A 57,671-nucleotide genomic window follows, 5' to 3' on the forward strand; every position below is an offset into this window, starting at 1 on the left:
CGCGGCTGCCCGCGTCCGCGGAACAGGTCGCCGCGCGCCCGCCACAGCGGCGCGGTCCAGCCGCCTTCCGCCAGATGGGTGATGATGAAATCGCTCGCCCCGAAGTCGTTCAGCTTGATCTGGTCGTCCAGGAACTGCGGCAGCCACGGCGCGATCGCGGCGGTATAGCGCTCGGTCCCCTCGTCGCGCGTCTCGCCGTCGGGCGCGGCCAGCGCATACAGGTAATCCGCCCGCTCGCCATCGGGCGGATGCGAGGCGAAGAACGCGACCCGCTCGAAATCGGGCTTGCGCAGCCCCCGCGCCGCCGCCGATGCCTCCCGCTCCTGGATCAGCGTGCGCCACACGCGCGACGCCGCGCCGGGGCGCATGCCGCTACCGTTGAGATAGCCCAGCCCGACCAGATCGGCCTCGCGCTCCTGGTCGCGCCCGTAACGATACAGGCTGCCCAGCACCGACATCTGCATATCGTTGAAGCTGCGCGCGCCCTGCGGCCCGCCCATCGACAGCAGCACCGCCGCCCAGCTGAGCATGTCGGTACCGCTACGGCGCGCCTTGAAATGGTTGAGCGAGTGGCGCTTCTCGAAATGCCCGAATTCGTGCCCCAGCACCGCCGCCAGCTCGGATTCCGACCGCACGCGCAGCAACAGCCCGCTATAGACCTGCATCGTCCCGTTGGGCGACATGTTGGCGTTGAACGCCGGCACGCGCATCACATACAACCGCGTCGCCTTGCACCGGTCCTCGCCCACCGCGGCGCACAGCACGCGGCGGACGTAGCCGGTCAGCGCCTCGTCGTGGATCACCAGCGGCGAATGCGCCAGCCGGGCCTCGCGCTCGTCGTCCTCGCGCCACAGCCCGATCTCGTCGACGCCCTGCGGCTGGTAGACGCCGGCATAGGGCGGCGGCGGCGGCGCGGGCTTCGTCGCGCCCGCCGCCACGAGCGCGAGCGCCATCAGCGCGGCGTTCACTTGGCGGGAACCGGCGCCGCCACGACCGGCACCGGCGCGCTGCCGGGAAATTCCTCCAGCAACTGGCCGACACGCTTCTTCGCACCGTCCGGGTCGCGCACGTCGCCGCCCATCGCCCCGTCGGCGTTGAGCCACAGCACGTCACCCGTCCGCAGGTCGACCAGCCCGGCGTAACCGGCGTGTTCGCCGGATTTTACCGCGATCCCCGGCCCCAGCAGCGCCGCGATCTGCAACAGCTTGCGTCCGGTCGAGCCGTACGCATCCTTGTTGTACAGGAAGAGCGCGTAATCGGCGTCCTTCGCCCCCGGCAGGTCGCGCACCCCCTCGCCCAGCGACCAGTCGAACACGCCCGCCTTGTTGTCGCGCTTCTTGGTCGGCAACCGGTTGCCCAGGAAGAACTGATATTCGATCACCGCCTGCGATACCGCCGCGAACAGCCGCGAATATTCCTCGACCCGCTGCGCATCCTCGCCGAAGCTTTCGGGCGCGGCGATCACCTTGTTGCCCAGCAGCGCCTGCCGCTCGACCAGCGCGGCGTCGATGTTCGCACGCGCCTTGTCGGTCCAGTCGGCGTTCGGCTCGAACATGCCGCCGGTGGATTGTGCGCCGACGCTGACGGTCGGGCGGAACAGCAGGATCGTCTTGCCGCTGCCCGCGGCCAGTTCGAACCCCTGCCGCACCGCGCGCTTTTCCTGCGCGCCGGCCGACGTCGCGCACGCCAGCAGCGCCGCTGCCGCGACCAGAATAACCCGCATGGTAAGACGCCCCCGTCCCGTTTCCCCGCCGGAAAACTAGGGGGCGCCGCCGGCGCTAGTCCAGCGCCTTTTTCAACAATTCGTTGACCACCGCGGGGTTCGCCTTGCCGCCCATCGCCTTCATCGTCTGGCCGACGAAGAAGCCGAACAGCGCCACCTTGCCGCCGCGATACTGTTCCAGCTGGCCGGGGTTCTTCGCCAGCACCTCGGCGATCACCGCCTCGATCGCGCCGGTGTCGCTGGTCTGCTTCAGCCCGCGCTCCTCGACGATCCTGCCCGGCGCGTCACCGGTTTCCAGCATCGCCTCGAACACCTGCTTGGCCAGGCTGCCGGACAGCGTGCCGTCCGCCACCAGCGCCAGCAGCTCGGCCGCCTGCGCCGGGGTCACCGGGCTGTCGACGATGCTCTTGCCCAGCCGGTTGAGCGCGCCGAACAGCTCGCTCGTCACCCAATTCGCCGCCGCGACCGGCTTCGCGCCCGCCTCCAGCAGCGCGTCGAACCAGCGCGCGCTCTCGACCTCCGCGGTCAGCACCTCGGCATTGTACGGCGTAATCCCCAGCCCCTCGTACCGCTGGCGCTTGGCATCGGGCAGTTCGGGCAGGCTGGCGCGGCATTCCGCCAGGAACGCCTCGTCCAGTTCCAGCGGCAGCAGGTCGGGGTCGGGGAAGTAGCGGTAATCGTGCGCATCTTCCTTCGACCGCATCGACCGCGTGGTGCCGGTGTCGGGGTTGAACAGCCGCGTTTCCTGCACGATCGTCCCGCCCGCCTCCAGCACGTCGACCTGGCGGTTCGCTTCATGCTCGATCGCGGCCATCACGAAGCGCACCGAATTGACGTTCTTCGTCTCGGTGCGCGTGCCGAATTCCTCGCCCGGCTTGCGCACGCTGACGTTGACGTCGGCGCGCATCGAGCCTTCCTCCATATTGCCGTCGCACGACCCGACATAGCGCAGGATCGCTCTCAGCTTCCGGAGGTAAGCCCCTGCTTCTGCGGGCGAACGCATGTCCGGCCGGCTGACGATCTCCATCAGCGCGACGCCCGACCGGTTGAGATCGACATAGGAGCGCGTCGGATGCTGGTCGTGCATCAGCTTGCCGGCGTCCTGCTCGACATGGATGCGCTCGACGCCGATCGTCTTGACGGTCTCGCCATCTTCGATCTCGATCGAACCTTCGCCGACAAGCGGATGATACAGCTGGGAAATCTGGTAACCCTGCGGCAGATCGGCGTAGAAATAGTTCTTCCGGTCGAACCGCGACCACTTATTGATCTGCGCGTCGATCGCCATGCCGGTGCGCACCGCCTGGCGGATGCATTCTCGGTTGGGCACCGGCAGCATCCCCGGCATCGCGGCGTCGACCAGCGACACCTGCGAATTCGGCTCCGCCCCGAACGCGGTCGCCGCGCCGGAGAACAATTTCGCGTTCGACGTCACCTGCGCATGAACCTCGAGGCCGATCACGACCTCCCAGTCGCCGGTGGCGCCCTTGATGCGGAACGGTGCGGATGCGTCAGCCATGATGGGTCTCGGGTGTGATGAGGGTGAGGTCGGGGAAGTAGATGGCAAGTTGTCGATCGCGCGTCACCAGCGATGCGCCCAGCACCGCGGCGTGACCCGCAATCAGGAAATCGGCCAGGATCGCCGTCTTGGCGCCCCCGCGTCGCCGATATTCGCGAAACGCGGACCCTGCGCTGAAGGCGGCATCGTCGGCAAAGCTCATGATGCGGATCTCAAGCCGGTCGAGGCGATCGCGCAGCGCGGACACGCCGGGCGCATGGCCTGCCAGCTCGGCAAGGACGATCTGGTTGCAAACGACCGCGCCAGCCGCGACCGCGTCACCATAGCGCGCCAGCGACCATGCCGCCTCCGCGCCACGGCCGTCGCTGAACAGGTCGATGATGACGTTCGTATCGAGGAAGATCACGGCAGCGGATCATCCCCGCGCAACTCTCGCATGATCTCTGCCGACGGTCGATCGAACAGCGGGTCGCGCCGCATCTCCGCCAGTACGCCCAGCAATCGCCGGCGCCGCTGCTCCGGCGTCTCGCTCGCCGCGCCCTGCGGCACCACCACCGCCTCACCGCGGTCGTTGATGCCCACCTCGACCGGCTGACCGGGCACCAACCCGATCAGGTCGCGCACGTCCTTCGGGATCAGGACCTGGCCCTTGCTGGTCATATTCGTCCGGGTGCGCTTGTCGAGCGGAGCGTTCATCGCATGCCTCCAGTGTTACCGAGGTAACACCAATCAGCCGGAACGTCTACCACCACCGCCCCGGCCGCGCCACGAAGCCGGCGCGCTGCTCGATCGCCAGCGCGGCGTTCAGCACGCCCTGTTCGTCCAGCGCCTTGCCGATGATCTGCAACCCCAGCGGCAGCCCGCCGGCGTCCACGCCGCCCGGCACGCTCATCGCGGGCAGGCCGGCCAGCGACGAGGGCACCGTGAACACGTCGTTGAGGTACATCGCGATCGGATCGGCGTTCTTCTCGCCCAATGCAAAGGCCGCCGACGGCGCGGTCGGGGTCAGCAGCACGTCGCACTGCTCCCATGCGCTGTCGAAATCCTGCGCGATCAGCGCCCGCACCTTCTGCGCCTGCGTGTAATAGGCATCGTAGAAGCCCGCCGACAGCACATAGGTGCCGATCAGGATGCGCCGCTTCACCTCGTCGCCGAACCCCTCGGCGCGGGTCCTGGCGTACATCTCCTGAAGGTTCGCGCCCTCGGGCAGGTCGCGCAGGCCGTAACGCACGCCGTCATAGCGCGCCAGGTTGGACGATGCCTCCGCCGGCGCGATGATGTAATAGGCCGGCAGCGCGTATTTGGTATGCGGCAGCGATACCTCGACTACCTCGGCGCCGGCGTCGCGCACCCATTCGATGCCCTGCTGCCACAGCGCCTCGATCTCCGGCGGCATGCCGTCGACGCGATATTCCTTCGGGATGCCGACGCGCTTGCCCTTCAGCGACGGGTTCAGCCCCGCCTCCCACTGCGGCACCGCGACGTCCAGGCTGGTGGCGTCCTTCGCGTCGAAGCCGGCCATCGCCTCCAGCATGATCGCGCAGTCGCGCACGTCGCGCGCCATCGGCCCGGCCTGGTCCAGCGAGGACGCGAAGGCGATCACGCCCCAGCGCGAACAGCGGCCATAGGTCGGCTTGATCCCGCTGATCCCGGTGAAGGCGGCGGGCTGGCGGATCGACCCGCCGGTGTCGGTCCCGGTCGCCCCCGGCGCGATCCGCGCGGCGACCGCGGCGGACGATCCGCCCGACGATCCGCCCGGCGCCAGATCGGCGTTACCGCCGTCGCTGCGCCGCCACGGGCTGACGACATTGCCGAAATGGCTCGTCTCGTTCGACGATCCCATCGCGAACTGGTCCATGTTCAGCTTGCCGAGCATCCCCGCGCCCGCGTCCCACAATTTCTGGGATACGGTCGATTCGTACTGCGGCGTGAAGCCTTCCAGGATGTGGCTGGCCGCGGTGCTCGGCACGCCCCTGGTGCAGAACAGGTCCTTCATCCCGATCGGCACGCCCGCCATCGCCTTGGGCGCCTCGCCCGCCGCGCGCGCGGCGTCGGCGGCGTCGGCGGCGGCCAATGCATGGTCGGGGGTTTCCACCAGGAAGGCGTTGAGCGGCTTCGCTGCGGCGACGGCGGCGACGAACGCCTCGGCGACCTCGCGCGCGGAAAAGTCGCCCGCGCGCACCCCGTCGCGGATCGCGGCGATGCCCAGATCGGTCAGTTCGGTCATTATTCGATCACCTTGGGCACCGTGAAGAATCCGTGTTCGGCCTGGGGCGCGTTGGCCAGCACCGCGTCGCGGATGCCGCCGTCGGTGACGACGTCGTCGCGCAGCCGCAGGTGGTTGGGGATCACCGCGGTCATCGGCGCGACCCCGGCGGTATCCACCTCGCCCAGCTGTTCGATGAAACCCAGGATGTTGCCCAGTTCGGGCGCGAGGCGCGCGGCCTCCTCCTCGGTGATGGCGATGCGGGCCAGGCCGGCGATGCGCCTGACGGTATCGATGGTGACGGACATGGCGCGCCGCTACCATCGCGACGGGCGGCTATGCAACCGTTGCGCGCGGCCGGCGCGCAAGTGCGGTTGCGCCCCGGCGCGCGCTGGGGCACGGCACGCACAATTGCCGCCGGGGCACGGGGCCGCCGGGCAAGGATGGTGATGGCACGTTGGTCCGCAAATTCCTTTATGTCGTCGCGGGGCTGATCGTGCTCGGGATCGCCGCCGCCTTCGCCTATCGCCTGTGGGGGGTGGAGATCATGCGCATGGCGATGGTCCCCGGCGAATCGTTCAAGGGGCAGCGCGCGCTGTCCGCCGCCGATTACCGCGCGCGCACGATGTGGCTGGCGCGCCCCGACCTGCCGGGCAATCCCGCGCTATGGGCGCCCGCCGGCCAGCAGCCGCGCCGCAGCGCGGGCGGGGCGGCGGTGTTCTTCATCCACCCGACCTCCTACCTCAACCGCGCGCACTGGAACGCGCCGCTGGACGATCAGGAAGCGAACGCGCGCGCCGCGCTGTTCCTGCGCGGGCAGGCCAGCGCCTTCAATGACGTCGGCGCGATCTGGGCGCCGCGCTATCGTCAGGCGACGTTCGGCGCCTTCCTGACCGATCGCGCCGCCGCCGAACAGGCGCTGCAACTGGCCTATGGCGATATCACCGCGGCGTTCGACCAATTCCTGGAGGAGGTCGGCCCGACCCGCCCGATCATCCTGGCCGGCCACAGCCAGGGCGCGCTGCACCTGACGCACCTGCTGAAGGATCGCGTCGCCGGCACCGCGCTCGCGCGGCGGATCGTCGCGGCCTATGTCGTCGGCTGGCCGGTGTCGACCGCCACCGATCTGGCCGCGCTGGGCCTGCCCGCCTGCACCGCCCCCGATCAGGCCGGCTGCGTCCTGTCGTGGCAGACGTTCGCCGAGCCCGCCGACCCCACGCTGATCCAGCAGGTCTACGACCGCAGCACCGGGTTCGACGGTCGCCCGCGCCGCGGCACGCCGATGCTGTGCGTCAACCCGCTGACCGGCACGCAAGGCGCCACCGCCCCCGCCGCCGCGAACCTGGGCACGCTCTTTCCCAACAGCGACATGAGCACCGCCGACCTGCGCCCCGGGCAGGTGGCCGCGCGTTGCGATTCGCGCGGGCTGCTGCTGATCGGCAACGCACCGGACGTCGGCCCCTATGCGCTGCCGGGCAACAACTACCACGTCTACGACTACAGCCTGTTCTGGGCCAATGTCCGCGCCGATGCCGGGCGCCGCTACGCCGCGGCAACGCGATGATCGCCCTCGCCGCCGCCGATTATCGCGCCGCGCTCCCCGCCGGCGGTCGGCTGCTCGGTCTGGACGTCGGCACCAAGACGATCGGTACCGCATTGTGCGATGCCGGGTGGAGCTTCGCCAGCCCCGCACAGTTGGTCCGCCGCACGAAGTTCACGAAGGACCGCGACGCGCTGGTCGCGCTGTCGGTGCAGCAGCAGGTCGTCGGCTGGGTGATCGGCCTGCCGCTCAACCTCGACGGCACCGACAGCCCGCGCACCCAGTCGATCCGCGCCTTCGCGCGCAATTGCGTGGAGGCGGGCTATCCGATCCTGCTGTGGGACGAACGCTGGTCGACCGTCTCAGCCGAACGCGCGCTGATCGAGCAGGACATCAGCCGCGCCAAACGCGCCGACCGGATCGACAACCACGCGGCGGCCACGATCCTGCAAGCCGCGATCGACGCGCTGGCGATGGGGTGAGGCCTCGCGCCGGCATGGTACATCGCGCTCATAGCCGCTAAGGATCGTTCCGCATCGCCAACGACAAGGGGCAGACCGATGGATCGGACGCGTCGTATCGTAACCCTCGCCATCCCGACGCTCGCTTGCTGGCCCGCCGTAGCGCGCGCGGACGAGCGCGATCCGATTGCCGCCTACGAACGGGCGACCGGGGGGCGGATCGGCGTCTACGCCCGAAACGTCCGCACCGGGAAGACGCTGTCCTGGCGTGCCGACGAACGCTTCATCATGTGCAGTTCGTACAAGGCATCGCTGGCCGCCTTCGTACTGGCACGGGTCGATCGCGGAGAAGAGAGATTGGACGCGCTGGTGGCCTACTCCGCGCGCGACACGGTCGACATGTGGGGTCCGGTCGCGAAGGAAAACCTCGCCAGGGGCGCGATGTCGGTCGAGGCGATGTGCAAGGCGGCGGTCGAGATCAGCGACGGCGTCTGCGCCAACATGCTGATGGCGCGATCGGGCGGTCCCGCGGCCCTCACGGCATTCCTGCGCTCGATCGGCGACGCGACGACGCGCGTCGATCACTACGAACCCGCCCTGGATCGCGTCCCCTCCGGCGGGCCGGACGATTCGACCACGCCCGCGGCGATGGCCGCCACGCTGGAGAAGGTCGTGCTGGGCGACGTACTGTCCGATCGGTCCAGCGCGCTGCTGACCCGCTGGCTTGTCGGCAACCAGACCAACCCGCGACTTCGCGGTGGCCTTCCCAAGGACTGGCGCATCGGCAACAAGACCGGGCATAGCGGACGCGACATGGCGGGCGACATCGCCGTCGCCTGGCCGACGCCCGACACGCCGATCGTCATCGCCGTCTACACGCGCGGCGGCACTCCCCGTGAAAAGCAGTTCGACCGGGCCTTTGCCGGCATCGGCAGGATGATCGCGTCCCGCCTGGCCTGACCCCGTCCCGCCCCAGCCCCCGCCCCGGCCCTTGCCCCCGGCCCCGCGCGCCGCTACCCGGCGCTCTCGATGCAACGCTCGGATCACCGCCCCGCCACCCTCATCCCCGGAGGCGCGGTCTTTCCGCACCGCCACCTGACCGGGATCGAGGGGCTTCAGCCGCACGAGATCATGTTCCTCCTCGACGAGGCGGAGACATGGGTGGAGGCCAATCGCGGCCATGCCGCCCCCGACAAGCGGCTGGCGGGCTATACGCAGATCAACGCCTTCTTCGAAAACAGCACGCGCACGCTGTTGAGCTTCGAGATCGCGGGCAAGCGGCTGGGCGCCGACGTCGTCAACATGCACGCCGCACAGTCGAGCGTGAAGAAGGGCGAGACGCTGATCGACACCGCGATGACGCTCAACGCCATGCGCGCCGACGTCATCGTCATCCGCCACATGTCGTCGGGCGCGGTGCGGCTGATCGCGGACAAGGTCGACTGCCCGGTGCTCAACGCCGGCGATGGGCGCCACGAACATCCGACGCAGGCGCTGCTGGATGCGCTGACGATCCGCCGCCGGCTGGGTGGCATCGCGAACAAGCGCGTCGTGATCTGCGGCGACCTGCTGCACAGCCGCGTCGCGCGCTCGAACATCCTGGCGCTGACCGCGCTGGCGGCGGAGGTGCGCGTGTGTGCGCCCTCCACGCTGATGCCCCCCGCGATCGAGCGGTTCGGCGTCACCCCCTTCACCGATTTCGACCGCGCGCTGGAGGGTGCCGACGTCGTGATGATGCTGCGGCTGCAGACCGAGCGGATGGCGGGCGGCTACGTGCCCTCGGTGCGCGAATACCATCTGCGCTACGGGCTGACGCTCGACCGGCTGGAACGTTACGCCCCCGGCGCGCTGGTGATGCACCCCGGCCCGATGAACCGCGGGGTGGAGATCGATTCGGCGGTCGCCGACCATGTCGAACAATCCGCGATCACGGAGCAGGTGGCGATGGGCGTGGCGGTGCGGATGGCGTGCCTGGACGTGCTGACCCGCCGCGCGCGCGGCGTGGAGGGCTGGGCATGAGCGACACGCTGCACTTCGTGAACGCGCGCCTCGTCTGCCCGGCGGCGGGCGAGCGCGATGGCGACCTGGTGTTCCGCGGCGGCGTGATCGTGGACGAGATCGCGGCCGACGGCGCGACCGTCGTCGATTGCGGCGGCCGGTTGCTGGCGCCGGGGATCGTCGATCTGGGCGTCGGCGCGATCGACCGCGCGGCGTGCCGTGCAGGCGGGATCGTCCGCGTCGCGCCGATGCCCGATCAGTCGCCGGTGCTGGATGAGCCGGGCGCGGTGCAGCGGCTGGCGCTGATCGGGCGACCGGACCTGTGGATCCACCCGATCGCCGCCGCGACGCGCGGGCTGAAGGGCGCGGATCTGGCCGAAATGGCGATCTGCCGTTCGGCCGGGGCGGCGGCGGTGGGGACCGGGCGGCGCTGGATCGCCGATTCGGGGGTGATGCACCGCGTCCTGTCCTACGCCCGCGATCTCGACATCGCGGTCGTCAGCCATGCCGAGGATGGCGGGCTGGTGGCCGATGCCGTCGCGACCGAGGGGGAAACCGCCAGCCGCCTGGGCCTGCCCGCCGCGCCCGCGCTGGCGGAGCCGCTGGCGATCGCGCGCGACCTGATGCTGGCGGAGGAAACCGGCGCGCGGCTGCACCTGCGCTGCGTGACCACCGCCGCCGGCTTCGCGCTGGTGCGCGCGGCAAAGGCGCGCGGGGTGCGCGTCACCTGCGGGATCACGCCTGCGCACCTTTTATTGTCGGATATCGCGATGAGCGATTTTCGCACCTTCGCGCATGTCTCGCCCCCGCTGCGCAGCGAGGCGGACCGGCGCGCCGCGCTGGCGGCGCTGGCGGACGGGACGATCGACGTGATCGCATCGGGCCACGATCCGCGCGGACCGGAAGAAAAGCGGCTGCCCTATGCCGATGCCACCGCCGGATCGGCGGATGCCGCGACGGTGCTGGCGCTGGCGCTGGGGCTGGCGCGCGACGGGCACGTCACGCTGGCGCGGCTGTTCGACCTGCTGGCGCGCGCACCCGCGGCGGTGCTGGGGCTGGCCACCGGCACGCTGGCGCCGGGGATGCCGGGCGACGTCATCCTGGTCGATCCGCACGCGCCGTGGCGGATCGTGTCGGATCATCTGCCGGGGCAAGCGGGCAACACGCCCTTCGACGGGCTGCCGGTGCAGGGCCGCGTCCTGCGCATGTGGAAGGGCGGACGCGAGATCGCCGGCTGACCGACGCGCTTAGCGCGACGCCAGTTGCGCGCCCTTCGCCCGCGGTGCCACCTTGGCGGTGCGCGTCGCCGCGCTCTTGTGCCAGGCGGCGATCTGTTCGCCCACGCCGCCGCGCACGAAACACGGGGCGCCGCGCGCGCGCAGGCCGCGGCACAGCGTCACCGCATCGCCCCGCGCGAAGCCGCCCACCGACAGGCGATAGACGCTGGCGCCCTTGACCGTCGCGGTCGCGCCATTGGGGTTCAGCCGCGCCAGCACCGGCAGGCGCCGCGCCGCGCGGCCCCAGCCGTCCCTGGCGACGGCGGCATTCTGGTACGCGCCGATCTGGACGAACCAGTCGCCCTTCGCCGGCATCCGCACCGCCGCCGCCGGTGCGGCGGTCCGGCGCGGTGCCGGTGCCGAAGCGATCTTGTACCCGGCGGGCTGCGCCGCGATCACGCGGGCCGGCGCGGGCAGCGCGGGCGCCGGGGCGGCCGGCACCGCCGGCACCATCGCGACCGCCGGCTCCTCGGGCTGCGCTGCATCGGCCACGACGGCGGCTTCCACCGCCGGATCGGCGCGGCCCGGCATGAACGCGTCGACCTTCTCCGCGGTCGTCACCGGCACCGTACCCGCCAGCGCCAGCGCGACCGGCTGGCCCGGATCAACCACCGGGGTAACGCCCAGCAGCGACGCGACCTGGTCGGATGCCGACCGCGGCCGCACGAAACTGGCCCATTCGCCCAGCCGCGCATCGACTGCGCCCGCATCCAGATCGACGCTGACCAACGCGCGCGCGTCCGCCCAGCGGCCCGCCATGGCATAGGCCAGCGCCAGGTTCTGGCGCGTCTTGGCATCCGCCTCCGCCGATCGCGCGGCGACCGTCAGCACCTCGACCGCCCCGGCCGGGTCGCCCGCCAGCGCGATCGCCAGCCCGCGGTCGGCGGGCGCGATCGTCGCGGCATGGCTATCCAGCGTCACGCGCGCTTCGTCCCACTTGCCCGTGCCGATCTGCGCCAGCGCCAGGTTCAGCGCCGCGCGGCCGTTGTCGGGCTGCAGCGTCATGACGTCGTGATACGCCTGCTCGGCCGACGCGAACCGCCCGGCGCGCAGGTACGCCGCGCCCAGCAGCGCGCGATAGCCCGCATCCTGGCCGTTCAGCCCCACGGCCTCCTCGGCCAGCTTCACGGCCTTGTCCCATTGTTTCTTCGCCAGCATTCGCTGCGCATCGGCGGCGCAGTCGGCAGCGGCCTTCGCGTCCTTCGGATCGACGCGCGCGGTCGCCACCGCGGGGGCGGCGCCATGGCTCAGCGACAGCGTCGCGACGGACGCGACCAGGAGGGCGGAAACGCCCGCGCCGGCAAGAGTGCGGATGGTCATTGGATCAGTCCCCCCGAACGATCGGCTGGTGCCCGTCATCGGGCAGTTGCGCGCGCAGTGCCTCCACCTCGGGCATGGTGGCGATCAGCGCGTCGAGCGCGTGCGTGACAAGCTGCTGCGCCGACTGGCCGCGCACCGCCGCCGCCAGCCGCAGCCGCAGGTGGCGTTCGCGGTCGAGCCGCAACGTGAAGGCGGCCTTGCGCCCCGAAACGGGCAACGGCAGCGGCAGCGGCGCGGCGGCGACCACCGGAGCGGCGACCGGTGCTTCCGACGCCGGCGCGACCTCATCCTCCACCACCAGCGCGGCCTGCAATTGCGCACGTTCCTCCAACACCAGCGGCAGCGGCTCGGGCACGGCGGGCGCGGTGCCCATGTCGTTCCAGCCCAGCTCCTCCCCGGCATGCGACAGCGCGGTCAGCGACGCGCCCTGCCGGCGCATGGCGGGACGCGCCTGCCCCTTGCGTGCGAGCAGCCCGGACGTCAGCGACGCCAACGGCTTGGTCCCCAGCATCAGCCCACCACCCGGCGACCGAAGCCGCCCGCCTGCGGCCGCACCGATCCGTATCCGGCACCCGGCTTGGGCGCGGAAAAGACCGTGCGGCGGAAATTCTTCTCCAGCCGGTCGGACACATAGTCCCACAATTCGGCGATCTCGGCGGCGGAGCGGCCCTTGGGGTCGACCTCCATCACCGTGCGCCCGTCGATCATCGACGCGGCGAAATCGGTACGCTGGTGGACCGTGATCGGCGCCACCGTCCCATGCTGGGACAAAGCGACCGCCGCGTCGGAGGTGATCCGCGCCTTGGGCGTGGCGGCGTTGACGACGAAGATCAGCGGCTTGCCCGACCGTTCGCACAGGTCGACCGTGGCGCCGACCGCACGCAGGTCGTGCGGGCTGGGGCGCGTCGGGATGACGATCAGCTCGGCGACCTGGATCACGCTCTGGATCGCCATGGTGATCGCCGGCGGGGTGTCGATCACCGCCAGCTTGAACCCCTGCTGGCGCAACACCTCCAGATCGGCGGCCAGCCGCGCGACGGTGGTCTGCGCGAAGGCGGGATATTCCTCCTCGCGCTCGTTCCACCAATCGGCCAGCGATCCTTGCGGATCGATGTCGATCAGCACCACCGGGCCGGCACCGGCGCGTTGCGCCTGCACCGCCAGATGGCCGGACAGCGTGGTCTTCCCCGACCCGCCCTTCTGCGATGCCATCGCCAGTATGCGCATCTCGCCCCGTTCACCTCGTCGACGTTTCGGCTGCGGGAATGCCATGTCGGGGTGGACGAACCGTTAATGCCGTTGCGCAACGATCGCGCGCCGGCCGCCCACCCGCCCGCTGATGACGGATGGTTAATGCCTTTGCGCGCATGGGCGTGCTAAGGCATGAAGCCGGTAGATGGGGCCGGCGTACAAGGGGGTATGCGCGATGAAGGGCAGTCTGGTGGCGGCACTCGCCGCGGTGGCGATGCTGGCGCCGGCGGTTGCCGCAGCCGACGTCAAGGCGGGGGTCGAGGCGTGGAGCCGCGGCGACTATGCCAGGGCGGTCGAACAATGGCGCGCCCCCGCTGCCGCGGGCGATGCCGATGCGCAGTTCAACCTGGGCCAGGCGTACAAGCTGGGCCGCGGCGTCCCCGCCGATCAGGCGCAGGCGCTGGAATGGTTCCGCAAGGCCGCGGTGCAGGGGCATCCGCAGGCGGAGGACAATTACGGCCTGTCGCTGTTCCAGAACGACCGCCGGGCGGATGCGCTGCCGTGGCTGGAAAAGGCGGTGGCCCGCGACGAAAAGCGCGCCGAGCTGGTGCTGGGCACCATGCTGTTCAACGGCGATGCGGTGTCGCGCGACTGGACGCGCGCCTATGCGCTGGTGACGCGCTCGTCGCAACAGGGGCTGCCGCAGGGGTCGCAGACGCTGGCGCAGATGGACCGCTACATCCCCGAGGCGCAACGGCGCGAAGGGTTGCTGATGGCGCAGCAGATCGAGGCGCGCGGCCGCGCCGTGCAGGTCGCCGCGGCGGCGCCGGCACCGGCGCCCGCCCCGAAGCCCGCCGCGCCGAAACCGGCGGCGACCCCCGCCCGCCCCGGCGCCAGCTATCCCGCACCCGGCGGCGTCACCGTGCCCACCGCGCCGAAACCCGTCGCGACATCGACCGCCCAGGTGACCACGCCGAAGCCGGCCCCCACCCCCAAGCCGACACCCGCGAAGCCCGCCGCCAAACCGGCCGCGAAGCCCGCAAGCGGCGCCTGGCGCGTCCAGCTCGGCGCGTTCCGCGACGCCGCCAATGCGCGTGCGCTCTGGTCGCAGGTCGGCGCACGGGTCGGCGGCAGCGCCGATTACGTCCGCGCGGGCGGCCTCACCCGGCTCCAGGCGACCGGCTTCGCCTCGCGCGCCGATGCGCAGCGCGCCTGCGCGAAGGCGGGTAGCGCGTGTTCGGTGGTCGCGCCCTGAATCAATAGGCCGGCGGGTCGCTCGCCGGGAAGGATTCGTCGCTGCTCTCGTCCACCCGGTCCCAGCGGGCGGCATCCTCGTCGCGCGCCGCCGCAGGCCCGGCATCGCGCACCTGGGCAAAGCCGCCCGCCGCGCCTGCGGGCGCGGTGAAGGCCGCCGGCACCGCCGCCCCGCGTTCCTCCCGCACGCGCCGCCACCGGCCCAGTCCATAGCCGATCGCCCCCGCGATCACCGCCAGCGGCCACAGCGGCACGCGCTCTACCCGCCCGCGCGACGGTGGTTCCGCCAGCGCCTCGACATGCGCGACGCCGGATGTTTCCTCCACCGCCACCTGCCGCCCGTTCTCCAGCGTCACCGCGTGACGCATCGTCGGGCCGCCGTCCGGGGTCGCATTTCCCTCCCCGCGCATCCCGCCCGCGGGCGGCGCCTGATCGCTCTGGGGATCGGGGGTGCCATAGATGCGGAAGCCGTCGTCGCCCATCGAACCTGTCCGTCGCTGCTGCCCTTGATCGGCCATCAACGGTCGCCGCGCGCCTGGGTTCGCCATGCTGATGCGGATCAGGCGGTTCGATTTCGCTCCCCGCCCGGCGCGCACCGGTATAGGCGTGACCGGGTGAGAGGATTCCAAGGAGCGACCATGACCCGCCGCATCACCATGCCTGCCCTGCTGACGCTGGCCGCGATCACCATCGCCGCCCCCGCCGCCGCGCAGGACGATCTGGCGAACCGGCCCAAGACGCAGGTGGTGGCGAAGGGCACCTCCCCCGACGGGCGGATCACCGTCACCGTCGCGCTCGATGGCGAAGGGCGCGCCAGCTATGCGGTGGCGCGTGACGGGCGCGCGATCCTCACCGACAGCCGCCTCGGCTTCCTGTTCACCGACGCGCCGAAGATCGACCGCGGCCTCGCGCTCGCCGGCACCGCGCGCGATCGTGCCGACACCACCTGGCGCCAGCCGTGGGGCGAGTGGGAGACGATCCGCGATCGCCACAACGAACTGACCGTCCGCTTTCGCGAGGCCGCGCGGCTGAAGCGCGAGATCGGCGTCACCTTCCGCATCTTCGACGACGGCGTCGGCTTCCGCTACACCCTGCCGGCGCAAGCGAACCTGAAACAGGCGAACATCGCGGGCGAACTGACCGAATTCGCCTTTGCCGAACCGGGCACCGCCTGGTGGAAGCCCGCCTATCTGTGGAATCGCGAGGAATATCGCTACCGCAAGACCCCGCTCGATGGCGTCGGCACCGCGCAGACGGTGATGACGGTGAAGCTGGCCAGCGGCACGCATGTCGCCATCCATGAAGCCGCGCTGGTCGATTATGCCGCGATGAACCTGCGCCGCTCCGATCGCCCCAATGCCTTCATCGCGGATCTGACGCCGGGGTCGGCCGCGGCATCGGTGTCGCGCGCCGCCGGCTTCTCCACGCCGTGGCGCACGATCGCGATCGCCGACGATGCCGCCGGCCTCTACGCCGCCAGCCGCATCGGGCTGAACCTCAACGAGCCGAACAAGCTGGGCGACACCTCGTCATGGATCCGCCCGGGCAAGTTCGTCGGCGTGTGGTGGAACATGATCACCGGCAAATGGACATGGTCGCGCGGGCCCAGGCACGGCGCGACCACCGCCAACGTCAAGCACTACATCGACTTCGCCGCCGCCAACGGCATCCCCGGCGTGCTGGTGGAGGGGTGGAACGTCGGCTGGGACGGCGACTGGTTCGGCAATGGCAAGGACATGCAGTTCGACCAGCCGACCGAGGATTTCGACGCCGCCGAGCTGCAACGCTATGCGAAGTCCAAGGGCGTCTACCTGATCGGCCACAACGAAACCGGCGGCTCCGCCAGCCATTACGATGCGCAGCTGGATCGTGCGTTCAAATACGCGCAGGACCACGGCATCCCGGTGGTCAAGACCGGCTATGTCACCGACGCCGGCCAGATCGAGCGCACCGACGCCGACGGATCGCAGCACCGCGAGTGGCACGAAGGGCAGTGGATGGTGAACCACTATGCCCGCGTCGTCGAAACCGCCGCCAAGTACCACGTCTCGATCGACAGCCACGAACCGGTCAAGGACACCGGGCTGCGCCGTACCTGGCCCAATTGGGTCGCGCGCGAAGGCGGCCGGGGCATGGAATATATGAGCTGGCAGGACAAGAACCCGCCCGAGCATGAAGCGAACCTCGTCTTCACCCAGTTGCTGGGCGGGCCGATGGACTTCACCCCCGGCATCGTCAGCCTGAAGGGGTCGGACGACAGCGACATTCCCTCCACGCTGGCCAAGCAGCTGGCCAATTACGTCGTCATCTACTCCCCCGTCGTCATGGTCGCCGACACGCCCGAGGCATACGCGCAATATCCCGCGACGCTGCCGTTCCTCCGCGCGGTGCCGACCGACTGGAGCGACACGCGCGTCCTGAACGGAGAGGTCGGCGATTACGCCACCGTCGCCCGGCGCAAAAAGGGGTCGGACGAATGGTTCCTGGGATCGGTGGGGGACGAGGAAGCGCGCAGCTTCACCGTCGCGCTCGATTTCCTCGACCCCGGGCGCGCCTATACCGCCGAGATCTACCGCGACGGCCCGGGCGCCGATTACCGCACCGCCGCGCGCCACGCGATGACGGTCGAGACGAAGACCGTCCGCCGCGGCGACCAGCTCACCATCGCGCTCGCCCCCGGCGGCGGACAGGCGATCCGCTTCGTGCCGGTCGGCAAGGCGGCGAGGAAACGCTGAGGGCGACGCCCTTTCCCTCCCGTCATGCCGGACTTGTTCCGGCATCCATGGTTCCCCGAACGCACACGCCGTTGCGTTTGCGGCAACCTGGCGCCTGGCCTTCGAAGGCGTGACAACCGGAGAGGCGCGAAAACCGCCATCCGCAGAAGCCTCCAGCAAAAGCAGCGCCCACGCGCCAAAGGCCCGCAAGAACACGTCGCCCCAGCGAAAGCTGGGGCCTCCCGCCGCATCACGACACACCCGCCACGCGTACCCCCGGACCGGCGCCCGCCCGCAAGGCCAAGCGGCAATACCCCGCCCCTGTCCTACGCCCCGCCCACGCCGCTATGTCGCCGGTGCCACGAAGGAGCCGTCGTCCCCCATGCCACCCGCCTCACCCCCGCGATCGTCTCAACATTCGCAACATTCGCGCGCGCGCCGCTACCCGAACAGCCGCGTCAGGCTGCGCTCCAGCATCACGAACTGCCACAGCGTCCGGCCATGTTCCTCGCGCCCGTGGCGGTGCGTCTCGGCCAGCCGCGCCAGCCGGTCCAGGTCGAACCAGCCGGTGTCCGCCAGCGTGCGCGATCGCGCCAGCCCGGCGGCCTCCTCCGCCAGTGGCCCACGGAACCAGTCGCTCACCGGGGTCACGAACCCCATTTTCGGCCGGTACAGGATCTCGCGCGGCAGATAGCGTTGCATCGCCTTCTTCATCAGCCACTTGCCCTGCCCCCCGCGCAGCCGCATCCCCACGGGAAGCCGCGCGGCGAATGCGATCAGCCGGTGATCAAGCAACGGCTCGCGCACCTCCAGCGATACCGCCATGCTGGTCCGGTCGGTCTTGGTCAGGATATCACCGGGCAGCCAGATCTTCAGGTCGGCATATTGCGCGCGGTCCAGCGCGTCGCGCGCCGGCGCGTCGCGCATCGCCGCGACATAGCGGTCCTCCGCCCGGTGCCCCGCCAGCGCGCGCTTTGCCGCGTCGGTGAACAGCGCCGCGCGCACTTCCGGCGTCGTCACACCCACCGACCGGGCATAGCCCTCCGCCCCGTCCCCCGCGAGCGCCAGCAGCGTCGTCTTCGCGCGCAGCGGACGCGGCGCCCAGTCCGCCTTGGGCCAGGCGCGCCCCAGCGTCCCGAACAGCGGCGCGCGCCATGCGGCGGGCACGATGCCGCGCAAGCGTTCCTCGGCATGCTGGAAGCGGTGGCGACGGTATCCGGCCAGCGCCTCGTCCGCGCCGTCGCCCGACAGCGCCACCGTCACCGTCTCACGCGCCAGCGCCGCCACCTGATAGGTGGCCAGCGCGGAGGCATCCGCGAACGGTTCGTCGAAGGCGTCGACGATCGTGTCGATCAGCGCGACGTCGCCCGATCGCACCACCCGTTCGTGGTGCGCGGTCGCGAAGCGTTGCGCCACCTGCGCGGCATATCCGCGCTCGTCATGCCCCGCCTCGTCGAAGCCGATCGTGCAGGTCTTCACCGCCTGCCGGCTCGCCTCCGCCATCAGCGCGACAACCGCCGAACTGTCCACCCCGCCCGACAGGAACGCGCCCAGCGGCACGTCGGCGACCATGCGCGAACGGACGCCCTCGCGCATCAGCGCCAGCAATTCCTCCTCCAGCGCCGCCGCACTGCCGCGCGCGCGATCGGCGAAGCTGACGTCCCACCATTGCCGCGGCGCCGGCACCGGCCGCCCGCGCTCGACCAGCAGGAAATGCCCCGCCGGCAGCTTCTTCACCCCCGCGACGATACAGGCGTCGTCGGGGACGTAGCCGAAGGCGAGGTAATCCTCGACCGCGCGGATATCGGGCGCGCGGCGCAGCAGCGGGTGTGCCAGCAACCCCTTCAGCTCCGACGCGAACGCCAGCGCGCCGTCGGCCAGCTCGACGTAATGGAGCGGCTTCACCCCCAACCGGTCACGCGCGACGAACAGCGTCTGCGTCGCCGCATCGTGGATCGCGAAGGCGAACATGCCGACCAGCCGGTCGAGCAGCGCCGGCCCCCATTGGGCATAGCCGTGCAGCAGAACCTCGGTATCGCCATCGGTGCGGAACACGCAGCCCCGGTCGATCAGCTCGCGGCGCAGCTCGCGGTAATTGTAGATCTCGCCGTTGAAGACGATCGCGTGGCGTGCGTCGGCGCTCGCCATCGGCTGCGGCGATCCGGCGATGTCGATGATCGACAGCCGCCGATGCGACAGGCCGACGCCGGGCGCGGTCCACACCCCCGCGCCGTCGGGGCCGCGATGCGCCATCGCATCCGCCATCGCCGCCACCCGCGCCGGATCGACCGGCTTGGGCGTGGCGGGGTAGAACAGACCGGCGATCCCGCACATGTCAGTAGGCCGGCCGCACGATCCGGTCGACCGCCGGGCCGACCGGGCCGATCGCGGCGCGCAACGCGCGGATCGCCGCCACCGCCGCGGGCACGCCGCCCGCATCGGGGCGCACCACCGCCGACAGGTGCATCGCCACCGCGGTCTGCGTGCCGCCGCGCAGCCGGTCGGTCATCGTCGCCCATTTCACCTGTCTGTCGTCTCCGGTCACGGTCCAGCCGACGCGATACCATGTGACGACGATCCGCTCCACGGTGCCGCCCTTCGCCTGGGTGACGATCCGCATCGCATGGCCGCCGTCGATCGCGGGCAGGTCGGCGACGCGGATCCAGCGGTCCCCCTGCCGCAGCGCGCCGGTACCGAACGCCGCCAGCTTGCGCCCCTCGCCCTGCCCGGCATAGGCCGCCAGCGCCCAGTCGACCGCGCGGCCCTCAGCATCGGCATAACGCGCGATCAGGTGATGGTCCGCCCCCGGATGCCACGGCGCCCAGCCCGCCGCACCCGTCTCCGGCGCGACGCGCTGCCACCCCGGCAGATCGGGCAGCGCGATGCGATGCGGCATCGCCAGCGCGCGCGCCGCGATGCTCGCGCTGGTCGCCGGCGCCACCGCCGCGGCGCCGACCGCCAGCACGCCCGCGAAGGCGGGCGCCAGCGTCAGCCGCACCGGGCGGCGCAAGCGCGCGGGATCGAACAGCAGATCGTCCGGCGCGCGGTCGAACCACCGCCATGCACCGGCCATCAACGCCGCCATCACCACGCCGAAGAACACCCAGCCATAGACGATATGGTCGGCCCCCGTCGCGGCCGCCACGCCCCAATGCTGCGCCGCCACGATCGTCCCGAACGCACGCACCGCATTGGCCAGCACCGGCACGGCCACGCACGCCGCCATCCAGATCGCGCGCCGCCGCCAGCTGCGAAAACAGGTATTGGCCACCAGCGCGCCATAGGCCAGCATCGCGATCACGAACTTCGCGCCCGAACACGCCTCGGCCACCTCGAAATAATAGGGGCCGGCGTGGATCAGCACCCCGTCGACGCTGGCCGGCACGCCGACCGCGTGGAGCAGCGGCATCACCAACGCGACGGTCACGTCCTGCAGCACCGGCTCGAACGCGTCGCCGAACGGCACCATGAAGAACGCATAGGCGATCGGAAACGCCAGCGCGCGCGCCACGTTCGGCCCCAGTACCGCAATCATCGCACCCGCCAGCATCGCCACCAGCGCGACCTGCCGCACCAGCGCGACTTCGCCCGCATCGCCCAGCAGCCACAGGAATGCCGCGCCGGCGGTGATCGCCACCCCCGGCGCCCAGCCGACCGGCGCGATCGCCGCCAGGCCGCTCCGGCGCGTCCACACCAGCCACGCGACCACCGGCGCGATGAACAGGCAGTGGCCGAACGTCGTGCTGGTCCACCAGATGCGCGTCATCGCCGCCACATCGGCGCGGAACAGCAGCAGCAGCGCCGCCGCGGTGGCCGCCAGCGCGACGAGGTGCTGCGGCCATCCGCCGCGCTCCGCCACGGTCGTATCGGTCACGCCGGCAACCCGACGATCGCGTCGAGCGGCGCCAGCCGCGCCGCCCAGTCATAGCGCGCGATCACCCGCGCCCGCGCCGCGCGCCCCAGCGCCCCCGCTGCCGCGCGATCCGCCAGCAACGCGACGATCTCCCGCGCGATCGCCGCCGCATCGCCCGCGACGCGCAGCGCGCCGGCATGGTCGATCCCCTCGGCGGCGGCGGCGCTGGCGACCACCGGGCGCGCCATCGCCATCGCCTCCAGCACCTTGTTTTGGATACCGCGCGCCAGCATCAGTGGCGCGACCACCACGTCCGCCGCCGCCAGCCAGCCGCGCACGTCCGCCACCTCGCCGGTAACCGTCACCCGATATCCGGCCAGCGAGCGCACCGCGGGGGTCGGCGCGCGCCCGACGATCGCGAAATGCGCCGCCGGCAGCTGCGGCAGGACGTCGCGCACGAATGCGCTGACGGCCTCCACATTGGGGCGATAATCCATCTGCCCGGTGAACACGATCAGCGGCTTGCCCGGCGGCGCCACCGGCGCGAACCTCGCCGCGGGGTCGAAAAAAGCGGCGTCGATGCCGTTTTCCAGCGGCTGTCCGCCCGGCACCAGCGCGGCTTCCTCGGCGCTGACGAACAGGCTGGCGTCGACCGCCCCCGCCACGTCGCGCTCGAACGCCGCCAGCAACCGCGCCTCGCGCGCCAGCATCCAGCGCATCGGCCCGCGCGCGTCGGCGGCATAGGCCGCGAACTTCGCCGAATCGGCATCCACGAAGTCCATCACCCGCCGCACCCCCGCCGGCAGATACGGCGCCATCTGCCCCGAAAAGGCGTAAGCGCACGCCACCGGATGCCGCGCCACCACGTCGGCCACCGCGCGCCGCACCGCATCGTCGTCGAACGCGGTCAGCGACAGCGGCCGCCCGCTCGCCAGCGCCTCCAGCCCGGCGCGCCATTGCGGCTTGGTGCGCGGCACGATCGTGTGGCTGGCCAGCATGCCGGTGAACGCCGCCGCCGGCGCATGGTCGCGCGGATCGTCGGCGAACGCGATCAGGTGCACCTTCGCGCGCGCGGCCAGATGCCGCAGGATGTGATAGCCCCTGATCTTGTCGCCGCGATCGGGGGGAAAGGGCACGCGATGCGCCAGGAACAGCACATCGCCCGTGGCGCCCGGCGTCACCCCAGCCCCCGGCTGATCCACGGCCCGACCGCATTGGCGACCGGCAGCGGCAGCCGCTGCCACGCCTTCACCATCAGCGCATATTTGGGGTTCAGCGGGTTCACCTCGCGCCGTTCGCCCGCGCTCCACACCGCATAGGTCAACGGGCGTCCCTCGAACCCCCAGTTCTTCTTGAACGCCGCCGCACCGGTCCCGGTCTTGGACCGTCCAAAGTCGAAGCGCGTGCACCCCCGCGCCCGCGCATGCGCCATCAGCGCGAAATACATCCGGTCGTTGGCGCGCAACGCCCGCGCCGCCGCCGTGCCCCCGCCCCAATAGGGGTAGACGGTGCCGCGGTGATACAGGCTCAGCACGCTCGCCACCGGGCTGCCCTGGTGGCGGACGGTCAGCACGTCGGCGTCCATCGTCTCCAGCACGGCCCGGAACAGCCCGCGCGGGAACACCGGCGTGCCCAGGTTGCGCACCGATTCGGCATAGATGCGGTAATGTTCGTCCGCCGCCGCGCGCGTGCGCGCGACATGGACGGTCAGGTCGCCCGCCAGCGCCTTGCGCACCTCCGCCCGCTGCTTGCGCGGGATGGCCAGCAATTCCGCATCGTCGTCCGCTGCCAGATCGCGCGCGAAGCCCAGATAGCTGGTGGTATCGACCGCCCAGCCCGCCGGCGCCGCCCCGCCGCGCCACTCGACCGAGGGGCACGACAGTTCCTGCGCCAGCGCCACCGCGCCCGCCGCCAGCGGCCCCACCGCCCCGTCCTCGCCCAGCATGCCGCCGTCGACCGCGAACCCCGCCGACACCACGGCGCGCCCGAACAGCGGCGATCGCATCTCGGTCAGCGGCACCGCGCCGATCATCGCGCCATCGGCACGTTCGGCGACCAGCCAGTGCGCGCGCTGCCCGCACCCCCGCTCCACCGCCGCGCTCCATTCGGGCAAATGGAACGGCGTGGCAGCGGGGTGCGCCGCGACGAACGCCGCCACCTCGCGCGGGTCGGCGCGGCGCACGCCGACCGGCGCGGCGGTCAGCGGCATCGTCATCGCGCCAGCCGCGCGACGACCGCGTCGGTCCGTCCCCAGCGGTGCCGGCGCAGCAACCCGTCCAGCTTGCCTGCCATCGCGCCGATGCGGCTGTAATGCCGCACCCGCGACTTCAGCGGCGAATTGGCGACGCGCGGCTGGCCGGGGTCGACCTCCCACGGGTGGAAATAGAAGACGCCCGGCGCGCCCGCGGCATGGACCTGGCGCAACGCATGATCGGTCAGCGCGGCGGGCAGCAGCCGGAAGAACCCGCCCCCCGTCGCGATCCGCCGCCCGGCAACCTCCGCCACCGTCACGGGCAGTTCGACCAGCGCCGCATCCGCCAGCGGCGACCAGGCGTAGCGCGGGCTGTCGCGCCAGCCGTAATGGTCATGCGCCACCGGCGCGACGCTGCTGGAATAGGCATAGCCTTCCTCCGCCAGCACCGCGTGCGCCCAGGGCGTGCGCGGGTCGATCGAGAAGCTGGGCGCGCGATAGCCCGTCACCGCGACGCCCCCGGCATCCTCCAGCGCGGCCCGCGCGCGGCGCAGGTCGGCGCGGAATTCCTCCGCGGTCATCGTGAAGACGCGCTGGTGATCCCATCCGTGGCTGGCGATCTCATGCCCCGCCGCCACGATCCGCTGCATCAGCGCGGGTTGCCGAGCCGCCACCCAGCCCAACGTGAAGAAGGTCGCGCGCACGTTCGCGGCGGCGAACAGGTCGATGACCCGCGCGGTGTTATCCGCGACGCGCGATTCCAACACCGGCCAGTCGGCCTTGTCGATCGTGCGTTCGAACGCGCCGACCTGAAACCATTCCTCCACATCGACCGACATGGCATTCAGGATCGGAGCGTCGACGACCGGATCGGCGCGCATCACGCCGCCCCCCGCATCGCCTCCGCGCGCGCCGCGTCGCCCTCCACCCAGTCGACCAGCAGCGTCAGCACGCGGCGCAGTGCCGCATCCTGCTCGGCGATCCGCGCCTCCAGCGCCGCGATCCGCGCCTCGGTGGCGGGATCGGGGCGCGGGGCGATCGCGGCGGCGGCATCGTTGGCGACCGTCGCGGCCGTGCGCGTCGTAGCGGTATCGGCGCGCGGCGCGGGCAAATCGCGTTCCTCGTCGGCGACCACGCCCGCGATCAGCGCCGCGTCGATCGTCTCCGCCTCGCCCAGCGATCCGTGCAGCAGCACGCGCGTCATCAACTGGTTCAGGCGTCGCGGCACGCCGCCGGTCGCGCGGTGCAGCGCGCCGAAGGCATCGGGCGAAAACGCCGGCCGCCCGCTCCAGCCCGCCACGGTCAGCCGGTGGGTGACGTAATCCTCCACCTCCTCGGCGCCCATCGGGTCCAGGTGATGCACCGCGATGACCCGCTGGCGCAGCTGTTCCAGCCGGTCCGATCCGTTCAGCCGCTCGCGGAACTCCGGCTGGCCCAGCAGGAAGATCTGCACCAGCGCGCGCCCGCCCGCCTGGAAGTTGGAGAGCATCCGCAGCTCCTCCAGCGCCGACGGGGGCAGAGCCTGCGCCTCGTCGACGATCAGCAGCGTGCGCCGCCCGGTGCGTGCCACCGCATGCAGCCCGCGCTCGACGATCATCAGCAGCTCGGCCTTGGTCTTGCCCGCCGGGTCCAGGTTCAGCCCCTGCGCGACGATCCGCAGCAGGTCCTCATGCTCCACCGCGGTCGACACGATCGTGATGACGTTCAGGTTCGCCGGGTCGATCTGCGCCGTCAGGTGCCCGACCAGCGTGGTCTTGCCCGCGCCGATATCGCCGGTGATGACGATGAACCCCTCGCCCTGCGCCAGGCCATAGCCCAGATAGGCCATCGCCTTGCGATGCGTCGACGTCTCGCACCAGAAACGCGGATCGGGCGTCAGCTGGAACGGGCGGTCGGCCAGGCCGTAGAATGCGTCATACATGCGCTGTCTCGCGTCCGTCAGAAATTGTACCGCGCGCCGACCAGCGCCTGCGCGGACCATTGCGTGTCGATCCCGCCCTGGTCGAAGCCATAGATGCCGATCGACGCCAGCGTCCCCAGCCGCCCGAACTGGTACGAATAGGTCGTGTTCGCGCCCCAGCCATAGACGTCGCCGCTGCCCGGCAGGCCGCTGGAATACCAGTTGCCGAAGACGTTGGCATCGAGGTTCGACACCCGCGACAGCGCGCGCGACCAGAACAGCTGGGCATAGGCGCTTTCGTCTTCCAGCCCGATCACGGTCACACCCGGCGCGCCGCGCGGCGCGTACAGCCGGCGGTTGGCGTAGCCCATGCCAAAGCCGAAGCTGGTGCGCCCGCGCGATGCGCTGATGACGCCGTCGATCCCGCGCGCGCGATAGCTGGCGGTCGCGATCGACTGGAACACGTCGTTCAGGCATCCGCCCGCGCCGCCCCCGCCGCCCGCGTCCTGCCCCGGTCGCGCCCCGAAGATGCACCCGCCGAACTGCTGCCCGAACGGGTCGATGCTGGTGTCGAACGCGCGCGGCAATTGCGTCAGCCCGTCGCGCAGCTGGCGCCCGAACGTTTCGACCCCGTCGTACAGCAGGACGTTGACCGCCACGTCGCGCGACACGGCATAGCTAAGCGATCCGAAATAGGTCTCGCCACCATAACGGTAGCCGGCATTGGCGCGCAGCTCCAGCCGTGGGCTGGGACGCCAGATGACCCCCGCGTCGTAGATCAGCCCGTCGGTCTGGTAGGCGATGCGCACCGGCGACGCCGGGTCGGTCACGAAACGGCCGTCGGCGTCGCGCACCGGCACGCCGCCGGCGGACACCAGCGCGTCGCGCTGCCCGACCTCGATCTTTTCATACCCCACGCCCGCGCGCACCGCGACGGTGCGCGACAGCGGCATCACCACGTCGCCGCGCCCGAACCAGCCGTCATATCTTTGGTCGAGCTGGTCGGCGTCCTCGCGCTCCCACCCGCCGCTGACGGTCACGCCGAACGGCGCGACACGCCCCACCGGCACGCCGACGGTGGCGGTCGCCATGTGGTTGCGCGAGCTGTTGAAGTAGTCGAACGGCGCCTGCCCGGGCAGCAACGCGGGCACGTCCGGCACCTCCACCTTGGTATAGCCGAAGCGATAGGCCGCGCCGACGTCCAGCAGCCCGACCTGCGTCGACAGCGTCGGCCCGGCGTAGAAGGAATAGATCTGCGACACGTTCGCCGCATTGCCCAGCAGGTTGCCGGGCGCCGCGCCGCGGATATCGCTGCGCGCGCGCGTGGCGATCGCACCGCCCTCCAGTGACAGCGCCGGGGTCAGCCGCACCTGCGCCAGCGCCAGCCCGCTGTGCACGTCCTGATCGCCGACGTCGCCGTTCCAGTCGATACGCCGTTCGTAGCGATAGCTGACCTGCCCCTGCGCGCGCCCGTTGCTGATCCCCGCGTCGATCCCCGCGGCGACCTGGGTATAGGTCAGCACGTCGTCGGTGTTGAGGTCGGCGGTCACCACCTGCCCCAGCTCGATATAGGGCTGGACGTAGCGCGCGGTGCGCGAACCGCCGCCGCCCGTGCCGCCATCACCCGGCGCCTGCGCCGCGACGCCCGCCGGCACCAGCAGCGCCAGCGCCGTGGCCGCGATATACGCCCCCCGCATCACTCCCCCCGCCCGTAATAGCTGCCGAACCGCCCGCGCCCCGGTTCGTACGACACCGCGTTCAGCACCAGGTGGATTTCGTCGCAGCCGTCCAGCAGCTGCACCGCTTCCTGCACGTCGCCCTCGGTCGTGCGGTCGGCACGCACCACCAGCATCACCTGACCGACCAGCAGCGCCAGCACCGATGCCGGCGACGCCGCCAGCGCCGGGGGCGAATCGAACACGATGATCCGCTTTGGATTCGCCGCCAGCAGCCGGTCGAGCACCTCGCCGGTACGCGCCGAGGCCAGCAGCTCGGTATCCGAATGGCTGCGCTTGCCAGCCGCCAGCAGCGACAGCTGCGGCACGTCGGTGCGGATCACGCACGCTTCCGGGTCGATCCGCGCATCGGCCAGGATATCGAGCAACCCGGTATGTTCGCCGTCGACGCCCAGCCGCGCCAGCACGTCGGGCTTGGCGAAATCGGCGTCGACCAGCAGGATCTCGACATCGCGCTCCGCCGCCAGGCTGATCGCCAGGTTGATCGCGCAGAACGTCTTGCCCTCGCCCGGCTTGCCCGATCCGACCAGGATCGTGCGCGCGCGCTGGCGCAGCGGCCCTTCGGCGACGATCCGCGCGGTCAGCAGCAGCTGGCGCTTTACCAGCCGGAATTCCTCGGCCAGCGCCCCCACCGGCGCGCCGGGCACCAGCATCCCCATCTCGGCCAGCATCGTGCGGTCGATCATCGCCACGTCGCTGGGCGGCGCGATCCATTCGTCCAGCCCGTCGTCGTCGCTATCCGACAGGAATTCCGCCGGGATCGCGGCCAGCGTGCCGGTCGGCGCCGCGTCCTGCACGCGCGCGGCCACCGGCTCTTCGACGGCCACCGCCTCGACCGGCGCGTCCGCGCGCCCGCGTAGATGCGCGTTGAAATCATAGACGCGCGCCGCGCGCTCGATCAGCGATTCGGGCCGCGCGCTCATGCCGCCATTCCCCGCTGGAGCATTTCCACCCCCAATAGCGCGACATAGGCGACCGCCAGACCCGCCGCGCCGCCCGCGAACCAGGTCAGCTGGCGCCGCCGCCGCTCCTCCTGCGCGCGCGTCACCATCTCGCCGATCGATCCGATCACGCCGATGCCGGTCGCCTTTTCCAGCCGCTGCGCGGTGGCGAAGGTCGCCTGCACGCGCCCGATCGCGAACGCCGCGCCGATTCCCGCGCCCAGCCCCGCCAGCAGCACCCCGGTCAGCAGCAGCGGACGGTTCGGCGCGGTCGGCGTGCGCGGCATGGTCGGCGGGTCGATCACGCTGAACTTCACCGCATCGGTCTGCGACTGCGCGCTGCTGCGCAGCTTCACCTGTTCGCGCTGCGCCAGCAGCTGGTCGTACTGCTGCTTGAGGACGTCGTAATTGCGGTCGATATCGCCCTGTTCGGCGGCCACTTCCGGGTCGCCGGCCAGCTTGGAATTGAGCAGGTCCAGATCGCCCTGCAACTGCCGCTTGCGCATCTGCAGCGCGGCGACCGCGGACTGCTTGTCCGCCAGCATCGCCTGAAGCGAGAGATACGCCGGGTTCGGCACGCTGCCGTCCGCGCCCGTCGCCGCCGGTTCGCTGCGCGCCGCCGCCTGCGCCTGCGCCAGCTGCTGCTTCAGTGCGACGACGTCCGGATGGCTGTCGGTGAAGCCGCGCGCGCGCGCATCGGCCAGTTGCCCCTGCACCAGCGCCAGCCGCGCGCGTGCCGGGCCGACGCCGGGCGCGATCCCCCCTCCGCCGGGCACGCTGCGCTGCGTCCCCGCCATCTGGCCGGAAATCGCCGCCAGGCTGGATTGCGCCGCGGCCAGATCGCCGTCGACCTGGCTCATCTGCGTACGCGCCGCGCCGATCCGGTCGGCGATGGATCCGGTGCCCGGCAAGGCGCCCAGGTAGCGGTTCTGGAAATCGGCGCGCTTGCCCTCGGCATCCTGCAACTTGCGCCCCAGCGCGTCGAGCTGCCCGTCCAGGAAGGTGATCGCCTGGCTGCTCTGCGTGCGATCCTCCGACAGATTGGTCTCGACGAACAGGTCGATCAGCTTCTGCGTGATCTGCGTCGCCAGCCGCGGGGTCGCAGCGGTCGTCGTGATCTCGAACAGATTGTCCTGCTGCGCGACGATCTTGATGGCGTTCTGAAGGCTGCCGACGCGATCGGCGACGTCGCGGTCGCTCGACACCGTCTGCGCCAGGTCGGTGCCGCGCACCACCTTTTCCAGGCTGACCGCGCTGGTCAGCGTCTGGCGCACGGTATCGACGTCGCGCGCCGCGTCGCTCGCCTGCGACGGGTCGACCCCGGCGGGCAGCACGTTGTTCAGCTGGACGAACACGCGGGCGTGCGATTCATACTTGCTCGGCATCTGGCTGACGACCAGCCAGCCGGCGATGCACACCGCCCACGCCACCGCCAGCCCCAGCCAGCGGCGCGTCCAGATCGCATGAAGTGCGATCCTGATCTCTTCGATGATCCCGCCCACGGCCTTTAGAACATGCTCTCGGGGATGATGATGACATCGCCCGGTTCCAGCTTCACGTTGGCGCTGGCGTCGCCGTCCTTCAGCAGCCGGCTGATCTTCAGCGCGAATTCGCGCTGCTTGCCGGTCGCGCGGTCATAGCGGATCAGCCGCGCCTTGTTGCCCGCGGCATATTCGCCCAGCCCGCCGACCGCGATCATCGCGTCCAGCAGCGTCATGTTGGCGCGGTACGGCAGGCTGGCGGGCTTCTGCGTCGCGCCGACGATGCGCACCTGCTGGCTGTACGTCCCCGAAAAGCTGTCGACGATCACCGACACGATCGGGTTCTGGACATATTCGCCCAGCGCCAGCTTCATGTCGGCGGCCAGCATCGACGGGGTCTTGCCCACCGCGGGCATGTCCGCGACCAACGGGGTGGTGATGCGGCCGTCGGGGCGCACCTGCACCTTGGCCGACAGTTCCGGGTTGCGCCACACGAAGATGTTGAGCGAATCGAGCGGGCCGATCACATATTCCTCGCCCGGCTGCTCCTTCGCCGCGACGAAGCTGGCGGGCGGCAGTTCGGGGCGTCCCCCCGCACCCGCGCACGACGCCAGCAGCATCGCTGCCGTCGACAGGGTCAGCATGGTCCTGAAACCACCGGCGAAACGCATCACGATCTCCTTCGCGCACACCATGCCCACCGGACGCAGTGCCACCTGCCGCGGATATGGGCAGGAGAGGTGAAGATAGCGTTAGGATGCTTGCCTCGCCTGTCCCGCATCGGGACAGGCGGGCGCGCGGATCAGTCGTCGACCGCGACTTCCCAGGTGCCGAACCGCACGAACCCGCTCGACCGCGCCAGCGCCAGCGACGCCGCATTGTCGGTCTGGCAGCGATATTGCGGCTCCCACCCCTGCGCGCGGGCATGGACCGCGATCGCCCGCACCACCGCGCGCGCCAGCCCCCTGCCGCGCGCCTGCGGCAGCGTCAGCACGCCCAGATCGGCGATCGGCGTCCCCGCCCAGCGATACAGGCTCGCCGCGCACAGCAGCTCCCCGTCGACCACCGCGCCGAACACCGCGTCATGATCCCATTCGACCCAGGCGTCGTCGCGGTCCTGCTCCGACGCGGCGGCGTAGAAGCGGGCGAAGGCAGCCGCATCCTCCGCGTCCAGCCGGCGCGCCCGCGGGTCGGTCGCCTCCCCGCCGCCCCAGCGGAACAGCGCATCGGGATCGTTGAGCGCCATTCCCGCCGCCGCCAGCCGCCTGCGCCATTCGGCGATCGACCCCGCCCCGTCGCTCCACCCGATCGCCGCCGCGATCGCCGGCGGCATCACCGCGCGCGTCCGCCCGCTCGTTTCCGTCAGCAGCATTGCGCGCCGCGCCTGCGGGTCGACCGCGACACCGGCATGATCGCCGCCCATCGCGCGGTCCCAATATGCCTCGAACGCCCCGCTCACCACGCCCCTCCGGCGACGCGCCCCGCCGCCAGCTCCGCCAGCCGCCGCCGCGTCGCGGGCGACGCCTCCGGCGGCGGGGTGTCAGGTGAAAAGAAGCGCGCCTCGATCACCTCGCGCCCATCGGGCTGCGGCGCATCGTCGGTTCGCCCACGCACCAGCCACACCGTATCGCGCCGTCCCTCCGCGCGCGCCTCGAACCGCGCGAGCACCGCCGCACCGGCCAGCCCGCACCCGGTTTCCTCCGCCAGTTCACGCACCGCCCCGGCCTCCGCGCGCTCCCTGCGGTGCAGCCCACCGCCCGGCAGCATCCACAGGTCCGACCGGCCATAGCCGTGCCGCACCAGCAGCACGCGCCCGCCCGCGTCGAACGCCGCCACCTTCACCCCGCGCGTCCGCCAGCGCAGCAGCGCCAGCGCCCGCCGGCGCACCTTGTACAGAACCTGGATCATCGTACCGGCGGTGTAGCGCGTGCGATCTTCCTCTTGCACCCCCCGGCGCGACGGGCGAAAGCGGCCGCGCAACCGGGGATCAACGCGCGCCATGTCCATCCTGTCCGACCGCTGGATCCGCGAACGCGCGCTCGCCGACGGCATGATCGAACCGTTCGTGGAAAATCAGCGCCGCGACGGCTGCATCAGCTACGGCCTGTCCTCCTATGGCTATGACGCGCGCGTCGCCGACGAATTCAAGATCTTCACCAATGTCGACAATGCGATCGTCGACCCGAAGGATTTCGCCGCCAACAGCTTCGTCGATCGCAAGACCGACGTGTGCATCATCCCGCCCAACAGCTTCGCGCTGGCGCGGACGGTCGAATATTTCCGCGTACCGCGCGACGTGCTGGTGATCTGTCTGGGCAAGTCCACCTATGCGCGCTGCGGCATCATCGTGAACGTCACCCCGCTGGAACCGGGATGGGAGGGGCATGTGACGCTGGAATTCTCGAACACCACGCCCCTGCCCGCGCGCATCTACGCCAACGAGGGGGCGTGCCAGTTCCTGTTCCTGCAAGGGAACGAACCGTGCGAGGTCAGCTACGCCGACCGCGCGGGCAAATATATGGGCCAGCGCGGCGTCACGCTGCCGCGGCTGTAACGTTCAGCGCACGCGGTCCAGCCGCACGAACCGGTCGAGCCGGACGAACCCCGACGGGATGCCGGAATTGCGGTCGACCAGCCGCACCGCGTCGCCGCGGCACAATTGCCCGCCGCGGATATCGGTGACCAGGATGTCGTTGTCGTCCAGCCGGTCGGCACCGACGCTGGGCACGTTCAGATAGCTGCGCGCCCCGATGCGATAGACGATGCCCTTGCCCGCGATCACCCGCGTCCCCGAAATGCTCGTCGGCATCACGCACTCGGTCACCGGCCCGGCGACATTGTCGCGCAGCAGCGCGTCATATTCCTGCTGGCCGCGCGGATCGGCGGGGCGCGCCACCGCCACACCCGGAAGGACCGCCACCGCCGCCAACACCGCCATCCACCGCGTCATCGCCTGCCTCCGTTCGCTCGCCGGGGGATGATGGCCCCGCCGCGCTGAACCACGCCTGACCACACCGGTTCAGGCGGACGCGCGCACCACCAGTTGCGGCGCCATCACCACCGACGGTGCGTCATGCCCGGCGATCCGCGCCAGCAGCGCATCGGTCATCGCGCGGGCGCCCCTGGCGATGTCCTGCCGCACCGTCGTCAGCCGCGGCACCATCTGTTCGGCCAGCGGCAGGTCGTCGAACCCGACGATCGCGATATCGTCGGGGACGCGCACGCCGCGATCCGCCAGCACGCGCACCGCCTGCATCGCGATCACGTCGGACGCCGCGGCGATGCCGTCGATTTGCCCGCCCACCGCATCCCAATGCGCGGCGATCTCCTCATACATCACGTCCGATGCCAGATGCGTGTCGAGCTGCAACGGCGCGTCGACCCCGCGCTCGGCGCACATGTCGCGCACCCCCGCATGTCGCTCGGTCAGTTCCAGCGTGCGAATCTCGCCCATGAACGCGATCCGCCGGCATCCGCGCTCGATCAGCCGTTCGCCCGCCAGCCGCCCGCCCAGGTAATTGTCGACCCCGACCGCGCAATGCCGCTGCCCCGCGCGGTGATGACCCCACACCACCATCTGGCGATAGCGCGCGGCGGTCCGCTCGATCACCGCCAGCTGGTCCGACTGGCCGATCACCAGCACCCCGTCCAGCATCCCCGAATCGACGATATCGTCCAGCCAGTCGTCTCCGCTGGGCACCACGCGCGACAGCATCAGGTCGTAACCGTTGGCGGTCACGCCATCGGCCAGATGCCCCAGGATGGTCATGAAGAACGGGTCGGACAGGTGCTGGCGCTGTTCGTGCCCCAGCGGCACGACCACGCCGATCATGTTCGATCGTTTGACGCGCAGCCGCCGCGCCATCTCGTTGGGGCGGAAACCGTGTTCGGCGGCCAGCGCCTTGATCTTGTCGCGGGTCGCCTTGCTGACCAGCGGGCTGTCGGCCAGCGCGCGGCTGACGGTGGCGACATGCACGCCGGTCAGCCGCGCCAGATCCGCCATGTTGCGGACGCGGTCGCCGCCGTCACCGAACGCGTCGTCCTCGCTGCCGTCGTTGCCCATCGTGTCCCGTCGTTCCCCGCCGGCCCATCTAACTCCCGGCAATCACGGGGAATGCCGACGCCCCGGCACGATTGCAAGCGGGCCGCCTGCAACCGCGCCGGGGCACCCGGTCCGCCATGGATCAGAAGCGCAGGCCGATCGTCGCGCTGATGTTGCGGCCCAGCGCCGACCGCGCGGTGGTGACGCCGTCGGCGGGGATGCGATCCTGCACCTGCCCGACTTCGGTGATCGCCAGCACGTTGAAGATGTTCTGCGCGTTGACCGACAGCTTGATCGACGGCGTCAGCGCATAGGAACCGAACAGGCTGGTCAGCACATAGCCCGGCATCTTCAGCGTGTTGACGTCCGCGGCATAGGACGAGGTGGTGCCCGTCACGTTCGCCCCGATCGAGAAGACGTCGTTGCCGATCGACGGCGTCGCCTGGAAGATCAGCGCCGCCTGGCGGTACGGGGTGTTGCCGTTCAGCGCCGGCGTGACCTGGCTGTCGGTGATGCGCGCGTGGGTATAGGTCGCCCCCGCGATCAGGTGGAACATCCCCCAGTCGCCGCCGCCCTCGGCCTCCAGGCCGTAGGAACGGTACCTGTTGTTGATGATCTGCTGGACCGGGATGACCAGCTCGTTGGCCTCGGCGGTGGTGGCGCGGAACGCGGTCAGGTTGGCGTACATCGCGCCGCCGCGATACTTCAGCCCCAGTTCCTGCTGGTTGACGAAATTGACCGCGACGTTGTCGGCGATGCTGCCGTCGTCGCGCACGCCGCCGCCGAACAGCACGCGGTCGGCGTTGAAGCGCGCCCCGCGGCTGACCCGCGCGAACGCCGCCAGCCCGGGGTTCAGTTCATAGTTCGCGCCGACCGACCAGGTGAAATAGTTCTTGCGGTAATCCACCGGCTTGGCCGCTGCCAGATTGACCACCGGCACGGTGCGCTCCGGGGTCTGGATCACGCCGTCCTGGTTGACGTCGATGACGCGGTTGGTGCTGCCGGCATAGGTGCCCTCGGCCTTGCTGCTGTTGTAGCGGACACTGCCGTCCAGGCTCAGCCCGCCGGTCTTCCACGACAGCGCGATATACGGCGCATCGATGTTGTAATCGACATTGTAGTAGCGCTGGCAGCAATTGCCGAACACCGGCTCGCCATAGGCGATCAGCCCGTTCTGCGTCACCGCCTGCCCGGCGGCGTTATACACGTCCAGCAGGGCGGCATTCTCGCCCTTCACTTCCTGAAGATAGCTGTTCCAGTGCCAGTCCATCTTCACGGCCTGGTACGACTTGAAATAGCCGAACGTGACCGAACCGGTCCCCGCGCTGCCCGCGTCGAAGTCACGGCTCAGCGTCAGGATGTTGGTGGCGTTGGTGAAATCGTCCAGCGTTACGTTGAAAAGCAGCGTGTTCGACGCCAGCCCGTTGCCGTTCAGCGCGGCCGGATTGGCGATCGTCTGCCCGGCGCTTGGGCCGTTGGCATAGCGTAGCGTGGCACCCGCCCCGCCGATGGAGGTCGCGAACGACGCCGCCGACGCGACGTTGGCGGGATAGGGGGTGACGAACCCGCCCGAATTCTTCGCGATGTTGAACTTGTCGTCCAGCGACCAGCCGCCGCCCAGCCCGAACGACGCCTCGCCGCCGATCGCGCGCGACTTGATGCGGTACCCGTCGGCGACGTCGGTCAGGATGCGGTTGCCGTCCGCGCCGATCGACACGTCCTGCCGCAGGTAGCGCGACATGGTGGTGCCCGACTTCGCGTCGAAGCCCGGGAAGGACGAATAGTTCGGCTTGTCGACCGTCCCCGTCAGCCGCACCGGCACCGGAACGTAGGCGGGGGCGCGATCGTCCAGCACCTTGAAGGTCAGCCGCAGGAAGCCGTCGGCCAGCTTGCGGGTGATGTTGCCCTTGATCTGCCCGCCCTTCTCCGCGGTATAGCCGGCGTCCTTCACGCCGGTGCCGATGCGGTAGAAGCCGCCGACATGGAACGACCAGTCGTCGCCCAGCGGCGCGCCGTAATCGGCGTCGATGCGCGTGCGATCGAAGTCGATGCCCTTGGTCAGCGCGATATTGCCGCCCTCGGTCGCGCCGGTCTTGCTGATGAAGTTGATGATCGCGCCCGGGGCGTTGCTGGTGAAGGTCGATGCCGAACCGCCGCGCACCGTCTCGACCCGCGCGACATTGTTGTCGGGGCGCACGAACAGGTCGGCGGTGGCGAAGGCGATATCGCCGAAATCGAGGACCGGCAGCCCGTCTTCCTGGAACTGCACGAACTTGGCGCCGCCGCTGGCCACGGGAAGGCCGCGCACCGCGATATTGGCGTTGCCCTCACCGCCCGACGATTCGGCGCGGATGCCCGGCACGTTGCGGATCAGGTCGGCGCTGCCCAGCGGCGCCAGCTGGTTGAGCTGCGCGGCGTCCAGGGTGCTGACCGAAATGGAGGTGCGCACGCTGCGCTCCGGCCGCGCGGTACCGGTGACGACGATGTCCTGCTGCGCCTCGGCGCCCTCATCGGCCTGCGCGGCGGCATCGGCGACGGTGGGGGCCGCGACGGCGGCGGTTCCGGGGGTGGTGGGGACGGTCTGCGCCCAGGCGCTGCCCGACGACAAAGCCGCGACGGCGGCACCGACCAACAGCTTCGACAACGACGACATTTCGATCCTCTCCCCAACGTGATTCGCCCGCGTCGGCGGGTCTGACGATGCTCGTTACGCCTGCCGCAACCGTTTGCAAACAACTTTTTGCACACGATTGCATTTGCATCCGACTGCCGGTCTTGCCATAGTTCGCAAACGATTGCGGCAGAAGCCGCGCGGAGAGGACGATCACGTGACCATCGCCACACCCCCATCCCGCGACGACGCGCCTTTTGTCGAGGCACGCCTGTCCGCGATCGCCCCGCGGCTGCGCCGCCAGTTGCAGCGATTGTACGGCGCCGCCGCGCTGGAGCCGCTGTGGGATCGCACCGCCGCGATCCTGCGCCGCGCCGCCGCCGCGCGCGCCGCCGATCTCGTCGCGCTCGACACCGCGCGCGTCGCCGATCCCGACTGGTTCGTGCGCCCCGACATGCTGGGCTATTCCACCTATGTCGATCGCTTCGGCGGCACGGTGGCGGGGGTGGAGGCGCATGTCGATCACCTCGAATCGCTCGGCGTGCGCTACCTGCATTTGCTCGCGCTGCTGAAGGCGCGCGCGGGCGACAGCGACGGCGGCTTCGCGGTGGCGGACTATCTGGCGGTCGAACCGCGGCTGGGCACGATGGCGGATGTCGAGCGGCTGGCCGCGCGGCTGCGCGCGGGGCGGATCAGCCTGTGCGTCGACCTGGCGCTGAACCATACAGCCGACGACCACCGCTGGGCGCAGGCCGCGCGAGCGGGCGACCCCTTCTACCGCGACTTCTACATGGTCGTCAGCGCGGATGAAGCCGCCGCCCGCGACGCCGAACTGCCGCAGGTGTTCCCCACCACCGCCCCCGGCAACTTCACGCCGGTGCCGGAAATGGGCGGGCACGTGCGCACCACCTTCTATCCGTTCCAGTGGGACCTCAACTGGCGCAACCCCAACGTCTTCCTGGCGATGCTGGACACCATGCTGACGCTCGCCAACCACGGGTTCGAGGCGTTCCGGCTGGATAGCACCGCCTTCCTGTGGAAACAGGACGGCACCGATTGCCGCAACCTGCCACCGTCGCATTATATCGTCCGCGCGCTGCGCGCCGCGCTCGACATCGCCGCGCCGGCCACGCTGCTGAAGGCGGAGGCGATCGTGCCGACCGCGTTCGTCCCCCCCTATTTCGGCGCGGACGAAGGCGATGGGTTCGAGCCGGAATGCCACCTCGTCTACAACAACTCCCTGATGGTCGCCGGCTGGGTCGCGCTGGCGGAGCAATCGGCGCAGCTGCCGCACGCGATCGTCGCGGCCAGCGGCGGGCTGCCGCGCGGCGCCAACTGGCTGTCCTATGCGCGCTGCCACGACGATATCGGCTGGGGCGCGGTGCTGGGCGATCTCGCCGGGATCGACCCCGCCCCGACCCAGCGGCTGGTCGCCGCCGCGCGCTTCCTGCATGGCGAGGGCGACAGCTGGGCGCGCGGGGAGCCGTTCCAGTCGGACGGCGCCGCGCTCCACGGCACCAATGGCACGCTAGCCTCGCTGGCGGGGCTGGAGGCGGCGCAGGACGACGACGCGCGCGAGGCCGCGCTGCGCCGCATCGCGCTGGTGAACGCGCTGTCGATCGCCAGCGGCGGTCTGGCGACGCTGTACATGGGGGACGAGGCCGGGCTGCTCAACGACCGCAGCTACCTCGCCGATGCCGACCACGCACACGAAGGGCGCTGGCTCCACCGCCCCGCGATGGACTGGACCGCGCGCGCCACCCCCGATGCACGCCGCATCGCCGGCGATATCGCGCGCCTTCGTGCCGCGCGCATCGCCAGCGGCGGCGCCGGCGCACCGCGCGCGATCGCCACCGCCCACCCCGCGCTGCTCGCGATCGGGTGCGGCACCGACACGGTGTTCCTCAATTTCTCGGCAGCACCGGTCGCGCTCGATGCCGCTGGACACGACCGCCTCACCGGCGCCACCATCGCCGATCTGCCGGCATGGGGCATGGCGTGGATCGAGGGAGAGGCGGCATGAACCGGCCGCGGCTGTCGCTGGCGCGGATCGTCGAGATGAACCTCGGCTTCCTCGGCCTGCAATTCTCGTTCGGGCTGCAACAGGCGAACATGGCGCCGATCTACGGCTATCTCGGCGCGGACGAGGCCAGCCTGCCGCTCCTGTGGCTCGCCGGGCCGATGACCGGCCTGCTGGTCCAGCCGCTGATCGGCGCGATGAGCGACCGGACGAACACCCGGCTGGGCCGCCGCACCCCCTATTTCCTGGTCGGCGCGGTGCTGTGCAGCCTGTGCCTGTTCGCGATGCCGTACAGCCGCTCGCTATGGATGGCGGCCAGCCTGTTGTGGGTGCTGGACGCGGCCAACAACGTCACGATGGAGCCGTATCGCGCCTATGTCGGCGACCGGCTGGCGCCCGACCAGCGGGCCGTCGGCTTCCTGACGCAATCGGCGTTCACCGGGCTGGCGCAGACGCTGTCCTACCTCGCGCCATCGCTGATGGTGTGGATCGGGTTCGACAAGGATGCGGTCGACGCCAACGGCATTCCCGACATCACGCGCATCGCCTTCGTCATCGGCGCGGTGCTGTCGCTGTCGACGATCCTGTGGTCGGTGCTGCGCGTGCGCGAATTGCCGCTGGAACCGGCGGAGCAGGCGCGGCTTGCCGCCGATCCGCTCACCTTCCGCGGCGCGCTGGCGGATCTGAAGGCCGCGATCGTGGAGATGCCGCGCCCGATGCGCCAGCTGGCGCTGGCGATGCTGTGCCAATGGTATGCGATGTTCGCCTATTGGCAGTTCATCGCCTTCGCGCTGGCGCGCTCGCTGCACGGCACCGCCGATACCGCCAGCACCGCGTTTCGCGATACCGTGCTGACGGTGGGTCAGCTGGGCGCCTTCTACAATGCGGTCGCGTTCGTCGCCGCGCTGTTGCTGGTGCCGCTGGCGCGCCGGTTCGGGGCGAAGCATGTCCATGCCGCGTGCCTCGCCGCATCGGGCGCGGCGATGCTGGTGATCCCCGGCATCCCGACGCAGGCGGGGCTGTTCGTGGCGATGATCGGCATCGGCGTCGGCTGGGCCAGCATGATGGGCAATCCGTACATCATGCTGACGGGGATGATCCCGCCCGAACGCAACGGCGTCTACATGGGCATCTTCAATATGTTCATCGTCATTCCAATGATGATCGAAAGCCTGACGGTGCCGCTGTTCTACAAGCCGCTGCTGGGCGGCGATGCGCGCGCGATGCTGCTGGTGGCCGGGGTGCTGATGCTGGGGGGTGCGGCCGCCACCGTGCTGGTCGGACGGGGGACGGCGCAGGCGGCCCGCGCCTGACCGCCATCCCCCGCACACGTCGGCTCAGAAGCGGAAGCTGAGCCACCCCGCCAGGAAGTCCGAGCTGCGGAACCCCGCGCGCGTCAGCGACGGGCCGGCGATCAGATGCTCGTACCGCCCGGTGAACGACACCCGCGGCGTGAAGCTCCACACCACCTGCGCGCGCAGCGTGTCGGCGATCTTGCGGACGCCGCGCACGTTCTGCGTGCCGGCGAACGCGCTGCCGTTGGCGCGATACACCGCATCGGTATCGGTCGCGCGCCACGACGCCTGATATTCCAGCGTCGTGCGCAGCTTCGGGATCGGGTTGAAGGTGACGTTCGGCGCCAGCGCGATCAGGTTGGTCGGCGTCGCATACAGCTGGTAGCTGTAATAGATGTTGTTGCCGAACGGCGCCAGCGACGTGCGCAGCGTGCCGCCGTCATACGAACCGCCGCCGCTGGCATAATCCGCGTGGAAGCCGATGCGCGGCGCGGTCCGCCCCTTGCCCAGGCGATAGCTTTGCGCCGCGAAGATCAGCCAGGCCGAAATGTCCTGGTTGCCGAATTCGCCGCCCTGGTGCTGGATCGTGTAATCGACGTTCACCGGCCCGGCATCGCCGTACAGGTGCAGGCCGTAGAACATCCGCTTTTCGCGCAGCGTCCGGGTGCCCCACACCGCCGCATCGTTGCGCAGCCGCCAGACGAACGGGTCGAAGAACAGCTTCGATCCGCCGAACCAGTCGCGCGGCACCACGATGCCCGCCGACACGCCGCTGAACCGCCGCCCGCGATCGATCAGGTCGTCGCTGGTCCCGTTGACGCCCAGTCGCGTGGTATAGAAATCGAAGGCGTCGGCCCGCACCTTTGTGCCCCGCGCCCACACGCGCGCGCCGTTGAACACGGTGAAGATCGTGTTGTTGTCGCGCGGCACCACCATCAGGTTGGGGCCGTCGGCGAACGTCTGCCGCCCGTACCGCACGCCCAGATGCGCACCGCCGACATCGCCGGTCAGGTCGACGAACGATTGCTGGACGACCAGCGCGTTCTTCAGCTGCGGCAGCCGCGTGCCCAGCTCCACGCCCGACAGCCCGCCATGCGCCAGCTCGCCGAAGAAGCGCAGTGATCGCCGATGTGCAGGTCGGCGGCGCCGACGATGCGGTTGATGTCCTGCCGCTGCGCGCGCCGGTCGCGCAGGTCGGGGTTGGTGACGTGGTTCACGCGCAGCCGGAACTCACCCGACAAGGTCAGGTACGTGTCACCATCGCCCGCGATCGGGATGAACTTCAGCCGGTCGATCGGATCGTCGCGCTTCTTGGGGTCGCGCAGCTTCGTCCAGTCCTCCGCCCAGCGCGACTGGTTGTACCCGCCGCTGGTGACGCCATCGCCCATGCCGTCGACGGGATAATCGTTGGCGGTGGGGTTGGCGGCGGCGGTGCTCGGCTGGCCGTCCTTGGCGGGGATCGTCTGCTCGGCAGCGGCGGCGGGGGCCGCCATCGTCGCGCCCGCCACCAGGCACAGCGTCAGGGGGGCGGCGCCGGCCAGGCGGCGCGCCATACGGTTCATCATGGTCAATGCCCTTGATCGTCTTTTGGGGGAGGCGGCGGGACCGGCGGGCCGTTCGCCCCCACGTCCCGCCTTTAGCCGACAGACGTTAATCCGGTCCTTAAGCCCGCATCGGTCACTCGGCCGGGATGGCCTCGGCCGGCAGCTGGTCGACGCGCGGCGCATGGCCGGCCAGCGCGGCGTCGAACCGCGACTGGTCCAGCCGGCCTTCCCACCGGGTGACGACCACGGTGGCCACGGCATTGCCGATGAAGTTGGTCAGGCTGCGGCATTCCGACATGAACCGGTCGACGCCCAGGATCAGCGCCATGCCCGCCACCGGCACGCTCGGCACGATCGACAGCGTCGCGGCCAGCGTGATGAAGCCCGCGCCGGTCACGCCCGCCGCGCCCTTCGACGACAGCATCGCCACCGCCAGCAACAGCAGCTGCTGGCCGATCGACAGCTCCACCCCGGTCGCCTGCGCGATGAACAACGCCGCCAGCGTCATGTAGATGTTGGTGCCGTCCAGGTTGAACGAATAGCCGGTCGGCACGACCAGCCCGACGATCGACTTCGGGCAGCCGGCGCGCTCCATCTTCTCGATCAGGCTCGGCAGCGCGCTTTCCGACGACGACGTGCCCAGCACCAGCAGCAGCTCGGTCTTCAGATAGGCGATCAGCTTGAAGATCGAGAAGCCGCACGCGCGTGCCACCAGGCCCAGCACGACGACGACGAACAGCAGCGACGTCAGGTAGAAAGTGCCGACTAGTGCCGCCAGGTTCAGCAGCGTGCCGACGCCGTACTTGCCGATGGTGAACGCCATCGCGCCGAACGCGCCGACCGGGGCGGCCTTCATCAGGATCGCGACGACCTTGAACACCGCCAGCGACAGGTCTTCCAGCGCATGGGTGACGCGTGCGCCGCGATCGCCGATCATCGCGAGGCCGATGCCGAACAGGATCGCGACGAACAGCGTCTGCAGGATGTTGCCCTCGCTCAGCCCCGATACGAACGTGTCGGGAATGATGTTGAGGAGAAAGCCGGTCAGCGTCGTGTCATGCGCCTTTTCGGCATATTCGGCGATCTTGGTGGTATCCAGCGTCGCCGGATTGATGTTCATCCCCGCGCCCGGACGGATCACGTTGCCCACCACCATGCCGACGACCAGCGCCAGCGTGGAGAAGGTGAGGAAATAGGCGAACGCCTTGGCGGCGACGCGGCCGACCGCGGCCAGATCGCGCATCCCGGCGATGCCGGTGACGATCGTCAGGAAGATCACCGGCGCGATGATCATCTTCACCAGCTTGATGAACCCGTCGCCGATCGGCTTCAGCGATTCGCCGACATGCGGCGCGAAGTGACCGATCGCCACGCCCGCGATGATCGCGATCAGCACCTGTGCGTACAGGTGGGCGTACCAGGGGCGCGGCGCCTCGGGCGTGCTGTCGATTACGGGGCTTGGGTGAAGTGCCATGGGCAGGATCCTCTCGTCGTCGGGCCCGCCGCCTCTTCTGTGCGAATGCGCGGGATCGCATCAGTCTGCCGACGCGATTCCCCGCGACCAAGCCTTCGCTCCACTCATATATTTACTTGTTTTTACAATCTCTTACCCGATCGCTTCGCAACGCGGCGTGCAGCGATCGACACACGAACGGCGTGCGATGTGCAGGATTCGACACATCACGCCGCCGCCAGGATTCGCGCGATCTCGTCCTCGGGCAGCCCGAACACGCTGGCCAGTCCCGCCACCGTCGCCCCGCGGCGCGACAGTTCGATGATCCGCCCGTGATCGACGTTGGTCGCGTAATGGCGGGTGTCGCGCGCCACGCGCTCCTCGCCGGTGCGCGCCAGTGCGCCCGACGCGCGGCGGCGCGGGCGCGCGTCGCGTTCCTCGCTACGCTCCTCCAGCCGCGCGGCGCGGCGCTGGTCCTCCTCGGCGCGGCGGGCGGCGCGCGCCGCCTCGCGTTCGCGCTGCCCGGCCTCGCGCTGTGCCTGCCGCTCCGCGGTACGCGCCTCCGCCGCCGCGATTCGTTCCTGCGCGCGCAGCGTCGCGCGCGCGCTGGCTGCCCCGGCGGGCCGCCCCCATCCCCGATCGTCCGTCATCCGCGCAGCCTCTACCGGCCCCGGCGTCACACGCCCAGCCGCTTCAGCACCGGTTCCAGCACGCCCGCCATCGCGTCGTACCCCGCTTCGGTCGGGTGCACCCCGTCATAGGCCAGGCCCGGCTTCATCCCGCCCTGCGCCGTGGCCAGTACCGGGGTATAGTCGACGAACGTCGCGCCCAGCGCGGGCGCGGTCAGCGCCAGCCAGTTGTTGATCGCGCGGATCGGCGCGACCGTCTCCAGCCCCGGCCGCCACGGGAAGTTCGCCGCCGGCGGCACCGACGCCAGCAGCACGCGGATATTGTTCGCGCGCGCCAGCTGCGTCATCGCGACCAGATTGTCCTGCGTCTGCGCGACCGTCATCGGCCCGGTATTGCCGGCGATGTCGTTGGTCCCCGCCATCAGGTGGACGACCTTCGGTTCCAGCGCGACGACGTCGGCCATCATCCGGCACAGCATCTGCGGCGTGGTCTGCCCGCCGATCCCGCGATCGACCCGCCCCGCGGTGAAGAACCCCGGCCGCTTGTCGATCCACCCCTGGGTGATCGAATCGCCCATGAAGACGATGCCGGTGCGCGCGCCCGACGCGATCAGCCGGCGGTTGTCCGCGGCATAGCGCCCCAGCCACGGCCAGTCGGTCTTCAGCCGCGCCTCCCCCGCATCGTCCGCGCCGGCTGGCAGCGCGGCAGCGACGCCCGCCAGCGCCGCCGCGCCGAACAATCCCCGCCGGTCGATCATAACGTGTCGCTCCACTGACAGATGCCGCCCGGCGCTTCCTGCCCCCCGCGCGCGCCCCGATTGTCGATCTCGATCCCGCTGCCCGCCGCGTCGAACGCCGGCCAGCGCGGCAGCGCGCTGCCATTGGGGTCGCCCGTGCGGATGAAATTCGCCCAATAGTCGATCACCGCCACCCCGCCGATCGGCTTGCCGCCATAGATATAGGGAAGCTCCGCGCCATGCCGCGTCATGGCCCCGTCGTCCGATCCGTCGAAGCGGTACGACCACACCCGCGCGCCCTTGCCCGCCAGCAGCCGCGCCAGCCGCTGTGCCGGGCAGCGGAACGTCGCATCGGTCGCGATCTGCTGGTCGCGGGTGCCGCGCCGCGGGTCGGCGGGCGGCGCCGGCTGGTCGAGCCGGTAATAGGCGCGCGCCCGGCCGGCGTTGGCGCCATAGCTCTGCCGGATGAACCGGTCGCGCTGCGCGGCGCCGCCGGGCAGGTCCAGTTCGAACGCATTGGTCCCGATCATCACGTCGCGCGCGGGCGCCTCTTCAAGCAGCCGGTCGGGCGCGCGAGGCAACACCACGCCGTCGATCGTCGTGCGCAGCCAGCGGTAATCCTGCCCCGCCAGCAGCGGATCGGCCAGCCGCTCCCCCGCCGCGAACACCGCATCGGCGCTCGCCCGCCGCATCGCCGCGATTGGCGCCGCCATCCGCTCGGCCGCGCCGCGCGGCCGCCACGGGATGCCGAACCCCGGCGTTCCGCTGCCCAGGATCGCGCGCGCGAACAGCCCGCGCGCCGCCGGCGCAGTCAGCAACAGCCCGACGTCCTGCGCCCCCGCGCTCTCCCCCGCGATCGTCACCCGGGCGGGGTCACCGCCGAACCGCGCGATATTCGCGCGCACCCAGCGCAGCGCCGCGATCTGGTCCTGCACCCCCCAGTTGCCGCCCGCCGTCCCGCGCCGCGTCGCAAACCCCAGCGCGCCCAGCCGATACCGCACGCCGACCACCACGATCCCGCGATCGACCAGCGGCCCCGCCGCCATGTCGCCCGGCGATCCCGCGTAATTGCCCCCGCCGTGGATCCACACCAGCACCGGCCGCCGCCCGGCCAGCCCCGCCGTCCCGACATCCAGCGTCAGGCAATCCTCCGACCGGAACGCATGGTCGGCGCGGTTCCAGCCATGATCCTGCTGAATGCACGCGCGCGCCGGCGCCCGCGCGTCGCGCACGCCCGTCCACCGCGCCGGCGGCACCGGCGGCGCCCAGCGGCGCGCGCCCAGCGGCGGCGCGGCGAAGGGAATGCCGCGGAACACGATCCGCTTCCCCTCGGCCGTCCCCCGCACCGGCCCGGCGCCGGTGTCGGCCACCTGCGCCCTCACCTGCACCGCGCCCGGGGCGGCCCAGACCAGCGCCGCCGCCAGCGCGATCGTCACCGGGCGATCCTCACCGCGCGACCTTCGCCGACGGCACGTTCCACCCGCGCATCGTCACCTCCGGCGTCGCGGTCACCGTCGCGGGATAACGGATCGTCACCACCTTGCTCTCGCCCGGCAGCAGCGCGACGTAATTGTCGGTGTAGAACGCCGGCAGGATCCGCTCGCCCTTCGCATCCACCAGCGTCAGCTTGGTGTTCAGCGCCGGCACCTGCCCGTCGTTGGCCAGCGTCACCGTCACCACCCGATCGGCACCGTCGACCGCGCCCGCCGCCATCCGCGCGGTCAGCGTCGCGGGCGCCAGCGTATCCAGCGCGCGATACGACGCCGCATCGCGCCCGCGCCAATAGAAGTTCTCGGACAGCAGCGTGCCCGCCGCATCGGTCAGCTTCAGGCTGACCAGCACCATCGGGTGCGCGGCATACAGGCCGTCCAGCGGCACCGCCGCCAGCGGCGTCGCGCGGTTGGACAGTGCGTCCAGCCGGTCGGTGCGCGTGAACAGCTCGGCATTGTCCAGCCCGACGACGCGCGTGGTGGCGGTCAGCCCCGTCAGGTCACCCTGCGTGGTGTTCAGCACCACCAGTTCGTTGTTCGGCAGGTTCAGCTGGACGTGGACCGGCTCGGCCGCCTTCTTTGCCCCGTAATAGGCGGCGTGCGTGTCGTAATCCCACGAATAGATCTGCCACGCGTTCGACGGCCACGCCGGATGCGTCATCCACAGCAACCGCCCGCTGTTCTTGGTCCACAGATGGCCCAGGAACCCTTCGTACATCGCCTTGTGGGTTTCCAGGTTCATCATCTGCGCCTTGCGCTCGAAATCGGCGAAGTCGCGGCCCGCGCCGAACATCGTGTCCAGCGTCTGCATGAACGTCTTGGTGTCGCCGTTCCCGCCGAAATGCCAGTCGTGATACGCCAGCACGTCGCCCAGCGGCCAGCGATCGCCCTTCGGCACGTAACTGGCGATCGATTCGGCGGTCGACAGCGACGGGGTGCCCGTCTCCACGGAAAATCCGGTCGCCAGATCGGTGAAATACCCCACCGGCGGGCGGTAATTGTACGGGCCGGACCCCTGCAGGTTGATGACGTTGCTGCTGCCGGTGAACCATCGCGTGCCGTCCAGGTCGAACACCGCGTCGTCCAGCCCCTCGTTCAACGTCGGATACGGCACGCCCTCGTTCCGGCCGAACCACAGGATGATCGACGGATGGTTGCGGTACCGCGCAATCGTGTCGCGCGCATTGGCCAGGAACAGCGCGGCATCGTCCGGCTCGATCTGGAAATTCTGCGTCGATTGCCAGAAGTCGTTCAGCACCATCATGCCGTTTTCGTCGGCAAGATCGTAGAACTCTTCCTCGGTATTGGTGCCCATCCAGTTGCGGATGACGTTCATGTGCGCCTCCTTCTGGAGGCGGAAGTACGGCGCCAGCCGGTCGTAGCTGATGCGCTTCATCGCATCGTCCATGCCCCAGTTGCCGCCGCGCGCGGCGATGCGCACGCCGTTGACGCGGATCGTCAGGTGCGGCTCGGGCAGCGTCTCGGCGATCGGCGTCACCGCCGGCGACGTCTCGCCCGCCGGGGTCAGCGATTCGGCCCAGCCGGTCGGCGACTGCTTGATCGCGGCATGGCGCACGTCGATCAGCTTCTGCCCCGCCAGCGCGCCGTTGGTCGTCTGCACGTTGACGCGGCGCAACGCTCCCTTGGCGTCGAACAGCGACAGGTCGTAGCTCACCTCGCGGATGCCGAACCGCCCGCTCTTCACGTCGGACACGCCGCCCGCGTCGCTCACCTGATAGGTGGCGTGGTACAGATGCGCCTCGCCATAGCCGTTGGGCCACCACAATTGCGGGTTCGCGACCTTCAGCTGCGCGAACTCGGCCGGGGTGAAGCGCACCTCGCTGCGCCCGGCCGGGGCGGTCACCTGCTTGGTCACCTCCACGCCCTCGAACGCCACCTTCACCGTCACCGGGGCGGCGGCGCCGTCATTCTCGATCGGCACGGTGACATAGACGTCGGCGCTGTCGGTGCGCGGCAGCGGCAGGTCCGTGACGACATGCGGGTCCAGGATGCGGACATTGCCGTGCGCCACCAGCTCGACCGGGCGCCACAGCCCGGTGTTGCGGTCGCGGATGCCGGGGATCCAGTCCCACCCCTCGGTCGCGACGAAGGTCGGGCCGTCGATCGCCAGCTGCCCGCCGTTCTCGCCCACGCCCGCCTTGACCGATTGTTCGTGCGGGATGCCGGGGTGCGGCGGCGGCGATACCTTCACCGCGATCACGTTCTCGCCCGCCACCGGCACGTAATCGAACTGCCCGCGGATGAACGCGCCGCGCGTCGTGCCCAGCTTCTGCCCGTTCGCCCACATTTCGGCCGCGTAATTGATCCCGCCGAACACCAAAGTCAGCTTCCGTCCGGCGGCTTGCGGGGGCACGGTGAAGCTGGTGCGGTACCAGTAATCCTGCCGCGCCAGGCTTTCGGGGATCTTCAGGTTGTTGAGGCCGTAATAGGGATCGGGATAGACGCCGCGATCGACCAGCGTCTGCAACACCGTGCCCGGCACGGTCGCGGTGCGCCACGTCCCGTTCGCGCGCCCGGGCCGCGACAGCGCGGCGCCGTCGCCGGTCACCTCGGGCGCGGCGGCCAGTTGCCAGCCGTTGACCTGCCACCGCCCCGCCGCGGTCGGCTGCAGCGCCGGCGCGGTCGGCACCGGCTTGGCGACCGGCGCGCTATAGGCGGCATCCCCGTTCGACTGCGGCAGCGTCCAGGCGTCCTGCTGCTGCGTCATGCCGATATTGGCGCTCTTCTGGAACAGCCAGCCCTGCCCGACCTGCCACAGCTGGACGTTGGCGAAATCGGGCCGCGCGCGCATCGCCGCCGCCGCCTGCTGCGCGGTCAGCGCCTCGTCGTGCAGCGTGGCGCCCACCAGCGTGCCGCCGAAATGCACCGCACCCGGCAGCGCGCGCGCGACGTGCAGCGTCGCCATCGTCCTCGTCGACGCCAGCGCCCCTTGCGCCACGCGCCGCCCGTCGACGTACAGCGTTCCCCGCGTCCCGTCCGACGACGCGGTCACCTGCGTCCAGCGGCCGGGGGTCAGCACCGGGCCGGTGATCGTCGCCGGGCCGTCGCGCCACATCAGCCGCCCGTCCTTCAACGTGACCATCCGCGCCTCGCCCAGCGCGATCAGCGGCACGTCGCCCGCCTGTCGCGCATCGGCCTTGATCCACACGGAGAAGCTGTACGGCGCACCCGCCGCGGCGACGCGCTCGTCCCCGCCGACCGCGCGCTCGATCCCGATTCCGCCGGGAAGGAAGGCGGCATTGTACGGGCCGCCGTTGGCCGGCACCCCGGCGCTTGCCGGTCCCGCCATCACCACCACTGCCGCCGCCAGCAGCAGCGCCGCTTTCCTGCTCCAACCCGTCACGCGATCCTCCCGTTCGCCGCACCCGTCGTGCCGGGGCAGCGTTCGCCGATTAATGCCATCATCTTTTATTATTGGGCAAGCCGGAAGTGCGCCGCTGCATCGCCCACCGTCGCGAATGCCATGCGAAAGGCGCACCGAACCGCCTCGAACCGCGCCGCAACCCTGCCCGCGCCGTCTGCGACTCGCGCCGCGCCGCGCCTAATCCAACGATTCCAGCGCCAGTGCGATCGGTCCCAGCGGGCCTGCGGCGGTCCCCAGCCCCGGCTCGACGATGTAATCCGCCGCTGGCAGCACCAGATAGTCGCCCACCAGCGCGCGCACCCGCGCGTCGATCAGCGCGATCAACTCGGGCCTTTGGGCGATCACCCCGCCCCCCACCAGCACGCGGCGCGGCGCGCTCGTGCACGCCAGCGCCTGGATCATCTGCGCCAGCGCGTCCGCCACCAGCGTCCAGGCCGGGTCGTCACCGGCGATTTCCTCGCCCGGCCGCCCGCATCGCGCCGCGATCGCCGGCCCAGCGGCCAGCCCCTCGACGCAGTCGCCATGATACGGGCACGCCCCCGCGAAGGCATCGCCGGGCACGCGCGCCACCCGCATATGCCCCGCCTCGCAATGCCCCAGCCCGCGCGTCGCCGCACCGTTGACGATCGAACCCACGCCCACCCCGGTCCCGACCGTGACATAGGCGAAGTCCTTGAGCCCGCGCGCCGCGCCCCAGCGCCGCTCCGCCATCGCCGCGCCGTTGACGTCGGTGTCGAACGCCACCGGCACCGGATAGCGCGCCGCCAGCGGCGGCAGCACCGGCGTGTCGCGCCATCCCGGCTTGGCGGTGGCGGTGATATGGCCGTGATCGGGGGCGGCCGGGTCCAGCTGCACCGGGCCGAAGGATGCTACGCCCAGCGCGTCGAACCCGCCGTCCTGCCACCAGCCGTCCAGCACCGCCGCGATCGCCCCGATCGCCGCGTCGGGGTCGCTGCCGGTGCGCACCGTCTCCTGCGCGACGATCGCGCCCTCACGCGTCGCCAGCACGACGACGCACTTCGTGCCCCCCAGTTCGACGCCAGCGATCCGCCCGGCCTGCGCCATGTCCCTCGTCCCCCGAATGATGGTGATGATGATCCGGCGGCGTCAGCGCAGCGCCGACACGCGCCGCTCCGCCTTGCTGTCCGCGGGCAGCAACAGGTCCCCGAACGACAGCAGCGCCGCGCCCACCGCCGGCGAATCCTCCGCGAGCGCCGCGGCCTGCACCGGCGCCAGCGCGGGCGCGTGCCGCCCCGCCAGCCGCACCAGCGTGTTGGTGCGCTGCGCCAGTTCGTCGACCAGCGCCATCGGCAACCGCCCGCCGATCAGCACCGCACCCGGGTTCAGCAGGCAGCTGACCGCGATGATCGGCTCCACCAGCGCCTGTGCCGCGCGCGCGACCCATTCGTGCGCCACCGCCGCGACGCGCGCATTGCGCATGTCGGGCTGGCGCACGCTGACGTCGCTCAACCCCGCCTCCACGAACGCGCGTGACAGCCCGGCCAGCGACACGATGTTCTGCAACTGCGTGCGCCCGCCATAGCCGTCGTCCACGGTCAGGAAGCCGATTTCCCCGCTGCGCCCGTTCGCGCCGCGGTCGTACAGCGAATTGACGACGACGCCCCCACCCAGGCCGAACGCGACCAGCAGGTAGAAGAAGCTGGCGTGGTGCTGCCCCATGCCGAACTGCATCTCGCCGATCGCGGCGGCGGCGGCGTCATTCTCCACCGTGACGGGGACGGCCAGCGGCTCGGCCAGCAGCGCGGCCAGATCGGTGCGGCTCCACACGTCGTAGTCGGGCGGGCGCCCCGGCAGGTTCACGGCCCCCAGATCGTCGGGCAGCGCGACCCCGATCCCGCTCACCGCGGCCCCGTCGATCCCGGCCTCCGCCAGCAACGCGCCGACATGGTCGCGATAGAAGGCCTGGACGTCGCCTGGCATCGGGAACGCCATCTCGCGGCTGATCCGCGCGCGCACCGCACCGCCGAAATCCACCGCCACCATCGTCAAATGGTCGCGGTCGATGTTGATGCCGATCGAAAAGGCGCCGCCGGGGCTGACCACCAGCCGCATCGCCGGCTGCCCGCGCCCACCGCGCCGCTGCCCGGCGGGCTGAAGCAGCCCGTCCTCCAGCAGGCGGTTGGTGATGTTCGATACCGTCGCCGGGGTCAGCCCGGTGACCTGCGCGATATCGGCGCGCGTCGCCGCCCCCGCGACGCGGATGGCATGCAGCACCACGCGCTGGTTATGCTGACCGGCATGCTCGATGTTGGCACCCGCCAACCGCGGCCGGTAGCTAGGTGTGTCGACCCCGCTCTCCATTCCAACGCAATGTACGGCATGGACAGAATATATCAATCGTTTTACGATTTTCCCGAAACCACTGAATTTGCGACGGGAGAACGGGATGCGATCGACGGGCTGGCTGCTGGCGGGGGCGATCGCGCTCACCGCGACGACGATGCCGGTCGCGGCGCAGGGTCGCGCCGCGGATAGCCGGGCGCCCGATACATTGGGCAGCGACACCGTCCACCCCGCCGACTGGCCCGCGCCCCGCTGGCCCTATCCGCGCGATCCGGCGATCGAGGCGCGCGTCGCCGACCTCCTCCGCCGGATGACCGTGGAGGAGAAGGTCGCGCAGGTGATCCAGCCCGATATCGCGCACGTCACCCCCGCCGACATGCGACAGTATCACTTCGGCTCGATCCTGAACGGCGGCAATTCGGCGCCAAACAACGACGAATTCGCGCCCGCGCCCGAATGGCTGAAGCTGGCGGACGCCTTCTACGACGCCTCGGTCGATCGGTCGAACGGCGGGGTGGGCGTGCCGATGATCTGGGGGACCGACGCGGTCCACGGCCATTCGAACATCGTCGGCGCCACGCTGTTCCCGCACAACATCGGGCTGGGCGCGATGCGCGATCCGGCGCTGATCCAGCGCATCGGCGCCGCGACCGCGCAGGAAATCCGCGCGACCGGCATGGAATGGACCTTCGCCCCCACCGTCACGGTGCCGCAGGATTACCGCTGGGGCCGCGCCTATGAAGGCTATTCGTCGGACCCCGCGCTGGTCTCCTCCTATGTCGGCGCGATGATCCGCGGGTTGCAGGGCGAACCGGGCAAGGAAGCGGTGCTCAAGGGGCCGCACGTCATCGCCAGTACCAAGCATTTCCTGGCCGATGGCGGCACGAAGAACGGCGTCGACCAGGGCGATGCGCAGATTGACGAAGCGACGCTGCGCCGCATCCATGGCGCGCCCTACGTCCCCGCGATCGAGAACGGCGTCGAGACGGTGATGGCCAGCTTCTCCAGCTGGAACGGGCGCAAGCTGACCGGGCACAAGGGTCTGCTGACCGATGTGCTGAAGGACCGGATGAACTTCGGCGGCCTCGTGGTGTCGGACTGGAACGCGCACGGCCAAGTCGCGGGCTGCACCAACGCCAGCTGCCCCACCGCGCTGCTCGCCGGGATCGACCTTTATATGGCGCCGGACAGCTGGAAACCGCTCTACGCCTCGCTCCTCTCGCAGGTGAAATCGGGACAGGTGCCGATGGCGCGGCTCGACGATGCGGTATCGCGCATCCTGCGCGTGAAGGCGCGGATGGGCCTGTTCGAGGCGGGGCGTCCGTCGTCCCGGCCGCTGTCCGGGCAGTTCGACCTGCTCGGCAGCCCCGCGCACCGCGCGATCGCGCGCGAGGCGGTGGCCAAATCGCTCGTCCTCCTCAAGCAGCAGGGCAGCGTGCTGCCGATCCGTCCCGGCGCGAAGGTGCTGGTCGCCGGCGACGGCACCGATGATATCGCGCGCCAGTCCGGCGGCTGGACGCTGACGTGGCAGGGCACCGGCCTCGACAATGCACGCTTCCCGGGCGCAACCTCGATCTGGAAGGGGCTGAACGACGCCGTCACCGCGGCGGGCGGCACCGCCACCCTGTCGCCGGAGGGCAGCTTCACCACCAGGCCCGACGTCGCGATCGTCGTGTTCGGCGAGACACCCTATGCCGAATTCCAGGGCGACGTGAAGGCGCTGCAGCTTGCGCCCGAATTGCGCCGCCCGTGGGACACGATGCGTGCGCTGAAGGCGAAGGGCGTGCCGGTCGTCGCGCTGATGATCACCGGGCGGCCGCTATACGTGAACCCGGCGCTCAACCTTGCCGATGCGTTCGTCGTCGCCTGGCTGCCCGGGTCGGAGGGCGGCGGCATCGCCGACGTGCTGGTCGCGGGGCGTGACGGCAAGGCGCCGCGCGGCTTTACCGGCACGCTGCCCACCGCCTGGCCGGTCAGCGCCGCGCCCGGCGCCGCGACGCTGTTCCCGTTCGGCTACGGCCTGACCGGCGCATCGACGTGGACCGCGCTGCCCGAAAACGCCGGGGTCGCCGACACCGCGACGGAGGGCGTGTATCTGGATCGCGGTGCGCCGGGGACGGGCGGCTCGCTGACCGTCGCGGACGCGGACGGCACGTCTCCCGCGCGCATCACCACCCTGCCCGCGCGCGCGGCGGGGGGCGGGGTCACCGTGTCGGCGACCGACCATGTCGTACAGGAAGGCGCACGCCGCTTCGCGATCGCCGGCCGCGGCGCGACGATCGCGGTCGAGCCGCAGGCGCCGGTCGACATCACCCGCCAGTCGAACGGCGACGTCCTGCTGGTGACGACGGTGCGCCGCGATACCGCGCTGGCGGGCGCCGCGACGATCGGGATGCGCACCGGCGATCGCATTACCACGCTGCCGCTGCCGCAACTGGCGGCGCTGCCACAGGGCCAGTGGAAGACGCTGGCCGTGCCGCTCAAGTGCTTCGCCGGGGCCGGCGCCGATCTGGCGAAGGTCAATGCGCCGTTCGTCCTGACGCTCGCCGGCACGGGGACGATCAGCCTGTCGCGCGTCGCGCTCGGCATGGTCGCCGACCAGACGGTCGCCTGCGCGAAGTAAGCTCGCGGACGGCCGCCCCGACGACGGTCGGGGCGGCCCGTCACGCTTCTATCGCGCCAGATCGGCGCTGATCGCCTCCAGGTCGCGCCCGCGCGTTTCCGCGAACAGCCGCCACACCAGCACCGCCTGCGCCAGCATCGCCGCGGCGAAGAACCAGAACGGCAGCGCCCGGTCCCAGTCCGCGACCAGCGGAAAGGCGAACGACAGCACCGCATTGGCGACCCAGTGCGTCGCGCTGCCGACGGATTGCCCGCGCGCACGCACGTCGGTGGGGAATATCTCGCTCAGATACACCCAGATCACCGCCCCCTGCGACATGGCGAAGGCGACGATGAACAGGATCAGCAGCGGCAGCAGCCACGCCGCCGACGCCGCCCCGGCATAGACCAGCGCGACCCCGGCCAGCGCCAGCGCGGTCACCACGCCGCCGCCGATCAGCAACGGCTTGCGCCCCACCCGGTCGATGACCGCCATGCCCGTGACGGTCGCGACCAGATTGGCCGCGCCGATCGCGATCGCCTGCATGTCGCCCGACACGCCATGGAAACCCGCGGCGGCGAAGATGTCGTTCAGGTAGTACAGGATCGCGTTGATCCCCGACAGCTGGTTGAACAGCCCGATCGCGATCGCCAGCAGGATCGGCATCCGGTGGATTCGCCAGTCGAGCCGCCCGGTCCCGCCGCTTTCCACCACCGGCACCGCGGCCAGCCCCAGCCGCGCCGCCGCCGCCTGCGCCTCGCCGCCGCGCCCGCGTGCGGTCAGCCAGCGCGGGCTTTGCGGCAATCCGGTCAGCAGCAGCAGGAACAGCGCCGCCGGCACCGCCGCAACGCCCAGCTTCCACCGCCACGCGATGTCGGCCGTCACCGCCTGCGCCACCAGATAATTGCTCAGATACGCCACCAGGATGCCGGCGACGATATTGAACTGGAACAACCCCACCAGCAGCCCGCGGCGCTGCGGCGGGCTGATCTCCGCGATATAGACCGGCACCAGCACCGACGACGCGCCGATCGCCAGCCCGCCCAGCACGCGGAACGCGACGAACGCGGGCAGCGACGTCGCCACCGCGCATCCCACCGCCGATATGACGTACAGCAGCCCGACGACCCGCAGCACCGCCAGGCTGCCCCAGCGGTCGCCCGGCGGCCCGCTGAACAACGCGCCCGCCAGCGTCCCCCACAGCGCCGCCGATACCGCCGCGCCCAGCCCGGCGGAGGACAGCGCATATTCGTGGCGCAGCGCATCGGTCACGCCGGAGATCACCGCGGTGTCGAACCCGAACAGCAATCCGCCCAGGCTCATCGCCACGACGGCGCGGGTGTGCGTCGCGCGGCTCATGCGCCGACCGTCCGCGCCAGGAACGCATCATGCGGCTCGGCATGAGCAAGCGTGCCGGCGATCGCCGCGCGCATCCGCGACAGGCTGTCGGCCAGGTCGCGTTCGCTCACCTGATCGGCCAGCGGCGAATACCGCGCGGGCAGATCGTCGAACCCGGCATACATGCTCAGCCAGCTCGGGTCCTGAAACGTATCCCATTCGTTGCGCACAAATTCTCCCCCTGCCCGCCATGCGTCGAGCTTGATCTGCAATCCCTCGGTCGGCTCCAGCGCGCGCATCCGGTCCCAGAACGGCTCGCCGATGCGGCGGTTCGACCAGTAATGCAGCAACAGGAAATCGCGCAGCCGCTCGAACTCCAGCACCGATTGCCGGTTGTACGTCGCCGCCAGCCGCGGATCGAAGTCCTTGTCCGGGAACAGCGCGACGAACCGCTCCAGCCCCGACTGGATCAGCGAGATGCTGGTCGATTCCAGCGGCTCCAGGAACCCGGACGCCAGCCCCAGCGCGACGACGTTCCTGTCCCAGAAGCGTGCGCGATGCCCGGTGGTGAAGCGCAGCCGATTGGGCGCGGCCAGCGGCTCGCCCTCCAGCGACGCCAGCAGGTCGCGCTCCGCCTCGTCGTCGCCGACGTGATCGGAGCAATAGACGTAGCCGTTCCCGACGCGGTGGCGCAGCGGGATGCGCCATTGCCATCCGCCCTTGCGCGCGGTCGCGACGGTGAAGGGCGTCGTCGGCCCATCGGCGGCGGCGCACGGGATCGCGATCGCCCGGTCGCACGGCAGCCAGTGCCGCCAGTCGACATAGGGGACGCCCAGCGCGTCGCCCAGCAACAGGCTGCGAAACCCCGAACAGTCGATCCACAAATCGCCCGCGACGCGCCGGCCGTCGTCCAGCGTCACCGCTGCGACGCGCCCGTCCGCCCCGTCGCGCTCCACCGCCTCGATACGCGCGTCGATGTGGCGTACGTTATTGGCCACCGCCAGCCGCCGCAGCAGCGCGGCAAACTTCGAGGCGTCGAAATGCACCGCGAAGTTGAACACGCCCAGGTCGTTCGCCGGCCGATCGGACGGCGGCAGGAACAGCCCCCGCTCCGCCAGTTGCGTCGCCAGGCAATAATCGGACAGCGGGGTCGCATCCCCCGCCGCGCGCATCTTCAGCCAGTAATGGTGGAACGCCACCCCGCGCGCGGCCACACCATACAGGCCGAACGGGTGGAAGAAGCGGTGCCCGTCCTGCTTCCACCCGTCGAAGCGGATGCCGTATTTGATCGTGCCGCCGGTCTCGCGCAGCACCTCCGGCTCGCCCAGTTCGATCGCCGCCAGGAAATCGCGGATCGCCGGCACGGTCGCCTCACCCACCCCGACCGTCCCGATCGCGGCGCTTTCGATGACGGTGATGTCCGGGCGCAGATGCCCCAGCCGCCGCGCCAGATAGGTCGCCGCCATCCACCCCGCGGTGCCCCCGCCCACGATCACGATCGACCGCACCGGCCCGTTCATCGCCGCCTCCCCTGTCATGTCCCGTCCGTCCGTTGCGCCTGTCTACCCCGATCCGCCTGCCCGCCACATGAAAAAGCCGCCGCACATGCACGTGGCATATGCGGCGGCCAGTCGGGGTCGGGGGACCGACTCGATCAGAACTTGGCGCGCACGCCCGCGATGAAGCGGCGCTCGTAGATGTTCTCGTTGAACACCTGGTCCGGCCACGTCAGGTAATAACGCTCCGTCTCCGCGGTCAGGTTGGACGCCTGGCCGTAGATCGTGACGTTCGGCGTCACGTCGAAGGAGATCGACGCATCCAGATAGTTGGTCGGCTGCTGATACTGCGCCAGCCCGGCGATGCCGCCATAGTTGGACGACACCAGCCGCTTCGAGCGATAGTTGTACGCGACACGCGCCTGGAACCCGTACTGTTCGTACCACAGCGCGGTGTTCACCTGATGCTTCGAATTGTCCTGGAACGGCATCTTGTTGCCGGCCAGATCGACACCGCCCGCATCGCCCAGCGACAGCGTGTAGTTGGCGTCGATGCCGAAGCCGCCGAAGAAGCCGTTGACGCCATAGTCGCGCAGCGACTGGCGCGCCGACGCCTCGATCCCCTTCAGCGTGCCGCCCTCGCCCTGTGCCAGCGTGTTCGTCACCACCGGGCGGCGGATCACGCCGTCGTTATCGGGGATGTCGTTGCGCAATTCGGTGCTGTTGGTGATGAAGCTGTCCACCGCCAGATAGAAGGCGCCGATCGCCACCAGGCTGGACCGCCCGGTGTAATATTCCAGGCTGGCTTCCGCATTGGTCGACCGCCACGGATTGAGGTTCGGGTTGCCGCGCGAATCCGCAGTCCGCGCCTCGAACCGTGCCGGATTTACCTGCGTGTTGATGGCGTAGTTGACGTTCAGGCCACCACCCCATTGCAGGAAGTCGAGCACCGTCATCGTCTTCGAGAAGGCGGCGCGCGCGCGCAGCTTGTCGGTGACGTCGAAGGCGATGTTGATCGACGGCAGGAAGTCGGTGAACTGGCGCTTGGTCACGACGTCGCCGGCGTCCACGCCCGACACGCCGTACGGCTGCGGCGCGCCGACGATGTTCTGGCGCACGTTCAGGCGGGTGTTGACCACCTGCAGGCCGCCGTTGGCGCGGAACGCCATGCCCAGCAATTCGCCCTCACCCGACACCTGGCCGTAGCCGGAGATCTGGCGGACGTTGACGGTGAACGAATCCGCCGGGTTCACCAGGTTCTGGCTGCCGGGGTAGAATTTGTTCTGCCACGCCTCGCTGTCGTCCATCGCCTTGGGATCGAGCGCCCACAGCGTCGGCGCGCCGGCGGCGGGCAAGCCGTATTGCTTCATCAGCCCGGCGAAGATCTGGTCGTTGCCCTGCCGCGTCAGGCCGGCGGTAT

The 57,671-nt window shown here is 70.5% G+C and carries 47 protein-coding genes and 1 pseudogene (2 of these 48 running past the window's edge); 11 read left to right on the top strand and 37 right to left on the bottom strand.

Going from position 1 to position 57,671, the window contains the following annotated elements; translation table 11 throughout:
• The 7 genes in view from COA07_RS03535 to gatC are tightly spaced (at most 55 nt apart) and all read right to left on the bottom strand, a layout consistent with a single transcriptional unit that may run on beyond the window.
• A protein-coding gene (locus tag COA07_RS03535) for a M48 family metallopeptidase (RefSeq protein WP_066710841.1) crosses the window boundary here: on the bottom strand, nt 1-953 show its 5' portion. Its footprint begins 214 nt before the window's first position; 953 of the gene's 1,167 nt are visible here — the first part of the coding sequence; its start codon is at nt 951-953; its stop codon lies off the left edge, out of view.
• Nucleotides 954-964: 11 nt separating this feature from the next.
• On the bottom strand, nt 965-1,723 hold the full coding sequence (locus COA07_RS03540) for a hypothetical protein (protein WP_066710832.1): 759 nt from the start codon (nt 1,721-1,723) through the stop codon (nt 965-967).
• A 55-nt stretch (nt 1,724-1,778) separates the two neighbouring features.
• A complete protein-coding gene (gene gatB, locus COA07_RS03545) occupies nt 1,779-3,242 on the bottom strand; it encodes an Asp-tRNA(Asn)/Glu-tRNA(Gln) amidotransferase subunit GatB (protein ID WP_066710828.1) in 1,464 nt (487 codons plus the stop codon).
• Entirely contained in the window at nt 3,235-3,648 is a 414-nt protein-coding gene (locus tag COA07_RS03550; protein ID WP_066710825.1) for a type II toxin-antitoxin system VapC family toxin, read from the bottom strand. Before COA07_RS03550 ends, gatB begins: the two co-directional genes overlap by 8 nt.
• Entirely contained in the window at nt 3,645-3,938 is a 294-nt protein-coding gene (locus tag COA07_RS03555) for an AbrB/MazE/SpoVT family DNA-binding domain-containing protein (RefSeq protein ID WP_066710822.1), read from the bottom strand. The genes COA07_RS03550 and COA07_RS03555 overlap by 4 nt, the downstream gene beginning before the upstream one ends.
• 46 nt (nt 3,939-3,984) lie before the next feature.
• Nucleotides 3,985-5,469 carry an Asp-tRNA(Asn)/Glu-tRNA(Gln) amidotransferase subunit GatA gene (gatA, locus tag COA07_RS03560; protein WP_066710819.1) on the bottom strand — a complete coding sequence of 495 codons (1,485 nt, stop codon included), beginning with the start codon at nt 5,467-5,469 and terminating at the stop codon, nt 3,985-3,987.
• Nucleotides 5,469-5,756 (bottom strand): Asp-tRNA(Asn)/Glu-tRNA(Gln) amidotransferase subunit GatC, encoded by a 288-nt coding sequence (gatC, locus tag COA07_RS03565; RefSeq protein WP_066710815.1) that lies wholly within the window; start codon nt 5,754-5,756, stop codon nt 5,469-5,471. Before gatC ends, gatA begins: the two co-directional genes overlap by 1 nt.
• 149 nt (nt 5,757-5,905) lie before the next feature.
• Here gatC and COA07_RS03570 point away from each other — a divergent pair, with 149 nt between their 5' ends.
• From COA07_RS03570 to COA07_RS03590, 5 genes are all read left to right on the top strand, one after another.
• Entirely contained in the window at nt 5,906-7,012 is a 1,107-nt protein-coding gene (locus COA07_RS03570; protein ID WP_066710812.1) for a DUF3089 domain-containing protein, read from the top strand.
• Complete coding sequence (gene ruvX, locus COA07_RS03575) at nt 7,009-7,470, top strand: Holliday junction resolvase RuvX (RefSeq protein WP_066710809.1); 462 nt, start codon at nt 7,009-7,011, stop codon at nt 7,468-7,470. Before COA07_RS03570 ends, ruvX begins: the two co-directional genes overlap by 4 nt.
• A gap of 78 nt (nt 7,471-7,548) precedes the next feature.
• Entirely contained in the window at nt 7,549-8,409 is an 861-nt protein-coding gene (bla, locus tag COA07_RS03580; protein ID WP_066710807.1) for a class A beta-lactamase, read from the top strand.
• Nucleotides 8,410-8,478: 69 nt separating this feature from the next.
• Complete coding sequence (locus tag COA07_RS03585; protein WP_066710804.1) at nt 8,479-9,468, top strand: aspartate carbamoyltransferase catalytic subunit; 990 nt, start codon at nt 8,479-8,481, stop codon at nt 9,466-9,468.
• A complete protein-coding gene (locus tag COA07_RS03590; protein ID WP_066710838.1) occupies nt 9,465-10,685 on the top strand; it encodes a dihydroorotase in 1,221 nt (406 codons plus the stop codon). The genes COA07_RS03585 and COA07_RS03590 overlap by 4 nt, the downstream gene beginning before the upstream one ends.
• A gap of 9 nt (nt 10,686-10,694) precedes the next feature.
• On the opposite strand, the gene COA07_RS03595 is transcribed toward COA07_RS03590, so the two are convergent.
• The 3 genes from COA07_RS03595 to COA07_RS03605 are packed head-to-tail and all read right to left on the bottom strand — an operon-like array spanning nt 10,695 to nt 13,271.
• Nucleotides 10,695-12,044, bottom strand: coding sequence for an SPOR domain-containing protein (locus tag COA07_RS03595; RefSeq protein WP_245841979.1), 1,350 nt, complete (start codon nt 12,042-12,044; stop codon nt 10,695-10,697).
• 4 nt (nt 12,045-12,048) lie between these two features.
• Nucleotides 12,049-12,555, bottom strand: a complete 507-nt coding sequence (locus tag COA07_RS03600) for a hypothetical protein (protein ID WP_066713304.1) — start codon at nt 12,553-12,555, stop codon at nt 12,049-12,051.
• A complete protein-coding gene (locus tag COA07_RS03605; RefSeq protein ID WP_066489645.1) occupies nt 12,555-13,271 on the bottom strand; it encodes a ParA family protein in 717 nt (238 codons plus the stop codon). Before COA07_RS03605 ends, COA07_RS03600 begins: the two co-directional genes overlap by 1 nt.
• Nucleotides 13,272-13,470: 199 nt before the next feature.
• On the opposite strand from COA07_RS03605, the gene COA07_RS03610 reads away from it, so the two are divergent.
• Nucleotides 13,471-14,490: an SPOR domain-containing protein gene (locus COA07_RS03610; protein ID WP_096640437.1), complete on the top strand. Its 1,020-nt coding sequence runs from the start codon at nt 13,471-13,473 to the stop codon at nt 14,488-14,490.
• Between the two features lies 1 nt (nt 14,491).
• Here COA07_RS03610 and COA07_RS18800 read toward each other — a convergent pair whose 3' ends face one another.
• Nucleotides 14,492-14,971, bottom strand: coding sequence for a hypothetical protein (locus COA07_RS18800; RefSeq protein WP_245841980.1), 480 nt, complete (start codon nt 14,969-14,971; stop codon nt 14,492-14,494).
• Nucleotides 14,972-15,127: 156 nt separating this feature from the next.
• Here COA07_RS18800 and COA07_RS03620 point away from each other — a divergent pair, with 156 nt between their 5' ends.
• Nucleotides 15,128-17,224, top strand: a complete 2,097-nt coding sequence (locus COA07_RS03620) for a glycoside hydrolase family 97 protein (RefSeq protein WP_096640439.1) — start codon at nt 15,128-15,130, stop codon at nt 17,222-17,224.
• A 420-nt stretch (nt 17,225-17,644) separates the two neighbouring features.
• On the opposite strand, the gene COA07_RS03625 is transcribed toward COA07_RS03620, so the two are convergent.
• From COA07_RS03625 to COA07_RS03675, 12 genes are all read right to left on the bottom strand, one after another.
• Complete coding sequence (locus COA07_RS03625; protein WP_066713229.1) at nt 17,645-19,537, bottom strand: XrtA/PEP-CTERM system amidotransferase; 1,893 nt, start codon at nt 19,535-19,537, stop codon at nt 17,645-17,647.
• Nucleotide 19,538: 1 nt separating this feature from the next.
• Nucleotides 19,539-21,077: an exosortase A gene (gene xrtA / locus COA07_RS03630; protein ID WP_245841981.1), complete on the bottom strand. Its 1,539-nt coding sequence runs from the start codon at nt 21,075-21,077 to the stop codon at nt 19,539-19,541.
• Nucleotides 21,074-22,258 (bottom strand): TIGR03087 family PEP-CTERM/XrtA system glycosyltransferase, encoded by a 1,185-nt coding sequence (locus COA07_RS18400; RefSeq protein ID WP_245841982.1) that lies wholly within the window; start codon nt 22,256-22,258, stop codon nt 21,074-21,076. Before COA07_RS18400 ends, xrtA begins: the two co-directional genes overlap by 4 nt.
• Nucleotides 22,234-23,271 (bottom strand): FemAB family XrtA/PEP-CTERM system-associated protein, encoded by a 1,038-nt coding sequence (locus COA07_RS18405; protein WP_066709424.1) that lies wholly within the window; start codon nt 23,269-23,271, stop codon nt 22,234-22,236. The genes COA07_RS18400 and COA07_RS18405 overlap by 25 nt, the downstream gene beginning before the upstream one ends.
• Nucleotides 23,268-24,128, bottom strand: a complete 861-nt coding sequence (locus tag COA07_RS03640) for an XrtA system polysaccharide deacetylase (RefSeq protein ID WP_066709421.1) — start codon at nt 24,126-24,128, stop codon at nt 23,268-23,270. Before COA07_RS03640 ends, COA07_RS18405 begins: the two co-directional genes overlap by 4 nt.
• Complete coding sequence (locus tag COA07_RS03645; RefSeq protein WP_066709418.1) at nt 24,128-25,168, bottom strand: ExeA family protein; 1,041 nt, start codon at nt 25,166-25,168, stop codon at nt 24,128-24,130. The genes COA07_RS03640 and COA07_RS03645 overlap by 1 nt, the downstream gene beginning before the upstream one ends.
• Before the next feature lie 17 nt (nt 25,169-25,185).
• Nucleotides 25,186-26,844, bottom strand: a complete 1,659-nt coding sequence (locus COA07_RS17695; protein ID WP_066709415.1) for a hypothetical protein — start codon at nt 26,842-26,844, stop codon at nt 25,186-25,188.
• Nucleotides 26,844-27,806, bottom strand: coding sequence for an AAA family ATPase (locus COA07_RS03655; protein ID WP_066709412.1), 963 nt, complete (start codon nt 27,804-27,806; stop codon nt 26,844-26,846). The genes COA07_RS17695 and COA07_RS03655 overlap by 1 nt, the downstream gene beginning before the upstream one ends.
• Nucleotides 27,803-29,326, bottom strand: a complete 1,524-nt coding sequence (locus COA07_RS03660; protein WP_066709410.1) for an XrtA system polysaccharide chain length determinant — start codon at nt 29,324-29,326, stop codon at nt 27,803-27,805. Before COA07_RS03660 ends, COA07_RS03655 begins: the two co-directional genes overlap by 4 nt.
• Before the next feature lie 5 nt (nt 29,327-29,331).
• Nucleotides 29,332-29,976 carry an XrtA/PEP-CTERM system exopolysaccharide export protein gene (locus tag COA07_RS03665; RefSeq protein ID WP_066709436.1) on the bottom strand — a complete coding sequence of 215 codons (645 nt, stop codon included), beginning with the start codon at nt 29,974-29,976 and terminating at the stop codon, nt 29,332-29,334.
• A gap of 131 nt (nt 29,977-30,107) precedes the next feature.
• Nucleotides 30,108-30,764, bottom strand: coding sequence for a GNAT family N-acetyltransferase (locus COA07_RS03670; RefSeq protein ID WP_141396468.1), 657 nt, complete (start codon nt 30,762-30,764; stop codon nt 30,108-30,110).
• On the bottom strand, nt 30,761-31,213 hold the full coding sequence (locus tag COA07_RS03675; protein ID WP_066709427.1) for an NUDIX domain-containing protein: 453 nt from the start codon (nt 31,211-31,213) through the stop codon (nt 30,761-30,763). The genes COA07_RS03670 and COA07_RS03675 overlap by 4 nt, the downstream gene beginning before the upstream one ends.
• A gap of 91 nt (nt 31,214-31,304) precedes the next feature.
• On the opposite strand from COA07_RS03675, the gene dcd reads away from it, so the two are divergent.
• On the top strand, nt 31,305-31,859 hold the full coding sequence (gene dcd / locus COA07_RS03680) for a dCTP deaminase (protein WP_066709402.1): 555 nt from the start codon (nt 31,305-31,307) through the stop codon (nt 31,857-31,859).
• A gap of 3 nt (nt 31,860-31,862) precedes the next feature.
• Here the strand turns inward: dcd and COA07_RS03685 are convergent, their stop codons facing one another.
• From COA07_RS03685 to COA07_RS03695, 3 genes are all read right to left on the bottom strand, one after another.
• Complete coding sequence (locus tag COA07_RS03685) at nt 31,863-32,255, bottom strand: hypothetical protein (RefSeq protein ID WP_066709399.1); 393 nt, start codon at nt 32,253-32,255, stop codon at nt 31,863-31,865.
• A 69-nt stretch (nt 32,256-32,324) separates the two neighbouring features.
• Entirely contained in the window at nt 32,325-33,368 is a 1,044-nt protein-coding gene (locus tag COA07_RS03690) for a LacI family DNA-binding transcriptional regulator (RefSeq protein ID WP_066709396.1), read from the bottom strand.
• A 121-nt stretch (nt 33,369-33,489) separates the two neighbouring features.
• Nucleotides 33,490-36,000 (bottom strand): TonB-dependent siderophore receptor, encoded by a 2,511-nt coding sequence (locus COA07_RS03695; protein ID WP_066709394.1) that lies wholly within the window; start codon nt 35,998-36,000, stop codon nt 33,490-33,492.
• A gap of 175 nt (nt 36,001-36,175) precedes the next feature.
• Between COA07_RS03695 and COA07_RS03700 the strand changes: the two genes are divergently transcribed.
• Together COA07_RS03700 and COA07_RS03705 are read left to right on the top strand one after the other, a co-directional pair.
• Entirely contained in the window at nt 36,176-37,981 is a 1,806-nt protein-coding gene (locus COA07_RS03700) for an alpha-amylase family glycosyl hydrolase (protein ID WP_141396469.1), read from the top strand.
• Nucleotides 37,978-39,291 (top strand): MFS transporter, encoded by a 1,314-nt coding sequence (locus COA07_RS03705; RefSeq protein ID WP_096640441.1) that lies wholly within the window; start codon nt 37,978-37,980, stop codon nt 39,289-39,291. The genes COA07_RS03700 and COA07_RS03705 overlap by 4 nt, the downstream gene beginning before the upstream one ends.
• A 24-nt stretch (nt 39,292-39,315) precedes the next feature.
• On the opposite strand, the pseudogene COA07_RS03710 reads toward COA07_RS03705, so the two are convergent.
• The 8 genes and pseudogenes from COA07_RS03710 to COA07_RS03745 form a co-directional block, all read right to left on the bottom strand.
• Nucleotides 39,316-40,826: pseudogene (locus COA07_RS03710) on the bottom strand (alginate export family protein).
• A gap of 124 nt (nt 40,827-40,950) precedes the next feature.
• The gene (locus tag COA07_RS03715; protein WP_066712598.1) at nt 40,951-42,291 is read right to left on the bottom strand and encodes a dicarboxylate/amino acid:cation symporter; all 1,341 of its coding nucleotides are present in this window, start codon (nt 42,289-42,291) and stop codon (nt 40,951-40,953) included.
• A 206-nt stretch (nt 42,292-42,497) separates the two neighbouring features.
• Complete coding sequence (locus COA07_RS03720; protein WP_096640443.1) at nt 42,498-42,920, bottom strand: hypothetical protein; 423 nt, start codon at nt 42,918-42,920, stop codon at nt 42,498-42,500.
• Between the two features lie 26 nt (nt 42,921-42,946).
• A complete protein-coding gene (locus tag COA07_RS03725; RefSeq protein ID WP_066713977.1) occupies nt 42,947-43,657 on the bottom strand; it encodes a GDSL-type esterase/lipase family protein in 711 nt (236 codons plus the stop codon).
• Entirely contained in the window at nt 43,654-45,072 is a 1,419-nt protein-coding gene (locus tag COA07_RS03730; RefSeq protein ID WP_096640445.1) for a carboxylesterase/lipase family protein, read from the bottom strand. The genes COA07_RS03725 and COA07_RS03730 overlap by 4 nt, the downstream gene beginning before the upstream one ends.
• Nucleotides 45,073-45,082: 10 nt before the next feature.
• Nucleotides 45,083-48,490 carry a glycosyl hydrolase 2 galactose-binding domain-containing protein gene (locus tag COA07_RS03735; protein WP_245841985.1) on the bottom strand — a complete coding sequence of 1,136 codons (3,408 nt, stop codon included), beginning with the start codon at nt 48,488-48,490 and terminating at the stop codon, nt 45,083-45,085.
• A 198-nt stretch (nt 48,491-48,688) separates the two neighbouring features.
• On the bottom strand, nt 48,689-49,576 hold the full coding sequence (locus COA07_RS03740; RefSeq protein ID WP_066711435.1) for an ROK family protein: 888 nt from the start codon (nt 49,574-49,576) through the stop codon (nt 48,689-48,691).
• Nucleotides 49,577-49,618: 42 nt separating this feature from the next.
• Entirely contained in the window at nt 49,619-50,794 is a 1,176-nt protein-coding gene (locus COA07_RS03745; RefSeq protein WP_245841986.1) for an ROK family transcriptional regulator, read from the bottom strand.
• A gap of 124 nt (nt 50,795-50,918) precedes the next feature.
• On the opposite strand from COA07_RS03745, the gene COA07_RS03750 reads away from it, so the two are divergent.
• Nucleotides 50,919-53,438, top strand: coding sequence for a glycoside hydrolase family 3 protein (locus tag COA07_RS03750; protein ID WP_083956894.1), 2,520 nt, complete (start codon nt 50,919-50,921; stop codon nt 53,436-53,438).
• A gap of 48 nt (nt 53,439-53,486) precedes the next feature.
• Here the strand turns inward: COA07_RS03750 and COA07_RS03755 are convergent, their stop codons facing one another.
• From COA07_RS03755 to COA07_RS03765, 3 genes are all read right to left on the bottom strand, one after another.
• On the bottom strand, nt 53,487-54,776 hold the full coding sequence (locus COA07_RS03755; protein WP_096640447.1) for a sugar porter family MFS transporter: 1,290 nt from the start codon (nt 54,774-54,776) through the stop codon (nt 53,487-53,489).
• Nucleotides 54,773-56,293, bottom strand: a complete 1,521-nt coding sequence (locus COA07_RS03760; protein WP_066709498.1) for a tryptophan halogenase family protein — start codon at nt 56,291-56,293, stop codon at nt 54,773-54,775. Before COA07_RS03760 ends, COA07_RS03755 begins: the two co-directional genes overlap by 4 nt.
• A 116-nt stretch (nt 56,294-56,409) precedes the next feature.
• Nucleotides 56,410-57,671: the final stretch of a TonB-dependent receptor gene (locus COA07_RS03765; RefSeq protein WP_066709501.1), read on the bottom strand. It continues 1,837 nt past the right edge of the window; the window shows 1,262 of its 3,099 coding nt (coding positions 1,838-3,099); the start codon falls outside the window, past its right edge; the stop codon is at nt 56,410-56,412.

Origin of the sequence: Sphingomonas adhaesiva (genome assembly GCF_002374855.1) — a bacterium.
In the GTDB taxonomy this organism is placed as follows: domain Bacteria; phylum Pseudomonadota; class Alphaproteobacteria; order Sphingomonadales; family Sphingomonadaceae; genus Sphingomonas; species Sphingomonas adhaesiva.

Coding starts and splice junctions, on each gene's coding strand:
- bla (WP_066710807.1), top strand. CDS start 7,549: ATGGATCGGACGCGTCGTATCGTAACCCTCGCCATCCCGACGCTCGCT.
- gatA (WP_066710819.1), bottom strand. CDS start 5,469: ATGACCGAACTGACCGATCTGGGCATCGCCGCGATCCGCGACGGGGTG.
- COA07_RS03540 (WP_066710832.1), bottom strand. CDS start 1,723: ATGCGGGTTATTCTGGTCGCGGCAGCGGCGCTGCTGGCGTGCGCGACG.
- COA07_RS03590 (WP_066710838.1), top strand. CDS start 9,465: ATGAGCGACACGCTGCACTTCGTGAACGCGCGCCTCGTCTGCCCGGCG.
- COA07_RS03760 (WP_066709498.1), bottom strand. CDS start 56,293: ATGACAGGGGAGGCGGCGATGAACGGGCCGGTGCGGTCGATCGTGATC.
- COA07_RS03625 (WP_066713229.1), bottom strand. CDS start 19,537: ATGTGCGGGATCGCCGGTCTGTTCTACCCCGCCACGCCCAAGCCGGTC.
- dcd (WP_066709402.1), top strand. CDS start 31,305: ATGTCCATCCTGTCCGACCGCTGGATCCGCGAACGCGCGCTCGCCGAC.
- COA07_RS03620 (WP_096640439.1), top strand. CDS start 15,128: ATGACCCGCCGCATCACCATGCCTGCCCTGCTGACGCTGGCCGCGATC.
- COA07_RS18405 (WP_066709424.1), bottom strand. CDS start 23,271: ATGACGATGCCGCTGACCGCCGCGCCGGTCGGCGTGCGCCGCGCCGAC.
- COA07_RS03720 (WP_096640443.1), bottom strand. CDS start 42,920: ATGACGGACGATCGGGGATGGGGGCGGCCCGCCGGGGCAGCCAGCGCG.
- COA07_RS03715 (WP_066712598.1), bottom strand. CDS start 42,291: ATGGCACTTCACCCAAGCCCCGTAATCGACAGCACGCCCGAGGCGCCG.
- gatB (WP_066710828.1), bottom strand. CDS start 3,242: ATGGCTGACGCATCCGCACCGTTCCGCATCAAGGGCGCCACCGGCGAC.
- COA07_RS03750 (WP_083956894.1), top strand. CDS start 50,919: ATGCGATCGACGGGCTGGCTGCTGGCGGGGGCGATCGCGCTCACCGCG.
- COA07_RS03695 (WP_066709394.1), bottom strand. CDS start 36,000: ATGTCGTCGTTGTCGAAGCTGTTGGTCGGTGCCGCCGTCGCGGCTTTG.
- COA07_RS03690 (WP_066709396.1), bottom strand. CDS start 33,368: ATGGGCAACGACGGCAGCGAGGACGACGCGTTCGGTGACGGCGGCGAC.
- COA07_RS03645 (WP_066709418.1), bottom strand. CDS start 25,168: ATGTATGACGCATTCTACGGCCTGGCCGACCGCCCGTTCCAGCTGACG.
- COA07_RS17695 (WP_066709415.1), bottom strand. CDS start 26,844: ATGCGGGGGGCGTATATCGCGGCCACGGCGCTGGCGCTGCTGGTGCCG.
- COA07_RS03685 (WP_066709399.1), bottom strand. CDS start 32,255: ATGACGCGGTGGATGGCGGTGTTGGCGGCGGTGGCGGTCCTTCCGGGT.
- COA07_RS03605 (WP_066489645.1), bottom strand. CDS start 13,271: ATGCGCATACTGGCGATGGCATCGCAGAAGGGCGGGTCGGGGAAGACC.
- COA07_RS03555 (WP_066710822.1), bottom strand. CDS start 3,938: ATGAACGCTCCGCTCGACAAGCGCACCCGGACGAATATGACCAGCAAG.
- COA07_RS03675 (WP_066709427.1), bottom strand. CDS start 31,213: ATGATCCAGGTTCTGTACAAGGTGCGCCGGCGGGCGCTGGCGCTGCTG.
- COA07_RS03740 (WP_066711435.1), bottom strand. CDS start 49,576: ATGGCGCAGGCCGGGCGGATCGCTGGCGTCGAACTGGGGGGCACGAAG.
- COA07_RS03585 (WP_066710804.1), top strand. CDS start 8,479: ATGCAACGCTCGGATCACCGCCCCGCCACCCTCATCCCCGGAGGCGCG.
- COA07_RS03665 (WP_066709436.1), bottom strand. CDS start 29,976: ATGCGTTTCGCCGGTGGTTTCAGGACCATGCTGACCCTGTCGACGGCA.
- COA07_RS03725 (WP_066713977.1), bottom strand. CDS start 43,657: ATGATCGACCGGCGGGGATTGTTCGGCGCGGCGGCGCTGGCGGGCGTC.
- COA07_RS03595 (WP_245841979.1), bottom strand. CDS start 12,044: ATGACCATCCGCACTCTTGCCGGCGCGGGCGTTTCCGCCCTCCTGGTC.
- COA07_RS03600 (WP_066713304.1), bottom strand. CDS start 12,555: ATGCTGGGGACCAAGCCGTTGGCGTCGCTGACGTCCGGGCTGCTCGCA.
- COA07_RS03755 (WP_096640447.1), bottom strand. CDS start 54,776: ATGAGCCGCGCGACGCACACCCGCGCCGTCGTGGCGATGAGCCTGGGC.
- COA07_RS03705 (WP_096640441.1), top strand. CDS start 37,978: ATGAACCGGCCGCGGCTGTCGCTGGCGCGGATCGTCGAGATGAACCTC.
- gatC (WP_066710815.1), bottom strand. CDS start 5,756: ATGTCCGTCACCATCGATACCGTCAGGCGCATCGCCGGCCTGGCCCGC.
- COA07_RS03610 (WP_096640437.1), top strand. CDS start 13,471: ATGAAGGGCAGTCTGGTGGCGGCACTCGCCGCGGTGGCGATGCTGGCG.
- ruvX (WP_066710809.1), top strand. CDS start 7,009: ATGATCGCCCTCGCCGCCGCCGATTATCGCGCCGCGCTCCCCGCCGGC.
- COA07_RS18800 (WP_245841980.1), bottom strand. CDS start 14,971: ATGGGCGACGACGGCTTCCGCATCTATGGCACCCCCGATCCCCAGAGC.
- COA07_RS03655 (WP_066709412.1), bottom strand. CDS start 27,806: ATGAGCGCGCGGCCCGAATCGCTGATCGAGCGCGCGGCGCGCGTCTAT.
- COA07_RS03640 (WP_066709421.1), bottom strand. CDS start 24,128: ATGCGCGCCGATCCGGTCGTCGACGCTCCGATCCTGAATGCCATGTCG.